Annotated in this window: 52 protein-coding genes (1 of these 52 only partly in view); 17 read left to right on the forward strand and 35 right to left on the reverse strand. The window is 69.4% G+C overall.

The window, feature by feature from the left end:
- Window positions 1-141: 141 nt before the first annotated feature.
- The gene (gene ahcY, locus ACIRGA_RS31510) at window positions 142-1,614 is read right to left on the reverse strand and encodes an adenosylhomocysteinase (RefSeq protein WP_400947839.1); all 1,473 of its coding nucleotides are present in this window, start codon (window positions 1,612-1,614) and stop codon (window positions 142-144) included.
- 91 nt (window positions 1,615-1,705) lie between these two features.
- Between ahcY and ACIRGA_RS31515 the strand changes: the two genes are divergently transcribed.
- Window positions 1,706-4,000 carry a hypothetical protein gene (locus ACIRGA_RS31515; protein ID WP_400947841.1) on the forward strand — a complete coding sequence of 765 codons (2,295 nt, stop codon included), beginning with the start codon at window positions 1,706-1,708 and terminating at the stop codon, window positions 3,998-4,000.
- A 44-nt stretch (window positions 4,001-4,044) separates the two neighbouring features.
- Here the strand turns inward: ACIRGA_RS31515 and ACIRGA_RS31520 are convergent, their stop codons facing one another.
- The 3 genes from ACIRGA_RS31520 to ACIRGA_RS31530 form a co-directional block, all read right to left on the reverse strand.
- On the reverse strand, window positions 4,045-4,749 hold the full coding sequence (locus tag ACIRGA_RS31520; RefSeq protein WP_400947843.1) for an LPXTG cell wall anchor domain-containing protein: 705 nt from the start codon (window positions 4,747-4,749) through the stop codon (window positions 4,045-4,047).
- Between the two features lie 224 nt (window positions 4,750-4,973).
- Window positions 4,974-6,494, reverse strand: coding sequence for an amino acid permease (locus tag ACIRGA_RS31525; RefSeq protein WP_400947845.1), 1,521 nt, complete (start codon window positions 6,492-6,494; stop codon window positions 4,974-4,976).
- 222 nt (window positions 6,495-6,716) lie between these two features.
- Entirely contained in the window at window positions 6,717-7,631 is a 915-nt protein-coding gene (locus ACIRGA_RS31530) for a cation diffusion facilitator family transporter (RefSeq protein WP_400947848.1), read from the reverse strand.
- 144 nt (window positions 7,632-7,775) lie between these two features.
- Between ACIRGA_RS31530 and ACIRGA_RS31535 the strand changes: the two genes are divergently transcribed.
- A complete protein-coding gene (locus ACIRGA_RS31535) occupies window positions 7,776-10,784 on the forward strand; it encodes a BTAD domain-containing putative transcriptional regulator (RefSeq protein WP_400947851.1) in 3,009 nt (1,002 codons plus the stop codon).
- A 41-nt stretch (window positions 10,785-10,825) separates the two neighbouring features.
- On the opposite strand, the gene ACIRGA_RS31540 is transcribed toward ACIRGA_RS31535, so the two are convergent.
- The 6 genes from ACIRGA_RS31540 to ACIRGA_RS31565 form a co-directional block, all read right to left on the reverse strand.
- Complete coding sequence (locus tag ACIRGA_RS31540) at window positions 10,826-11,335, reverse strand: hypothetical protein (RefSeq protein WP_400947854.1); 510 nt, start codon at window positions 11,333-11,335, stop codon at window positions 10,826-10,828.
- Between the two features lie 188 nt (window positions 11,336-11,523).
- Entirely contained in the window at window positions 11,524-12,747 is a 1,224-nt protein-coding gene (gene manA, locus ACIRGA_RS31545; RefSeq protein WP_400947946.1) for a mannose-6-phosphate isomerase, class I, read from the reverse strand.
- A 66-nt stretch (window positions 12,748-12,813) separates the two neighbouring features.
- Complete coding sequence (locus tag ACIRGA_RS31550) at window positions 12,814-13,905, reverse strand: hypothetical protein (RefSeq protein ID WP_400947857.1); 1,092 nt, start codon at window positions 13,903-13,905, stop codon at window positions 12,814-12,816.
- A complete protein-coding gene (locus ACIRGA_RS31555; protein ID WP_240599820.1) occupies window positions 13,889-14,110 on the reverse strand; it encodes a Trm112 family protein in 222 nt (73 codons plus the stop codon). Before ACIRGA_RS31555 ends, ACIRGA_RS31550 begins: the two co-directional genes overlap by 17 nt.
- Window positions 14,111-14,162: 52 nt before the next feature.
- A complete protein-coding gene (locus ACIRGA_RS31560; protein WP_400947859.1) occupies window positions 14,163-15,518 on the reverse strand; it encodes a phosphomannomutase/phosphoglucomutase in 1,356 nt (451 codons plus the stop codon).
- 72 nt (window positions 15,519-15,590) lie between these two features.
- Entirely contained in the window at window positions 15,591-15,944 is a 354-nt protein-coding gene (locus ACIRGA_RS31565) for a DUF3499 domain-containing protein (RefSeq protein WP_400947862.1), read from the reverse strand.
- A 116-nt stretch (window positions 15,945-16,060) separates the two neighbouring features.
- On the opposite strand from ACIRGA_RS31565, the gene ACIRGA_RS31570 reads away from it, so the two are divergent.
- Window positions 16,061-16,492: a metallopeptidase family protein gene (locus ACIRGA_RS31570; RefSeq protein ID WP_005150818.1), complete on the forward strand. Its 432-nt coding sequence runs from the start codon at window positions 16,061-16,063 to the stop codon at window positions 16,490-16,492.
- A 320-nt stretch (window positions 16,493-16,812) separates the two neighbouring features.
- On the opposite strand, the gene ACIRGA_RS31575 is transcribed toward ACIRGA_RS31570, so the two are convergent.
- Both ACIRGA_RS31575 and ACIRGA_RS31580 read right to left on the reverse strand, forming a co-directional pair.
- Window positions 16,813-20,085 carry a glycosyltransferase gene (locus tag ACIRGA_RS31575; protein ID WP_400947865.1) on the reverse strand — a complete coding sequence of 1,091 codons (3,273 nt, stop codon included), beginning with the start codon at window positions 20,083-20,085 and terminating at the stop codon, window positions 16,813-16,815.
- A gap of 132 nt (window positions 20,086-20,217) precedes the next feature.
- Window positions 20,218-20,601: a WhiB family transcriptional regulator gene (locus ACIRGA_RS31580; protein ID WP_007028952.1), complete on the reverse strand. Its 384-nt coding sequence runs from the start codon at window positions 20,599-20,601 to the stop codon at window positions 20,218-20,220.
- A gap of 171 nt (window positions 20,602-20,772) precedes the next feature.
- On the opposite strand from ACIRGA_RS31580, the gene ACIRGA_RS31585 reads away from it, so the two are divergent.
- Window positions 20,773-21,534 (forward strand): site-2 protease family protein, encoded by a 762-nt coding sequence (locus ACIRGA_RS31585; protein ID WP_400947949.1) that lies wholly within the window; start codon window positions 20,773-20,775, stop codon window positions 21,532-21,534.
- Here the strand turns inward: ACIRGA_RS31585 and ACIRGA_RS31590 are convergent.
- Genes ACIRGA_RS31590 through mshB form a run of 3 tightly spaced genes read right to left on the reverse strand, consistent with a single transcriptional unit; the run spans window position 21,518 to window position 23,572 of the window.
- Complete coding sequence (locus tag ACIRGA_RS31590; protein WP_400947867.1) at window positions 21,518-22,324, reverse strand: hypothetical protein; 807 nt, start codon at window positions 22,322-22,324, stop codon at window positions 21,518-21,520. The two genes, ACIRGA_RS31585 and ACIRGA_RS31590, sit on opposite strands and share 17 nt — an antisense overlap.
- A complete protein-coding gene (locus tag ACIRGA_RS31595) occupies window positions 22,317-22,733 on the reverse strand; it encodes a hypothetical protein (protein WP_400947870.1) in 417 nt (138 codons plus the stop codon). The genes ACIRGA_RS31590 and ACIRGA_RS31595 overlap by 8 nt, the downstream gene beginning before the upstream one ends.
- A complete protein-coding gene (mshB, locus tag ACIRGA_RS31600) occupies window positions 22,730-23,572 on the reverse strand; it encodes an N-acetyl-1-D-myo-inositol-2-amino-2-deoxy-alpha-D-glucopyranoside deacetylase (RefSeq protein ID WP_400947873.1) in 843 nt (280 codons plus the stop codon). The genes ACIRGA_RS31595 and mshB overlap by 4 nt, the downstream gene beginning before the upstream one ends.
- A gap of 157 nt (window positions 23,573-23,729) precedes the next feature.
- Here mshB and ACIRGA_RS31605 point away from each other — a divergent pair, with 157 nt between their 5' ends.
- Window positions 23,730-25,511: an ABC transporter ATP-binding protein gene (locus tag ACIRGA_RS31605; RefSeq protein ID WP_400947876.1), complete on the forward strand. Its 1,782-nt coding sequence runs from the start codon at window positions 23,730-23,732 to the stop codon at window positions 25,509-25,511.
- Window positions 25,512-26,005: 494 nt separating this feature from the next.
- On the opposite strand, the gene ACIRGA_RS31610 is transcribed toward ACIRGA_RS31605, so the two are convergent.
- From ACIRGA_RS31610 to typA, 5 genes are all read right to left on the reverse strand, one after another.
- A complete protein-coding gene (locus ACIRGA_RS31610; protein ID WP_400947951.1) occupies window positions 26,006-26,929 on the reverse strand; it encodes an ABC transporter permease in 924 nt (307 codons plus the stop codon).
- Window position 26,930: 1 nt separating this feature from the next.
- On the reverse strand, window positions 26,931-27,947 hold the full coding sequence (locus tag ACIRGA_RS31615; RefSeq protein WP_400947954.1) for an ABC transporter permease: 1,017 nt from the start codon (window positions 27,945-27,947) through the stop codon (window positions 26,931-26,933).
- Between the two features lie 183 nt (window positions 27,948-28,130).
- Window positions 28,131-29,936 carry an ABC transporter family substrate-binding protein gene (locus ACIRGA_RS31620; protein WP_400947879.1) on the reverse strand — a complete coding sequence of 602 codons (1,806 nt, stop codon included), beginning with the start codon at window positions 29,934-29,936 and terminating at the stop codon, window positions 28,131-28,133.
- Window positions 29,937-30,223: 287 nt separating this feature from the next.
- Window positions 30,224-31,933, reverse strand: a complete 1,710-nt coding sequence (locus tag ACIRGA_RS31625) for an ABC transporter family substrate-binding protein (RefSeq protein WP_400947957.1) — start codon at window positions 31,931-31,933, stop codon at window positions 30,224-30,226.
- Window positions 31,934-32,787: 854 nt separating this feature from the next.
- A complete protein-coding gene (gene typA / locus ACIRGA_RS31630; RefSeq protein WP_400947881.1) occupies window positions 32,788-34,710 on the reverse strand; it encodes a translational GTPase TypA in 1,923 nt (640 codons plus the stop codon).
- A gap of 195 nt (window positions 34,711-34,905) precedes the next feature.
- Here typA and ACIRGA_RS31635 point away from each other — a divergent pair, with 195 nt between their 5' ends.
- On the forward strand, window positions 34,906-35,064 hold the full coding sequence (locus ACIRGA_RS31635; RefSeq protein WP_400947884.1) for a hypothetical protein: 159 nt from the start codon (window positions 34,906-34,908) through the stop codon (window positions 35,062-35,064).
- 7 nt (window positions 35,065-35,071) lie between these two features.
- Here the strand turns inward: ACIRGA_RS31635 and ACIRGA_RS31640 are convergent, their stop codons facing one another.
- Window positions 35,072-35,371, reverse strand: coding sequence for a YciI family protein (locus ACIRGA_RS31640; RefSeq protein WP_400947886.1), 300 nt, complete (start codon window positions 35,369-35,371; stop codon window positions 35,072-35,074).
- Window positions 35,372-35,497: 126 nt separating this feature from the next.
- On the opposite strand from ACIRGA_RS31640, the gene ACIRGA_RS31645 reads away from it, so the two are divergent.
- Together ACIRGA_RS31645 and trpS are read left to right on the forward strand one after the other, a co-directional pair.
- Window positions 35,498-35,626, forward strand: coding sequence for a hypothetical protein (locus ACIRGA_RS31645; RefSeq protein WP_400947889.1), 129 nt, complete (start codon window positions 35,498-35,500; stop codon window positions 35,624-35,626).
- 91 nt (window positions 35,627-35,717) lie between these two features.
- A complete protein-coding gene (gene trpS / locus ACIRGA_RS31650) occupies window positions 35,718-36,683 on the forward strand; it encodes a tryptophan--tRNA ligase (RefSeq protein ID WP_400947891.1) in 966 nt (321 codons plus the stop codon).
- 49 nt (window positions 36,684-36,732) lie between these two features.
- On the opposite strand, the gene ACIRGA_RS31655 is transcribed toward trpS, so the two are convergent.
- The 3 genes from ACIRGA_RS31655 to ACIRGA_RS31665 all read right to left on the reverse strand — a co-directional run bounded on the left by ACIRGA_RS31655 (window position 36,733) and on the right by ACIRGA_RS31665 (window position 39,307).
- Window positions 36,733-37,122, reverse strand: coding sequence for a (deoxy)nucleoside triphosphate pyrophosphohydrolase (locus ACIRGA_RS31655; RefSeq protein WP_400947894.1), 390 nt, complete (start codon window positions 37,120-37,122; stop codon window positions 36,733-36,735).
- 128 nt (window positions 37,123-37,250) lie between these two features.
- On the reverse strand, window positions 37,251-38,582 hold the full coding sequence (locus ACIRGA_RS31660) for an ATP-binding protein (RefSeq protein ID WP_400947896.1): 1,332 nt from the start codon (window positions 38,580-38,582) through the stop codon (window positions 37,251-37,253).
- Window positions 38,579-39,307 (reverse strand): response regulator transcription factor, encoded by a 729-nt coding sequence (locus tag ACIRGA_RS31665; RefSeq protein WP_400947898.1) that lies wholly within the window; start codon window positions 39,305-39,307, stop codon window positions 38,579-38,581. Before ACIRGA_RS31665 ends, ACIRGA_RS31660 begins: the two co-directional genes overlap by 4 nt.
- A gap of 144 nt (window positions 39,308-39,451) precedes the next feature.
- On the opposite strand from ACIRGA_RS31665, the gene ACIRGA_RS31670 reads away from it, so the two are divergent.
- From ACIRGA_RS31670 to ACIRGA_RS31680, 3 genes are read left to right on the forward strand one after another with little or no spacing between them, the layout of a single operon-like run.
- The gene (locus ACIRGA_RS31670) at window positions 39,452-40,543 is read left to right on the forward strand and encodes an outer membrane lipoprotein carrier protein LolA (protein WP_400947900.1); all 1,092 of its coding nucleotides are present in this window, start codon (window positions 39,452-39,454) and stop codon (window positions 40,541-40,543) included.
- Window positions 40,540-41,535, forward strand: coding sequence for an ABC transporter ATP-binding protein (locus ACIRGA_RS31675; protein ID WP_400947902.1), 996 nt, complete (start codon window positions 40,540-40,542; stop codon window positions 41,533-41,535). Before ACIRGA_RS31670 ends, ACIRGA_RS31675 begins: the two co-directional genes overlap by 4 nt.
- A complete protein-coding gene (locus tag ACIRGA_RS31680; protein WP_400947905.1) occupies window positions 41,532-42,401 on the forward strand; it encodes an ABC transporter permease in 870 nt (289 codons plus the stop codon). The genes ACIRGA_RS31675 and ACIRGA_RS31680 overlap by 4 nt, the downstream gene beginning before the upstream one ends.
- A 50-nt stretch (window positions 42,402-42,451) precedes the next feature.
- On the opposite strand, the gene ACIRGA_RS31685 is transcribed toward ACIRGA_RS31680, so the two are convergent.
- The 3 genes from ACIRGA_RS31685 to ACIRGA_RS31695 are packed head-to-tail and all read right to left on the reverse strand — an operon-like array spanning window position 42,452 to window position 46,163.
- Complete coding sequence (locus ACIRGA_RS31685) at window positions 42,452-43,486, reverse strand: ABC transporter ATP-binding protein (RefSeq protein ID WP_400947907.1); 1,035 nt, start codon at window positions 43,484-43,486, stop codon at window positions 42,452-42,454.
- Window positions 43,486-45,063, reverse strand: coding sequence for an ABC transporter permease (locus ACIRGA_RS31690; protein ID WP_400947959.1), 1,578 nt, complete (start codon window positions 45,061-45,063; stop codon window positions 43,486-43,488). Before ACIRGA_RS31690 ends, ACIRGA_RS31685 begins: the two co-directional genes overlap by 1 nt.
- Window positions 45,064-45,110: 47 nt before the next feature.
- Window positions 45,111-46,163 carry a thiamine ABC transporter substrate binding subunit gene (locus ACIRGA_RS31695; protein WP_400947909.1) on the reverse strand — a complete coding sequence of 351 codons (1,053 nt, stop codon included), beginning with the start codon at window positions 46,161-46,163 and terminating at the stop codon, window positions 45,111-45,113.
- 75 nt (window positions 46,164-46,238) lie between these two features.
- Between ACIRGA_RS31695 and ACIRGA_RS31700 the strand changes: the two genes are divergently transcribed.
- Window positions 46,239-46,529 carry a 4a-hydroxytetrahydrobiopterin dehydratase gene (locus ACIRGA_RS31700; RefSeq protein WP_400947911.1) on the forward strand — a complete coding sequence of 97 codons (291 nt, stop codon included), beginning with the start codon at window positions 46,239-46,241 and terminating at the stop codon, window positions 46,527-46,529.
- Between the two features lie 377 nt (window positions 46,530-46,906).
- Here the strand turns inward: ACIRGA_RS31700 and ACIRGA_RS31705 are convergent, their stop codons facing one another.
- Complete coding sequence (locus ACIRGA_RS31705) at window positions 46,907-47,245, reverse strand: winged helix-turn-helix transcriptional regulator (protein WP_400947962.1); 339 nt, start codon at window positions 47,243-47,245, stop codon at window positions 46,907-46,909.
- A 140-nt stretch (window positions 47,246-47,385) separates the two neighbouring features.
- Between ACIRGA_RS31705 and ACIRGA_RS31710 the strand changes: the two genes are divergently transcribed.
- Together ACIRGA_RS31710 and ACIRGA_RS31715 are read left to right on the forward strand one after the other, a co-directional pair.
- A complete protein-coding gene (locus ACIRGA_RS31710) occupies window positions 47,386-47,760 on the forward strand; it encodes a hypothetical protein (RefSeq protein WP_400947914.1) in 375 nt (124 codons plus the stop codon).
- Window positions 47,761-47,851: 91 nt separating this feature from the next.
- On the forward strand, window positions 47,852-49,213 hold the full coding sequence (locus tag ACIRGA_RS31715; protein ID WP_400947916.1) for a M20/M25/M40 family metallo-hydrolase: 1,362 nt from the start codon (window positions 47,852-47,854) through the stop codon (window positions 49,211-49,213).
- A gap of 47 nt (window positions 49,214-49,260) precedes the next feature.
- Here ACIRGA_RS31715 and ACIRGA_RS31720 read toward each other — a convergent pair whose 3' ends face one another.
- The 4 genes from ACIRGA_RS31720 to ACIRGA_RS31735 all read right to left on the reverse strand — a co-directional run bounded on the left by ACIRGA_RS31720 (window position 49,261) and on the right by ACIRGA_RS31735 (window position 52,634).
- Window positions 49,261-50,322, reverse strand: coding sequence for an ankyrin repeat domain-containing protein (locus ACIRGA_RS31720; RefSeq protein WP_400947919.1), 1,062 nt, complete (start codon window positions 50,320-50,322; stop codon window positions 49,261-49,263).
- 121 nt (window positions 50,323-50,443) lie between these two features.
- Entirely contained in the window at window positions 50,444-50,965 is a 522-nt protein-coding gene (locus ACIRGA_RS31725) for a hypothetical protein (protein WP_400947921.1), read from the reverse strand.
- Window positions 50,962-51,831 (reverse strand): hypothetical protein, encoded by an 870-nt coding sequence (locus ACIRGA_RS31730; RefSeq protein ID WP_400947923.1) that lies wholly within the window; start codon window positions 51,829-51,831, stop codon window positions 50,962-50,964. The genes ACIRGA_RS31725 and ACIRGA_RS31730 overlap by 4 nt, the downstream gene beginning before the upstream one ends.
- Window positions 51,832-51,833: 2 nt before the next feature.
- Entirely contained in the window at window positions 51,834-52,634 is an 801-nt protein-coding gene (locus ACIRGA_RS31735; RefSeq protein WP_400947926.1) for a DUF6357 family protein, read from the reverse strand.
- A 110-nt stretch (window positions 52,635-52,744) separates the two neighbouring features.
- Between ACIRGA_RS31735 and ACIRGA_RS31740 the strand changes: the two genes are divergently transcribed.
- Window positions 52,745-53,113 carry a hypothetical protein gene (locus ACIRGA_RS31740; protein WP_400947929.1) on the forward strand — a complete coding sequence of 123 codons (369 nt, stop codon included), beginning with the start codon at window positions 52,745-52,747 and terminating at the stop codon, window positions 53,111-53,113.
- On the opposite strand, the gene ACIRGA_RS31745 is transcribed toward ACIRGA_RS31740, so the two are convergent.
- Window positions 53,114-53,494 carry a type II toxin-antitoxin system death-on-curing family toxin gene (locus ACIRGA_RS31745; protein WP_400947932.1) on the reverse strand — a complete coding sequence of 127 codons (381 nt, stop codon included), beginning with the start codon at window positions 53,492-53,494 and terminating at the stop codon, window positions 53,114-53,116.
- On the reverse strand, window positions 53,491-53,694 hold the full coding sequence (locus ACIRGA_RS31750; protein ID WP_125674014.1) for a CopG family transcriptional regulator: 204 nt from the start codon (window positions 53,692-53,694) through the stop codon (window positions 53,491-53,493). Before ACIRGA_RS31750 ends, ACIRGA_RS31745 begins: the two co-directional genes overlap by 4 nt.
- 86 nt (window positions 53,695-53,780) lie before the next feature.
- On the opposite strand from ACIRGA_RS31750, the gene ACIRGA_RS31755 reads away from it, so the two are divergent.
- The gene (locus tag ACIRGA_RS31755; protein WP_400947935.1) at window positions 53,781-54,299 is read left to right on the forward strand and encodes a DUF4303 domain-containing protein; all 519 of its coding nucleotides are present in this window, start codon (window positions 53,781-53,783) and stop codon (window positions 54,297-54,299) included.
- Here the strand turns inward: ACIRGA_RS31755 and ychF are convergent.
- Window positions 54,289-55,371, reverse strand: coding sequence for a redox-regulated ATPase YchF (ychF, locus tag ACIRGA_RS31760; protein WP_400947938.1), 1,083 nt, complete (start codon window positions 55,369-55,371; stop codon window positions 54,289-54,291). The two genes, ACIRGA_RS31755 and ychF, sit on opposite strands and share 11 nt — an antisense overlap.
- A 105-nt stretch (window positions 55,372-55,476) precedes the next feature.
- On the opposite strand from ychF, the gene ACIRGA_RS31765 reads away from it, so the two are divergent.
- Window positions 55,477-56,487 carry the 5' portion of a DNA-3-methyladenine glycosylase 2 family protein gene (locus tag ACIRGA_RS31765; protein ID WP_400947940.1) on the forward strand. Its footprint extends 435 nt past the window's final position, so only the first 1,011 of its 1,446 coding nucleotides appear in the window; the start codon lies at window positions 55,477-55,479; its stop codon lies off the right edge, out of view.

Genomic DNA, 56,487 nt, shown 5'->3' on the forward strand with positions numbered 1-56,487 from the left:
TGGGGGGCGTTCTGGTGTTGTCCCGCCCGGCCGGGGGGGGGGGGGGGGCCGGGTGGGGGGGGGGGGGGGGGGGCGGGGGGGGGCGGGGTTGGGGGCCCCCCCCCACCCCCCCCCCCCCACCACTCACGAGCGCGGCAGCGATCAGTACCGGTAGTGGTCGGTCTTGAAGGGTCCTTCGACGTCCACGTCGATGTACTCGGCCTGCTCCTTGGTCAGCTTCGTGAGCTCACCGCCGAGCGCGTCGAGGTGGATCTTCGCGACCTTCTCGTCGAGCTTCTTCGGGAGGCGGAAGACCTCCTTGTCGTACTCCTCGTGCTTGGTGAACAGCTCGATCTGCGCGATCACCTGGTTGGAGAAGCTGTTCGACATCACGAACGACGGGTGCCCGGTGGCGTTGCCCAGGTTCAGCAGGCGACCCTCCGACAGCACGATAATGCTCTTGCCGTCGGGGAACACCCACTCGTCGACCTGCGGCTTGATGTTGATCCGCCGGATGCCCGGGTAGCGCTGCAGGCCCGCCATGTCGAGCTCGTTGTCGAAGTGGCCGATGTTGCCCAGGATCGCCTGGTGCTTCATCCGCGCCATGTGCTCGACGAGCACGACGTCCTTGTTCCCGGTGGTCGTGATGATGATGTCGGCCTCGCCGAGGACGTTCTCCAGCTTCTTGACCTGGTAGCCGTCCATCGCCGCCTGCAGCGCGCAGATCGGGTCGATCTCGGTGACGATCACCCGCGCGCCCTGGCCGCGCAGCGATTCCGCGGCGCCCTTGCCGACGTCGCCGTAACCGCAGACGACCGCGACCTTGCCGCCGATGAGGACGTCGGTACCGCGGTTGATGCCGTCGATCAGCGAATGCCGGATGCCGTAGCGGTTGTCGAACTTCGACTTGGTCACCGCGTCGTTCACGTTGATCGCCGGGAACAGCAGCTCACCGGCCGCGGCGAGCTGGTAGAGCCGCAACACGCCGGTCGTGGTCTCCTCGGTGACCCCGCGGACGCCTTCGCCGATCTTGGTCCATTTGCCGGTGTCGGCCGCGACGGAGGCCTTCAGCAGCTGGAGGAACACGCGGAACTCGTCCGAGGTGTCCTCGTCCGGCGAGGGGACGACGCCGGCCTTCTCGAACTCGGTTCCCTTGTGCACCAGCATGGTGGCGTCGCCGCCGTCGTCGAGGATCATGTTGGGACCTTCACCGTCCCAGGTCAGCATCCGCTCGGTGCACCACCAGTACTCCTCCAGCGACTCGCCCTTCCAGGCGAACACCGGGACACCCTTGGGCTCCTCGGGGGTGCCGTGCGGGCCGACGACGATCGCCGCGGCGGCGTGGTCCTGGGTGGAGAAGATGTTGCAGGAGGCCCAGCGCACCTCGGCACCCAGTGCGACGAGGGTTTCGATCAGGACCGCGGTCTGTACCGTCATGTGCAGCGAGCCCGAAACCCGGGCTCCCCGCAAGGGATACACCTCGGCGTATTCGCGGCGCAGCGCCATCAGGCCCGGCATCTCGTGCTCGGCGAGGCGGATCTCCTTGCGGCCGAACTCGGCGGCCTCGAGATCGGCGACGGCGAACTCGATGCCGTTGCGGGTGTCGTGCCGCTTGGCAACGCTTTCGGGGGTCATATGCGCGCTTCCTCCAAGGTTGGATGACATCGGAACAGTACCGTTGTCGGTTCAGTCCCCACTGAAACGGTTTGGAGGCTTCACCGTGGTCATGCCGGGTCCCGATACCCGCGTCGTCGAAATACGCGTACCCGGGCTAGTGGGCACGAGCGGTGAAAGCCTGCTGGATTCGACGTCGGTGGTCGACGTCGCGGGCGACGGCGTCGGCAGGCTGATCCGGCCGTCGGACCGGCTGCGCCGACCCGCTCCCGGTCCGGTGCTGCCCGCGCTCGGCCGTTCGATCCCGCGCATCCTCGAAGGCTACCTGTGGAGCGGCATGACCTCCGGGGGCGCGGCGAAGGCGACCTGGGCGCTGCTGTTCCCGTTCTCGCTGGCGAACGTCGCGCACTGGATGCTGCCGCCGGTCCCGGAAGGCAGGCGCTTCGCGGCGCTGCTCGGCGGAACCTGCCGGGCACTGCTGCGGGTGGCCTCGCTGCTGCTGACGATGCTGCTGATCAGCCAGCTCGCGGTGGTCTCGCTCGACCTCTTCGCCGCGCAGTGCCTCGCTCCCGGTTCGACCTGTCTCGAAGGAACGCCGTCGTTCCTGCGGGACTTCGCGCCGCTGCGGACGGCGATCGGTGTACTGCCGTTGCTGGCGCTGATCTTCGTGCTCGACCGGATCCCGTCGTCGGACTGGCGCTCGCGGAACAGGGTGCATCGCGCCCACAGTTCGAGCCCGCTGCAACCGCAGGACCTGCCGCGGACGCCGGGGCTGCGCACGCTGCACACCGTCGCCGCCTTGACCTGTGTCGCGCTTCCGCTGCTCGGCGGGCCGTTCCGGCTGCCGTCCACGACGTTCGACCTGGTCGTCTGGATCTGCGCGCTGGCGCTCGTCCTCGCCGCCCTGCTGGCCTCGACGGTCGGTTTCTCGGCCGGTCCGGTGATCCGGGGCGGGCTGATCGCGGTCGCCGTCGTGCTGGTCGGGATCGCCGTCGTGCGCCGGACGCCGCTGCCCGCGGGGCTGCCGGGCGGCGGGCTCGGCGGAGCGGACGGGACGGTCGAAGCGCTGGGCGCGGCGATGGTCGCGGTGACCGTGCTGTTCGCGCTGATCCTCGTGCCGGCGGCCCTGCTCGGCCGATCGACGTGGAAACACCTGCCGCGCCGGCTGCGGCCCTGGCTCGGCGGCTGGGCCGCGGCGCCGGTCGTCGCGCTGGCCGGGCTGCTCGGCGGCGGGTTCGGCGCGGGGCTCGCGGTCGCGCTGCGGCAGCTGGTCGGCGCGAGCGACCTCCGGCTGCCCGACACCTACTCGCTGGTGACCGTGTTGTGGGGCGCCGGTCTCGCGCTCGCCGTCGTGCTCGGTGTGCTGGGCTTCGCGGTCGCCGTCCCGTTGCGGCGGCTGCGCCGCGGCATCCCGGAGATCGTCGCGCTGATGGAGATCAGCAAGGCGCAGGAAGAGGAGGCCGCCCGCGTCTGGGCCCGCGCCTCGTGGGAACGCAAGCATCTGCACCATCTCGCGCTCACGGTGGCGCTCGCGATGGCGGCGGGCGGCGGCGTGCTCCTGGTGCTGCGCTTCGGCTTCGGCCCGCTGGGCGACTGGTCCAAGCCGATCTCCGCGATCGGCGTGTTCGCGCTGGGCGCGATGGCGGCGGGCTTGCTGCGCGTCGTGTTCGCCGCCGCGACGACCCCCAAACGCAGCCGTCACCTCGGCGCGCTGGCGGATCTCGTGTGCTTCTGGCCGCGGGCCGCCCATCCGACCGTCCCGCCGAGCTACGCGCTCCGGGTCGTCCCGGAACTCGCGGACCGCGTCAAGGAACATCTGGCCGACCCGGGCACACGGGTCGTGCTGTCCGGTTACAACCTCGGCAGCCTGCTGACCGTGCTCGCCGCCGCGCGCGTGATCGCCGACCTCCCGCCGGAGGACCGCGACCGCGTCGGGCTGCTGACCGCGGGTTCACCGCTGCAGTGGGGCTACCAGCGTGCCTTCCCCGCGATGCTGCCGCAGAAGCAGCTGGCCGGGCTGTACGAAGGTCTCGACGGCCGCTGGCGGGCGCTGTGCCGCGGCACGGACATCTTCGGCGGCGGCGTCACGACGTGGCGGCATCGCGTGGTGGCCGGGAAACTGCTGGGCGACGGCTACCTGCCCGGCGGCGGCACCGGCCCGCTGGCCGCCGAGGCCGACGATCAGGGCGTTCTCGTGCTCGGCGGCGATCACTGGCTGCCCGACCCGATGCGCGGCCCGACCGGACGGCACCGCTGGGCGCCCGGCGTCCTCAAGCACACGGACTACGTCGTCGACGCCGAATGGGACAACGCCGTCGCGATGGCCGCCGGTCTCGGCCGCCCTCGGCCGAAGAACGCTTGGGGCGAGCAGGGTTCGCTGTTCGGGGACTTCCCGCAGATGCGCTGAAGGCCCCCTTCGCGAGGAAGAGGGCCTTCAGACATCAGCTAGCTTCAGTTGGCCTTGCCGCGACGCACGCGCAGCAGGACCAGGACGCCGGCACCGGCCAGCACCAGCAGGCCACCGGCCCACAGCAGCCAGGCGTTGTCGAAACCGGTGTCCGCGAGGCCACCGCCGTTGCCGCCGTTACCGCCGACGTTCGGGGCGGGAACCGCGGTGCTCGACGGAGCGGAGGTCTCCGACGGCTTGTCCGTGGTGGTCGGCGCGGTCGTCGGCGGCTTGGCCGTCGAGGTCTTCGTCGGCTCGCTCGGCTTCGTCGGCTCGGTCGGCTTGGTCTTCTTCTCACCACAGGCGAACCAGTGGCTGATGTCGGCCTGCTGGCCGCCGCCGTTCATCGGCGAACGCAGCTTCTCCCACGGCGGGGTCTCCCCGAGACCGCGCTTGCCGGGCTCGTAGATGTTGTAGCCGTCGCCGCCCTTGACCACGATCGCGGTGACGGTGACGCCTTCACCGATCGCGGTGATGTTGAGGAACTTGTCCTTCTGCGTGCCACCGGTGAAGGTCAGGTCCTTCGTCGAGATCTCGGTGCCCGGCAGCTTCGCCTTCTCACAGGTGCTGACGTTCTTCGGGGTCGGGATGGCCCGGCCGTCGTCGGTGTGGCACGCGAGCGCGGTGCCCGTGACGCCGAGCAGGGCGGCCGTCGCCAGCGCGACGACGGTGACGGCGGAGCGGACACGCCGTCCGGAAATGATCTGCATTCAGAGCTCTCCTGTACCGATCGGGGGACAAACGAGCAAAGCGCGGTTGCCTCTTCTGAGGGACGATGGTCAACTCGCGGTGTTTCTCCACGAGTTCCGTTCACCCGACGGGGTGAGGCAAGAGCCCGGACGTTAGCGCACACCGATTTCACACCGAAACCGGGGCCCCCGACAAAGCGGCCCACCATCCACAAAGGAATGGTGGGCCGCCGAAACGAGAGAGATCAGTCCGAAACGGACGTCGGCACCTCGCCCTTGTTCTGCTTGCCGAGCAGCGAACGACGACGGCTGTAGGCGAAGTAGATGACGATGCCCAGCGCCATCCACGCCAGGAAACGCAGCCAGGTGAGCACGGTCAGGTTCAGCATCAGCCAGAGGCAGGCGATGATCGCCAGGATCGGGATCACCGGAACCCACGGCACCCGGAACGCGCGGGGCAGATCGGGCCGGGTCTTGCGCAGTACCAGCACACCCGCGGAGACCAGAACGAAAGCGAAAAGCGTCCCGACGTTGACCATTTCCTCGAGTTTGTCGGCCGGGAAGAACGTCGCCGCGACCGCGACCAGCCCGCCGACGACGATGGTCGCCCGCTTCGGCGTCCCGGTCGAGCCGGTCTTCGCCAGGCCGCGCGGCATCAGGCCGTCACGCGACATCGCGAAGATGATCCGGATCTGGCCCAGCATCAGCACCATGACGACGGTCGTCAGACCGGCGAGAGCGCCGACGGAGATGATGTTGGCCGCCCAGTCGACGCCATTGGCGGCGAACGCGGACGCGAGCGTCTTCTTGCCGCCGTCACCCGCCGAAGTGGCGAGGTCCTTGTAGTTCACCATCCCGACGACCACGAGCGACACGGCCACGTACAGCACCGTGACGATGGCGAGCGAGCCGAAGATGCCGCGGGGCACGGCCTTCTGCGGGTTGCGGGTCTCCTCGGCGGTGGTCGCGACGATGTCGAACCCGATGAACGCGAAGAACACCAGCGACGCCGCGGCCAGCAGGCCGAAGACGCCGAACGAACTGCTGCCGCCACCGGCGATCAACGAGAACAGCGACTGGTCGACCCCGGTGGACGCCGACTCGCCGGCGGACTGGGCCTCCGGGACGAACGGGGTGTAGTTCGAACCCTTGATGTAGAAGATGCCGAGCACGATCACGAACAGCACCACCGCGACCTTGATCCCGGTGATCACCATGGAGAACCGCGAAGACAGCTTCGTGCCGACGGCGAGCAACGTGGCCAGCACCAGCACCACGAGCAGGGCGCCCCAGTCGACCGGGACCGGACCGATCTCGAACGTCGTCTTCGTGCCCTTGCCGAAGATGTAGGAGAGCACGGTTTCGAGGTAGGCGGACCAGCCCTTCGACACCGCGGCCGCGCCGACGGCGAGTTCCAGGATGAGGTCCCAGCCGATGATCCACGCCATGAACTCGCCGAACGTGGCGTAGGAGAACGTGTACGCGCTCCCGGCCACCGGGACGGTCGACGCGAATTCCGCGTAACAGAGGGCGGCCAGCGCGCAGGCGATGGCCGCGAACACGAACGCGAGCGAGACCGACGGTCCCGCGAAGTCACCGGCCGTGCGCGCGGTGAGGGTGAAGATACCGGCACCGATGACGACGGCGACACCGAAGACGGTCAGGTCCCACGCGCTCAGGTTCCGCCTGAGCCTGGTCCCCGGTTCGTCGGTGTCCGCGATGGACTGCTCGATGGATTTCGTACGCCACAGACCGTTTCCGGGCACCCTTGACCTCCTACACCTGACTGCGGTTCAACGGACCCTATCGCCCGGTCGTGACGGCAGCGCGGTGGGAGAGCAACGAAGTACCCGGAGGTCGTGGCAGTGATCGGCGGAGTACGGACAGTTGCTCCGGACTGCGTCAAAAGTCCGTGAAGGCCTCCTTGAGGGACTCTGGGTCCCTCAAGGAGGCCTTCACGGACACCTTTCACCCGACCCCCGCCAGGCTCACGCCAGCGCGCGGTCCAGATCCGGCTCCAGGTAGATCAGCTTCGCCGTCGCCACCTTCGCCCGTACACGCGCTTCGGCGTCGTCGATGGCTTGCGCGATTTCCGCGGTGTCCAGCCCCGGCACCAGCGCGAGCTTCGCGGCCACCAGCATCTCGTCCGGGCCGATGTACAGCGTCCGGATGTGGATGACCCGCTCGACCTTGCCCGCGGCGAGTTCGTCGACGATCGTGTCGAGGTCGGTCTCGGAGGCGCCCTCGCCGATCAGCAGGCTCTTCATCTCGATGATCAGGATGATCGCGATGATGCCGAGCAGCAGGCCGATCATCACGGTGCCGATACCGTCCCAGACCGGGTCGCCGGTGACGACCGAGAGGCCGACGCCCGCTAGCGCGAACACCAGGCCGAGCAGCGCGCCCGCGTCCTCCAGCAGGACCACCGGGAGTTCGGGGGTCTTGGCCTGGCGGATGAACGCCCACCAGCCCGCGTCGCCCTTGATCTTCTTCGACTCCTGGATCGCGGTGTAGAAGGAGTACGACTCGAGCCCGATCGCGACCACCAGGATGCCGACCGCCACCAGCGGCGAGGTCAGGCCCTCCGGCTCGCTGATCTTGTGGATGCCCTCGTACAACGCGAACACCGAGCCGAGGCTGAAGAGCATCAGCGCGACGATGAACGAGTAGAAGTACCGGTCCCGCCCGAAACCGAACGGGTGCGTGCGGGTCGCCTTGCGCTGCGAGGTCTTCTGGCCGAGCAGCAGGAGCCCCTGGTTCGAGGTGTCCGCGAGCGAGTGCACCGACTCGGCGAGCATCGAGGACGACCCCGTGATGAGGAAGCCGGTGAATTTCGCGGCCGCGATTCCGGCGTTCGCCACGAGCGCGGCGATGATCGCCTTGGTTCCGCCACCTGCAGACACGTGCAACTCCCCGGATGGTGTCCCGATATGCCGGGTTCGAAGGCTAGCAGTGCAGATGAGCCGGTACGCGCCGGGCGGGACAGGTCACAGAATTGTCGGGCCCCCTCGCTAGTCTCGCCCCTCTCATGACCTGGGGAGGTGCCCGTGCCGCGATTCGGCGTGCTCGGACCGTTGACGATCGAAGGCCCGCCGGGGCGGCGCACGACGCCGCGCGGCGATCATCAGCGTGCCCTGCTGGCCGTCCTGCTGCTGAACGCGAACTCGCCGGTTCCGGTCGACGCCCTGGTCGAGACGCTCTGGCCGGACACTCCGCCGAAGTCGTACTCCTCGAATCTGCACACGTACGTCTCCCGCCTGCGAGCCCGGTTCGAGGGGCTGGAGATCGAGCGGGATCCGTATGGCTACCGGCTGGTCGTCGAGCCCGCCGACCTCGATCTGCTGTCCTTCCGCGAAGCCGCCGCGGCGGGCAAGGCGGCGGCGCGGGCGGGCGATCCGGCGGCGGCCGCCGGGCACTACCGCCGGGCGCTGGCGGAATGGCGGGGCCCGGTCCTTTCCGGGCTGCACATCCCCCGGCTCGACGCCGACGTCGCCCGGCTCGAGTCGGAGCGCCTCGCCGCCTTCGAAGACTGTGTCGACGCCGAACTGTCCGACGGCAGGCACGGCGAGCTCACCGGCGAGCTCCAGGCGATGATCACCGAGCATCCACTGCGCGAGCGGCTGGCCGCGCAGCTGATGATCGCGCTGCACCGCGCCGGGCGGCAGGCCGATTCGCTGGCCGTCCACCGCGATCTGCGCACCACCCTCGTCGAAGAGCTTGGTGTGGAGCCCGGCGCCGAGGTCCGCCGCGTGCACGCCGCCGTGTTACGCGGCGAGGATCCGGTGCCCTCGGCCAAGGCGGCGCCGGTCTTCCCGATCTGCCAGCTGCCGCCGGACATCGCGGATCTCGCGGGCCGCGAGAGCGAGATCGCGAAGCTCTCCGGGCTGCTCGGCGACGGTACGGGCGTCCCGGTCGCGGTCATCACCGGCGAGCCGGGCGCGGGCAAATCCACGCTCGCGGTCACCACCGCGCACCGGCTCCGCCGGTCCTTTCCTGACGGACAGCTGTTCGTCCCGCTGTCCGGCGCCTCCGACCCTCGCGACCTTTCCGAAGTCCTCGGCGACCTGTTGCGCGCGCTGGGCGTCACCGGGCCCGCCATCCCGGACGACGTCGAGGCCAAGGCCGCGGTCTACCGGGGCCGTCTCGCCGATCGGCGGGTCCTCGTGGTGCTCGACGACGCAGCGAGTCCCGAACAGGTCCGCGCGCTGCTGCCGGGCACGCCGGGCAGCGCGGTCCTGATCACCAGCAGGCGGCGGCTTTCCGGGCTCGCCGGGGCGGATCGTCTCCCGCTCGCGCCACTGTCCGGTGCCGAGGCGGTGACCCTGCTGGCCCGGCTGGCCGGGCCGGACCGGGTGGGCGCCGAACGCGCGGACGCGGAACGGATCGCCAAGGCCTGCGGCAATCTTCCCTTGGCGTTGCGGATCGCGGGAAGCAGGCTCGCGATGCGGCCGGGCCTGCCGCTCGGGAAGCTCGCCGGCCGACTGGAGGACGAGGTCTCGCGTCTCGACGAACTCCAGGTCAGCGATCTCCAGGTCCGCGGCAGCATCGCGTTGAGCTATCAGGCGTTGAGCCCGGCGGCACGGCGCGCGTTCCGGCTGATCGGCCGCTGCCGCACCCTCGATCTGCCCGCGTGGGCGGTGTCGACGCTCATCAACGACACCGCCGACGAAGAAGCGGAGGAGGCCATCGACGAACTCATCGAAGCCAGCCTCCTCGAAGCCACCGGTCTCGATCCGACGGGCGAGCAGCGGTTCCGCGTGCACGACCTCGTCCGGGTGTTCGCCACGGAGCTCGGCCGGGAGCTGGAGACCCACGCCGAGCGGGTGGCCACCGTCGCGAAGGTGTCGGACGCGGCGTTGTGCCTCGCCGACACGGCGGCCCGCCGCCTGCCGAGGACGGTGCCGATGCCGTTGTCGGATCACGACGTGCCCGCGCAGCCGCTCGACGGCGAGCTGGTCGAGCGGCTGCTGCGCGATCCCGGCACCTGGTTCTCCGTGGAGCGGGCCAACCTGGTCTCCGCCGTCGCGTCGCTGTGCGCCGTGGGCTGGCGGCGGAAAGCGTTGCGAATACTGGAAAGGCTGAGCGCGTACCTGTACTTGCACAGTCATTACACCGACATGCGGGCGGCGTACGAGACGTTGCGCGACGCCGCCCGCGAGGCGGGCGACAGGCATATCGCCGTCATCGCGGAGGCGAACTTGGCGGTGCTGCTGCACGTTCGCGGCGAGTACGAACGCGCCGTCGAGGGTTACCGCGAATGTTCGAAGGAATTGGCGGAGCTGGGCGATCTCGCCACCCGGGCGTGGGTGGAGACCAATCTGGCGCACAGCCTGGTCGGGCTCGGCCGGGCCGGGGAATCGCTGCACGCCGCCACCCAGGCGCGCGAAATGTCCACTGTGGAGGATTCCGGGACCCATGCGAGGCGGGCGGAATCCGCCGCTCTGCACAGGCTGGGCAAGATCTCCGAGGCCCTGGAGATCGATCGCCGGATTCTCGCCCAGGCGCGGGAATCGGCTGACGACCGGCAACTCGGCGTTGCCCTGCAAGGACTTTCGTGGTCGCTGATGCTCGACGGCCGCCCGGAGGAGGCCTTGGCGACGATCGAGGAATCGGTCCGCGTCCTTCGCCGGACGACGGCGAAATCGGCGCTGGCGAAGTCGTTGCGCACCCAGGGCGCGATCCTCGCGGGAGCCGGACGGCGCGCCGGCGCGGTGAAGGCCTACGAGAACGCGCGGCGGCTGGCCGGAGCGCTCGAAGAACGGCCGAGAGAGCTTTCCTGCACCCGCGCGATCGCCGCGAGCTGGATCGGCGACGGCCGGGCCGACCGCGCGATTCCCGTGCTGCGCCGATGTCTCGACGAATTCCGGGCCATGGGCGGGAAACCGGCGACGGGCCTCACCCTGCACGTGTTGCGCAGGGCGTACGAGGCCGTCGGGGAAACGAAGGCGGCCGAGGCGGCGGGTGAAGAGGCGAAGCGATTGGAAGTCCCCCACGACGCCAACGCTTCGACCCTCGTCCGGTTGCTGTTGTCGCTCACCGAACCCGCCCCGGCCTGACCGGATGGTGCCCGACCCCTCAGACGGGCACCATCCGGAAGTCATCGGTCCGAGATCGCGGATTCCCGCAGCCCGGTGGAGAACCAGGCCAGCGCGATCACCAGCACGCCGTTGGCCACCGCGTCCCACACCGGCGGCGAGGCGGGCCCGAGCCGCGAGACCGCGAACATGGTGATCAGCCCGGCGACGGTCAGCATCACACGGACGGGCTGGGTGCCCGTCACCACCAGCGCGGCGGTCAGCAGCACCTGAGCGCCGAGCGAGACGAGCACGACCAACGGGAGGTTCAGCCTGCTCTCCGCGCCCGCGGCGAGCTCGTGCAGACCGCTCCCCGCGGCCTTGACCGACTCGATCGCGTCACCGGCGAGCCCCGCCATCGCCTGCGCCGAACCGGCCAGGTCCTGGCCGGTCGGCACCGGGAGGACCAGGTCGACGACCGGGGCGAGCGCGGTCACGACGGCGAATCCGAGCGCGGCGAGCAGGGCGGTGGGGCGCACGGGAACCGGCACCCGGAAAGCGCGTCCGCTCGCCGCGTCGGGATGGGAAGTCACTGCTGTCGCTCCTTGGCTATCGGCATCCGGAGCGAGCCGACGCCAAGCGCCGGGTCACCCCTTCGGGCGATAGTCGCGGAACCCGCCACACGGAACGCACACACTTCGGCCAAGGACACGCGTTCAGTCCTCTGGATGCGGTCCTTGCGTGTGCAAGTACCGCATCCAGAGGACTGAATGCGAAGGGATCAGCAGGTGCCAGCGGTGGCGCGGAACACCTGGGTGCGCTCACCGGACAGCGGCCGCACACGGACCTCCGGATCGGCGGCCGGGAGCCACACCGACTGGCCGCGGCGGAGTTCGACCTGCTCGCCGTCGTCGGCCGTCACCAGCAGGCCACCGGCGGTGCACAGCAGGATCTGCGGGCCGACGTCGTGGACGGCGACCTCGCCGTCGTCCCCCGCGTCCCATTCGATCCGGGACAGCTCGAACTCCGGCGCGTCGGTGCGATACACCGACATACGCTCCTCGCGCTCACCGCTCTGGACCGGCATCTCTCCGCACGCGAAATCGACGACGCGCAGCAGCTCCGGCACATCGACGTGCTTCGGGGTCAGCCCGCAGCGCAGGATGTTGTCCGAGTTCGCCAGGATCTCGACGGCGGTGCCGTGCAGGTACAGGTGCAGGTTGCCGGCGGGCAGGTAGATCGCCTCGCCCGCGCTGAGGGTGAGCCGGTTGAGCAGCAGCGCCGCGAGCACTCCCGCGTCACGCGGATGCGATTCGCCGAGTTCCAGGATGGTCCGGCATTCGAGGTCGAACTCGCCGCGTTCCTGGACGTGCTTCACGCACGAATCGAGGACCTCGGGCAGCAGTTCGTCGAGCGCGGCCTGCGGCAGGGTGATCCAGGTGGTGAACAGCGCGCGCAGCCCGGCCGGATCCGGCTGGGCCTCCAGCAGTACCGCGTACTTCGCCAGCCCCGGCGTCTCGATCGCCTTCAGCAGCGCGATCGTGCGTTCCGGTTCGCGGAAGCCGGCCAGCGCGTGGAACTCCGTCAGCGCGCAGACCAGTTCCGGCTTCGCCGTCGGATCCGGGTAGTTGCGGTTCGAGGCGTCGCGCGGGATCCCCGCCGACTCCTCGCGCGCGTACCCCTCCGCCGCCTGCGCGGCCGACGGGTGCGCCTGCATCGAAAGCGGCTCTTCGGCGGCGAGGATCTTCAGCAGGAACGGCAGCCTGCCGCCCCAGCGGCCGGCGCAGGTCGTGCCGAGCTGGCCGACGGGATCGGCTTCGACGAGCTCCAGCAGGCTCCGCTCGGTGCCGTCCGGGCCGATGACGTGGGACGGGTCACCGGGGTGGGCGCCCATCCACAGTTCCGCCTCCGGATGCGGCGCCGGCACCGGACGCCCCAGCAGCTCGGGGATCGTCGTTCTGGACCCCCACGCGTAGGGCCGCACGGCATTGCGCAGCAGCTCCACTGTCACCTCAACTCCTCGCCGGGCACGGGTGGTGCCGGCCCTCATTGCTTACGTCGCGCTCGGGACTCACGCCGTTGCAGGCGTGTACCTCCCGGCGCCGCCGATGCTGCCCACGGCCAGCCCCAGATAGACCGCGGCCAGCTCGAAACGCAGCGCGAGAACGGCCGCACGCACGATCTCGTCCGTTTCGATCTCTTCGGCCGGGGCGATCACGTCGCCGCCGGGCAGCAGGTCTTCCGCCTGATAGCGGGCCGCCTCCGCGGCGGGCCCCGTCCGGACCGAGAGGAGCAGCACCCTCGGCGTCGCGCCGGCCCCCTCCTCCGGGTCCGCGAAGATATCGCGCTCCGCTCCGCCGGACAACGCCGCCCGCCGCAAAGCGGGCCTGGCCAGTGCCTGGCGATAGTCCTCGACGTCACAGACGACGGCGGCGTGCGCGGCGAACGCGTGGGCCGCGTGCTCGCCGACGGCGACCGCGACCGGGTCCAGTCCCCACAGCAGCGGCTGGCGCTCGGCCAGCTTCAGTGCCATCGCCTTGGCCGGGTTCGCGAACGAGTCCCTGGCCAGGTAGTCCTTCTCGGCTTCCGCGTCGAGGTGGTCCGCGAGCTGTTCGAGGTCGGCCACCAGCAGGCCGAGCGCGTTCGCGGTGAGCAGCGCGGCGGCGAGCCCGCGCGGGAAGGCCATCTCCGGCGGGACCGGGAGCCTCGGCGCGAGCAGCAGCCCCTTGCCCGCGACGGAGGCCGCGACCGGGCCTTCGTCGGGCGCGGACAGCACGACGGTCGCCCCGAACCGGGCGGCGCGCTCCAACGAGGCGGCCAGCTCACGGTCTCCGGCGTCGTCGGTGTGCGCGAAGACCACGTCGAGCGCGCCGATCCAGCTCGGCACCACCTCGGCGACGACGACCGGCACCGGGCACGACGGGGTCAGGAGCGCGGCGACCAGCCGGGTCAGCGTCCGGCTGACCCCCGGCCGGTCGATCAGCACGAGCGAGCGCGGGCGCCCGACGTCCAGGCGATCGCTCAGCTCGAGTTCGGCCGCGGCTTCGGCGGTCGCCCGGACCTGGGCGCCCGCCATCGCGGCGGCACGGAGAAGCCCCGCGGTGTCGGCCTCGGCCAGCCTCGCGGGATCGTCGAGCAGGGAATCGTCAGGGACCGTCGGCATGAGCGCCATCCGGGGTCGTCGGCTCGGTGGCTTCGTCCAGCAACAGTACCGGGATTCCATCACGGACCGGATACACGCGACCGCATTCCGTGCAGGTCAGCGCATCGGCCTCCGGATCGGCCGTCGTCCCCGGCCGCAGCGGCGCGTGATCGGGGGACGGGCAGGCCAGGATCTCCAGCAACTGTGCGTCGAACGTGACGGCCATGGTTACTCCCTACCTGTGGGACGACTCTATGTGTGTTTTCACGACACATTCGTTACCCACGGACAATCGCCAATACGTCTTCGGTCAGCGCCCGGACGGCCTCGGCGTCGGCGGCCTCGACGTTCAGGCGGAGCAGCGGCTCGGTGTTGGACGGGCGCAGGTTGAACCAGCCACCGCCGGGGAGCTGCACGGTGAGCCCGTCCAGTTCGTCGATCTCGACGCCGTCCCGCGCGCCGAAGGCGTCCTTGACCGCGATCATGCGCGCGACCTGGTCGTCGACGGTCGAGTTGATCTCGCCGGAGGCCGCGTAGCGCGAGTACTCCGCCGTCAGTTCGGACAGCGGGCCCGCCTGCTCGCCGAGGGCGGCGAGGACATGCAGCGCGGCCAGCATGCCGGTGTCGGCCCGCCAGAAGTCGCGGAAGTAGTAGTGCGCGGAGTGCTCGCCGCCGAAGATCGCGCCGGTCTTGGCCATCTCGCCCTTGATGAACGAGTGCCCGACCCGGGTGCGCACCGGCTTGCCGCCGTGCTCGGCGACGATCTCCGGGACACCCTTCGACGTGATCAGGTTGTGGATGATGGTGCCGCCCGGCTCCTTCTCGAGCTCGCGGACCGCGACCAGCGCGGTGATGGCGCTCGGCGAGACCGGTTCGCCGCGCTCGTCGACGACGAAGCAGCGGTCCGCGTCGCCGTCGAAGGCGAGGCCCGCGTCGGCGCCTTCCTCGCGCACCTTCGCCTGGAGGTCGACGATGTTCTTCGGGTCGAGCGGGTTCGCCTCGTGGTTCGGGAAGTTTCCGTCGAGCTCGAAGTACATCGGGACGACCTCGATGGGCAGGCCCGCGAAGACCGTGGGGACGGTGTAGCCGCCCATGCCGTTGCCGGCGTCGACGACGACCTTCAGCGGGCGGCTGCCCGAGAGGTCGACGAGCTTGCGCAGGTACGCCGCGTAGTCCGCGAGGACGTCCTTCTCGGTCACCGAACCGCGCTGGCCCTCGAAGGCGGGCACGCCCTGCTCGACGGTGTCGCGGATCTCCGCGAGACCGGAGTCCTGGCCGACCGGGGCGGCACCCGAGCGGCACAGCTTGATGCCGTTGTACTTCGCCGGGTTGTGGCTGGCGGTGAACATGGCGCCCGGCAGGTTGAGCGACCCGGACGCGAAGTACAGCTGGTCGGTGCTGGCGAGGCCGATGGACACGACGTCGAGCCCCTGCGAGGTCACGCCGTCGGCGAAGGCGGCGGACAGCTCGGGCGAGGACTCGCGCATGTCGTGGCCGATCACCACGGAGTCGGACTCCGGCTTGATCAACAGGGCGAACGCCGATCCGAGGTCGCGGACGAGTGCCGCGTCCAGCTGCTCACCGACCACGCCGCGAATGTCGTAGGCCTTCACGATGCCCGAAAGGTCTGGCACGCCTGCTCCCCGCCAATAGTCTCGTTACAACGCCCTCTGGCGCGCTCGAAAGCCTACCGGCGAGCCCTCGCGTCAGGCGCGGCCGGGCAGGACGCGCAGGTGGCCGCGCCTGCCCGAGGGGCCCTCGGGTTCGGGCTCGGGCGCGGGCTTGTCGGAGCGACCCGCTTCGCGCACGGCCTCGGCCAGCGCGGTCAGCTCGTCCGCGGAGGGATCCGGGGCGGCGAAGCCCCCTTCGTGCCGGACGACTTCCCAGCCCTTGGGCACGGTCAGCCGGAGGGCGTGCGCCTCGCAGAGGTCATAGGAGTGCGGCTCGCTCGCGGTGGCCAGAGGGCCCACGACGGCTGTCGAATCGCTGTAGGCATACGTGAGCGTGGCGACAGCGGGTTCGAGACAACCCGTTCGCGAACACTTTCGTACGCTCCGCACGATCGAGAACGATAGCGCGTCGCGAGCGCGGCGTACCGGCGACACGCGCTTTGAATCGCCGAGCGCGTACCCTTCGGTTCGTGGCGACGGCTCGTGATTCCCGACAGCGACGGCGGATGCGACGGGACCGGCACGGCCGGGGCCTGCGCGGAGCGCTGTATCCGTCGACCCTTCCCGCCGCCGCTAGCAGGGCGGAAAGGTTCGACGCGCTGGTTTTGGACGCGCTCGAACCGATCGAAGCGCGGTGGCGGCACGAGCTGACGAAGCTCGACGTCGCCGTCGACGACGTCCCCGAAGTTCGCTCGGATGGCGCACCGGCCGGAGTGGACGGCGTGTTGCACGACGGCGCCGTCCCTCTCTCGCGGCTCGTACCCGCCGGCGTCGACCGCGCCGGCCTCCCGACACGGGCCCGCATCGTCCTCTACCGGCGCCCCCTCGAAGCGCGCGCGAAAGACCCCGGCGAACTCGCGGAACTCGTCCACGACGTCCTCGTGGAACAGGTGGCGGGCTACCTGGGCGTCGAACCCGACGTCATCGAAGGCGACTAACCCCCGCCCTCACCAGCCCAGCCCCCGCCCTTCCCCGGGGGGCGTCCCCAGCCCAGCGTATCGCAGAGCACCGACGGGACCTGCGAAAACGGCACTGGAGGGCGAAGTTGTCCACAAGGGGAAGGGACTGTGGACAACTCAAGGGCGCAGGAGGCTCGGAGGGTCCCGGAGGCGGGATGTGGGATGTCCCCAATGTGGCATTGGGGACGCTGAGTGTCCCCAATGCCACATTGGGGGCATCGGAACCAGCCAAGCGGCGAAGCGGCCAAGCGCAGCGAGAGGCGCGAAAGGTGCCCTTCAGGACAGCGAGCCGAAAGCGCTCAAGAAGTCGAGCGTCGCCTCCGCGTGGGAACAGCGGTCAACAGCGTGAACAGCACCGCGGCCACCTGCGCCAGCAGCAGCAAGTTCCGCGTCGTCCCCTGGTGCTCCACCACGACCTCCGAAGGCGTGGGCGGCACCGAAACCGCCACCTGATGCCCCCAAGCCCGCACGATCGGCACGGCTTTGCCGTCCACGCTCGCCTGCCAGCCCGCCTCGAACTCCGCGGCCAGCACGAGCAGCCGCCCGGTCGGCCCCTCCGAGACGCGCACCCGCACGTCCGGCAGCCCGGCCTGCACCGGCGCCACCCCGGGCGACGCTCCCGGCGCGCCCTTCCCGGTCACGGCGGCCTGCGCCAGTTCCGGCGAAATCAACGCCACCTGCCCACCGGCGGGCAGCAGGCGCAGCACCGGACGGCCGTCGGAGGTCGGCGCCGCCGGAGCGACCAGGTCGCGCGCGAGTTCGACGAAGGCACCGCCGTCGGCACCATTCGGCAGCACCACGTACGAGACCCCCGAGGCCAAAGCCGCCGCGAAGGCCTGCTTCACCGCGTCCGGTGAGCCTTGCAGGAGGTCCCGGCGCCACGAAGCCAGCCGATCGGCGCTGCCCGGCGTCGGCGCGAATTCGTCGTCGCCGAAACTCGGCAAGCGCCCACCGGTCTGCCGGGCGAGGTCACCGATCACCAGCACCGAACGTCCGCTCGTAGCCAGTTCCGCGGAGATCTCCGGCGCTAGTGAAGGACGCTCCCCTGCCCGCAAGGGCCCTTCGCGTCCGGCGACGACCGCACCGGTCGCCAGCGCCAGCAGCACGAGCACCCCGGCCACCGCCGTGACCTTCGCCAGCCACGGCGCGGGGTCGGCACCGGACCCGCCCCTCTGCCAGGTCGCCAGCACCGTCCACACCAGTCCCGCGCCGATCACCAGCAGCGGCACCCCGGCGTACCCGGTCGCGTGCGCGCCGCCCGACATCGGCGTCACCGCCACGAACCGCACCGCCACGAGCCCGAGCACACCCAGTACGACGACCGCGATCCCGCCGCCCGCGCCCTTCGACGGCCGGACCACCAGCGCGACGATCGCGGCCGCGACCAGCGCCACCCCGATCGGCCACGCTCCGGGTCCGCCAGGGTCCAGCCCGGCGAGGTCGGCACCGGACGCGGCCGTGGCGCCACCACCGAGCCCGTGCAACAGCAGTTCCGGATGCCTCAGCAGCACACTCGGCCACGGCAGCAACAACGCCAGCGGCAGGAAGACCACGATGCCGACCGACGCGATCCGTCGCGCGAGCCCGGTAGGCGAAGGCAGCACCACGAACCCGATCACCAGCCCGACCAACGCCAGCGCGTGCGCCAGCGGGGAGAAGGCGCCGATCAGCGCCAGCCCGATCGCGCTCAGCGCGGAAACGTGCAGCCAGCGCGAGTCCGCGCGGACCAGCAGCCCCACGATGCCCGCGATCACCAACGGCAGCAGCAGATGCACGACGACGACGTCGAGCCGTCCCTGCGCGACCGAAGCCGTGGCCGCGGGGAGCACGCCGTACGCCGCCGCCCCGACGGCACGCACCCAGCGGCGCACGCGAAGGTGCCGAGTGGCCACGTACGCGCTCAGGGCGGCGAGCGGGATGTCGCCGATCAGCAGGATCGCGACCAGTGCCGCGGGACCGCCGATGGGCGTGAAGAGCGCGCCGATCGTGCCCAGCACCGGAAGCGTCGCGGGTGCGGGACTCGCCGTGCCGCCCGCGATCGCGTGCCACGGCGCGAGATACGACGACCAGATCTCGCCGAGCCCGCCGACCGGCAGCAGTTTCCCGCCGAAGAGGTCGAGCCCGAGCCGGGATCCGTTGACCACGAACGCGAGCGCCGTCAGCACGACGAGCATGAGGACCGGCGGCGCGAACACGGTCGCGCCGAGCACCCGCTTCCGGTCGACCTCCACAAAGACGAGTTCCGGTTCCGGCCGCGGTCCGCCGTCCCGCGGCACCGGCGACGGTTTCGGCCCCGCCGTCGCGGGTTTTTCGGGAACCGCGACCGCGACGACCGCGCTGGGCCGCCGCAGGCCCGTCCCCCGCGAGCCGACGCCGCGCATCGCCCCCGCGGGCAGCGCGCCGGGACCGACCGGACGATCTTGCCCGGCCTTCAACGCCTCCGGCGGGATCCAGGCCCCTTCCTGATCCACGCCCTCCGGCACCGTCCCGAGGGCGAAATCCCGTTCCACGCCACGCCGTACGAGGCCGACGACGCCCGCGCGCACCGCGTTGCGGAACCGTGTCGCCCGTCCGGTGAACAGGCCGCGGACCGCACCCGGCCGGTCGGTCTTCCGGCGTTCGGCGCGAGCCGCGCGCAGTCCACCGCGACCGCGCAGAAGGTGCCACGTGGCCGCGAGTTCCGCGCTCGCCTCGCCGGTGCGCCGCAGCAGCAGGAACGCGAGCGCTCGCAGCACGGCGAAGACCGGAATTCGAAAAAGGCCGAACCAAAAGGACAGTGGCGAGCAATTGACGAGGAAGACCCGGAGCCCGTGCGCGCGGTTCGCCGTCGCGAGGGAAAGGCCGAGGGCGTCCGGTTCGCGCTGTCCGGTGCTGAGCGCGCGGGCGTGCCGCAGCCGGGCCGCCGGCACCGAAAGCACGCGGCCGCCCGCGGCGTTGGCCCGCCAGCCGAAGTCGAGATCCTCGCGCAGCAAGGGAAAGCCGGGGTCGTAGCCACCGAGTTCGTGCCAGACTTCCCGGCGCACCAGCGATCCCGCGCTCGGCACGGCGAGTACGGCGGTGTCGGTCTCGTCCGGCGAGATCTGCTGCCGATGGCCGATGGCGTCGGTCGACAACCCGGCTTCGACGATCAGGCGCGGGTCGCTCCAGTCGACCGCCAGCGGGCCGAGCACCGTCGCCTCGGGCTCGTTTTCGGCCGCTGCCAACAGGTTTTCGAGACAGGCGGGTTCCGGCGCGCAGTCGTCGTGCAGCAGCCAGAGCCAGCCGCCGGGATCACCCCAGCGTTCGACGGCGTGCTCGACGGCCTCGCCGACCGCGGCACCGAAGCCGATATCACCGGAAAGTGTGAGAATTCCATCCAAGACCGGCGCATCGCCGTCGGCCGCCGCGTCGGCGAGGATCTTCGCCGTCCGATCGGTGGATCCGGTGTCGACCGCGAGCACGTGCCGCGGCCGGACACCGCTGCGCCGCAGCGCGGAAAGCGCCAGTGGCAACCAGTTCTCGCCGTTGTGACAGACCACAATGGCCAGAACGGGGACCGTGCGCGGCACAGGTGACGCGGCAGTGCGAGACAACGGGCACTCCAGATGTGGCGGCGAAGTCGAGTGCCGCCACCCTACGACGCGACCCTGTCACCCGTTGGTGGCCCCACTATGTGGAAGCGGGCGGAAGCGATCTCCGGCGCACGAGGCCTCCGGAGATCGCCGTCACACAGCTCGCTTTTTCAGTTTCCTACGCTCACGTTCGGAGAGCCCGCCCCAAATACCGAACCGCTCGTCATGCGCGAGGGCGTACTCGAGGCACTCGTCCTTGACCTCGCAACCGAGGCAGATCCGCTTGGCTTCGCGGGTGGAGCCGCCCTTCTCGGGGAAGAACGCCTCCGGGTCCGTCTGCGCGCAGAGGGCCCGTTCCTGCCAGTCCTGCTCTTCCGCGGAGGCATCGTCGAAAAGCTCGGTGAGATCGCCCAGTTGCTGCTCCGGGACCTCACCCCAACCCACGACTTGCCCCCATTCCCTTCCATCTGCTTCCAACCGCACGTCCGCCTCCTCGCTGTCCACGCACTCCCCAGGCTGGCGGTGTTGAAACACCATCCGCCGCCCCCTTCCAGCGACGAATGACATCACTGTGATTACACCCGTGTAGTGCGGTCAGGTCAAGCGGAGTAGCGAGTTCGGGGGATACTCAGGCCTCATCGCGCAAGGGGACACGCCGACAACTTCACATCGGGCATACGGAAGACTGGAGGGGTGCAGAGATCAGCAGTGCGGCCAAGCCCGATCTTCCTCGGCATCCTCGCGGTCACCGTCCTGGGCGGTGTGCTGGCGGCTTTCGGTGACACGACGACGATTTCCACCCAGAAGTACGACCCGCTCATCATCACCGGCGTCGTCCTGCTCGTCGCGGGCGGCTGGGTCGCGTCACTGACGCTCCACGAGTTCGGCCACGCGGTCGTGGCGTTCCGCGGTGGCGACCACAGCGTCGCCCACAAGGGTTACCTGTCCATGGACGTCCGGAAATACACGGATCCGGCACTGTCCATCATCCTGCCGTTGGTGTTCCTCTTCATCGGCGGCATCCCGCTGCCGGGCGGCGCGGTCTGGATCGAACACGGACGCCTGCGCTCACGCGCGGTCCAGTCGTGGGTTTCGCTCGCCGGGCCGCTGAGCAACCTCGGCGTCGGTGTCCTGCTGACCCTCGTCGTCGCGCTGGTGCCGATGGCGAGCGGACTCGTGATCGGGCTTTCGTTCCTGGCGCTGCTTCAGATCGTCACGTTCATCCTGAACATCCTGCCGATCCCCGGCCTCGACGGCTGGGGCGCGATCGAGCCCTATCTCTCACCCGGCGCGCGGGAATTCGGCGCGAAGGCCCGGCCGTGGGCGCCGATCGCGTTGTTCGCCGTGCTGTTCCTCGTACCCGGGGCCAGCTCGTTGCTGTGGCAAGTGTCCTTCGCGATCTTCGACACCGTCGGAGGGTTCAAGCTCGCGGCCATGTACGGCCAGGACGCGTTCATGTTCTGGAAGTGAGCTCGCCGTCGGGGTGTTCGGTGAACCACTCGTGCGCCCGCTTCCAGACGCGTTTGAGGCCGGACCGCTCGCCGAGATAGTCGCCCGCCATGCCGACCACCGGCAACTTCCCGAGCGCACGGTGGAAAAGGCGGCCGCGGGGCCGCTTCTCCAGTTCGTCGACGATGCCCAGCAGTCCCCGGCCGAGCCGCCACAGTGTGCCCGCGGCGGCCTTGAGGGTGATCTTGCCGTGCTTCTTCTTCGCGTCGTCGAGCTCTTCGGTGAGCTTCGCCGCTTCGTCGTCTTCGGCGGCCTTGTCGTGTTCATCGTGTTTGCCCGCCGCGATCACCGGATCGATGTCGCGTTCGAAAAGGACCCACGCGATCAGCCGGACGCGGGCGCCGACGTCGGTCACGCCGTACTCCCCCGCGATCGCGCACAGCAACACCCCTTGCGCCGCCGAGCCGAGCGCGTCCTGCACGGGCAACCGGTCGGCGAGCGCGCCGCCGAGCCCGGGGATCGCGGTGATCAGCGCGGTGAACCGGCCGACCCGGTTCACCCACCAGTCGGTCCGCTGGTAGTTCGACATCTCGGCCCATGCCGCGGTGCCGGGCACCTTGACCGAGGTGATCCCGTTGAGCAGCTTGTCCTTCAGGCCGGGTTCGACGCCGTCGAGGTCCTCGTGCTTGCGCCCCCTGGCTTGCAGCCCGAACGGATCCGCGTCCCGCAGCGCGTCGACCATCGGCCCGCAGGCGCGGACGAACGGCCGCAGCACCGCCACCACCTGACGGTCCGAAATCGCTTCACCCACCGCTGACTCCCTTCGCGGCCTTCGCCGCACTGCCCAGGCCGCCGCCCAGCGCCAACGCTCCCGGAAGGGCTCCGCCGCCGATCAGCAGCAGTGCCCGCCAGTCCTGTATCAGCACCAGATCACCACCGGGGCCCGCCATGCCCATCCCGAGTACGACGAGTACCCAGACGAGCAGCGGAATCACCGAAAAGGTGGGCCGGACCACTTTGGCGGTCGTCCGCACGAGCAGCGGGGTCGTGATCACCGCGAGCACCACGGTCAGCGGGATGGGCGCGTCCCCGAGCTTCGGCAGCACGATGCCGTCGAGGCGGAGCGGCAGGAAGAACAGTTCGAGCAGTCCGAGCAGGAACGCGTCGAAGGTCAGCAAGGCGAGCAGCAGACGTTGCCGCGAGGTGAGCGGCTCGTTCACCTCGCGAGCCCCCCGAACAGATCGGCCGCGGCGCCCTCGGCCGGCCCGTGGGCGAGCACGAAGTACTCGTTCGGGGTGATCGGCTGCGCGATGTCGTTGCTCAGCGCGAAGTGGTCCGCGAGATGCGGCGGCGCCGGAACGCTGACCTGAGTCTCGTGCGCCCGGAGCGCGGCTGCCTTCGCCGGGATGTGCGCGCTGACGTCGACGACGGTCGTGATGCTCTCGTCCGGCGTCGCCGGCAGTTCGCCGTCTTCGGGAACCCGGAACGACGAGCGCCCGCGAAGCGCGGCGAGCCCCGCCGCGACGGCGTCTCGGGAAGAAACGGTGTGGAACACGCGCTCGACCGACGCGGCCTTCGGTGCCGCGGCCATGGTGACCTCGTGCGCGCGGATGTGATCGGGGTGCCCGTAACCCCCGAAGGCGTCATAGGTGACGACGACCTGGGGCCGGACCTCGTCGAGGATCTCGGCGAGCTGAGCCGCCTGCTCGCCGAGGTCGCCGCCGGAGAACGCGCGCGGATGGGCCGCGGACGGCGTCCCCGCCATCCCCGAGTCACGCCAGCGGCCGATGCCGCCGAGATACCGATGCCGGGCGACGCCCAGCGCCGCGCAGGCCGACGCCAGCTCGCCCGCGCGGTAGCCGCCGAGCTGGTCGGAAGCCCACGAACCGAGCCCGTCGAGGGAGGGCGGGATGATCTCGCCTTCCTCACCGAGAGTGCACGTGACGACGGTCACCTCGGCGCCTTCGGCCGCGTAACGCGCGATGGTGCCACCGGTGGTGATGCTTTCGTCGTCCGGATGGGCGTGCACCAGGAGCAATTTGGGCCGGTCGGAGATCACGGCTTGAAGACTAATTCGAACACGGCGCGCTTTCCTTTATAGGGTGTCGGGAACGGAAGTCCTGAGCACCGACCTTAGTCGGGCGACTCTCGGTTATCCTCGCGCGAGTCACGGGCTTTGCGCCGTGACCATATGTACCCCCACGAAGGGCATCTTGGTGAGCACTGAAGCAGCATCGTCGGACCTCGGCGGCGTGTCGGGTTCGGTTCTGTCCATCTCCGACCTGAGCGTCTCGTTCCCGACCGACGACGGCGTGGTCGACGCCGTCAAGGGCATCGGATTCGACGTCAAGCCTGGTGAGATCGTCGCGGTGGTCGGCGAGTCCGGTTCCGGCAAGTCGGTGACCTCGATGTCGGTGCTCGGGCTGCTCCCGAAGACGAGCCGGATCGCGGGCGAGCTCCGCCTCGGCGAGCGCAACCTGGCCGACCTCAAGGAGAAGGACCTCCAGAAGATCCGCGGCAACCAGGTCGCGATGATCTTCCAGGAGCCGATGACCGCGCTGAACCCGGTCTACACCGTCGGCTGGCAGCTGCGCGAAGCCCTCCGCTCGCACCAGGACATCTCGAAGGAAGCCGCCGACAAGCGCGCCATCGAGCTGCTGGAGATGGTCGGCATCCCGAACCCGCCGCTGCGCTTCAAGCAGTACCCGCACCAGCTGTCCGGCGGTCTGCGCCAGCGCGTCGTCATCGCGATGGCGATCTCGTGCGACCCGAAGGTCATCATCGCCGACGAGCCGACCACGGCGCTCGACGTCACCGTGCAGGCGGAGATCCTCGGCCTGCTGCGCAAGCTGCGCGACACCCTCAACACCGCCATCGTGCTGATCACGCACGACATGGGCGTCGTCGCCGACCTCGCCGACCGCGTGGTCGTGATGTACCAGGGCAACATCGTCGAGCAGGCGCCGGTGCGCGACCTGTTCGCGTCGCCGTCGCAGGAGTACACCCGCAAGCTGCTCGCCGCGGTGCCCGTGCTGGGCCAGCGCCCCGAGGGCCGCCGCCTGCTCGACGACTCAGGCATCGACGCCGACAGCGACGAGGCCTCGAAGATCGCCGAGGAGATCCGGCTCGAGGACTCCGAGCTCGCCGCGGTGATCGAGGAAGACGCGCCGGCGCTCGAGATCAAGAACCTCGTGCTGGAGTACCCGGGCCGCCGTGGCCAGGCGAAGAACCGCGCCGTCGACGACGTTTCGCTGAGCATCGCCAAGGGCGAGATCGTCGGCCTGGTCGGCGAATCCGGCTCCGGCAAGTCGACGGTCGGCCGCTGCGCGATCCGCCTGCTGACCCCGACCGCGGGCACCGTGTCGATCGCCGGCAAGGACATCACGAACATGTCGAACAAGGAGCTGCGCCCGCTGCGCCGCTACTTCTCGATCGTGTTCCAGGACCCGGCGTCCACTCTGGACCCGAAGATGACCATCGGCGAATCGATCGCCGAGCCGATGGTGCTGCACAAGTTCCTGCAGGGCAAGGCGCTGAACGAGCGCGTGGCGTCCCTTTTGGACAAGGTCGAGCTCGGCGGCCACTACCGCAACCGGTACCCGCACGAGCTGTCCGGCGGCCAGCGCCAGCGCGTCGCCATCGCGCGGGCGCTCTCGCTCGACCCGGCGCTGCTGATCGCGGACGAGCCGACCTCGGCGCTCGACGTGTCGGTGCAGGCCCGCGTGCTGGACCTGTTCCTGGACCTGCAGCGCTCGCTGCAGTTCGCCTGCCTGTTCATCAGCCACGACCTCGCCGTCGTCGACCTGCTGGCCGACCGCGTCGCGGTGATGCAGTACGGCAAGCTGGTCGAGGTCGGCACGCGTGACCAGGTGCTGCACTCGCCGCGCGAGGACTACACCCGTCGTCTGCTGTCGGCCGCCCCGGTGGCGGACCCGGTGCTGCAGGCCGAGCGGCGCGCGGCCTGGGAGGCGGGCAAGCTGGCCCCGGTGGCCGACTGACCCTGAGAGCCACGCGAAGGCCCCCTTCACCGCGTCCAACGCGGTGAAGGGGGCCTTCGCATATCTTGACGTCACTCGCGTGTCTGAAGCCGTAACTCGCGTGTCTGAAGCCGTAACTCGCGTGTCTGGACCCGTAACTCGCGTGATCAGAGCCGTAACTCGCGTGTCTCTGGGCGAATGAGCGAGTTCCGCCTTCAATCACGTGAGTTACGTCTTCAATCACGTGAGTTCCGGCTCTCGGTCCGTGAAGGCCTCCTTCCCTACCCTCAAAGTAGGGAAGGAGGCCTTCACGTACGCGGGGTGAGGCGTCGCCGACAGCACCCCAGCGGTCTCTGGGAAGGGCGCGTCAGCGCCCGACCGGAGACTTCACCCCGCGCGCCCTCTTTGGGGCCGGAGGCCCACGGAAACGCGATGAAGGGGCGCCTCCCCGCCCAACCTGAGGTTGAAGCGGGTCGGCGCCCCTTCGGCGCGTTTGCGTCAGCGCGCGGAGAAGATCACGCCTTCATCTTGCGTTGCCGCGGGTCGAAAGCGTCCCGCAGGCCGTCACCGATGAAGTTGATCGTCAGCGAGATCAGCACCAGCACGATGAACGGGCCGAAGAACAGCGCCGGCCGGTTCTGCAGCTGCGCGTAGTTCTCGAGGATGACGCGGCCGAGCGAGGTGTCCGGCAGCTGCACCCCCAGCCCGATGAAGGACAGCGCCGCCTCGATCAGCACGGCCTGCGCGATCGCGAGGGTCGCGTTGACCGTGATGAGGCCGACCATGTTCGGCACCAGGTGCTTGAACACGATGTGGAACGTCCCGGCACCGGACGCGCGGGCGGCGTCCACGAATTCGCGCTGGGACAGCGACATCGACTCCGCCCTGGCGATACGGGCGATCGGCATCCAGCCGAAGGCGGCCAGCACCATCGCGACGATGTACCAGCTACCACCGCCGAACACCTTCGCCAGGATGGCGGCCGCGGCGATCTGCGGGACGATCAGGAACAGGTCCGTCACGCGCGAGATGGCCGAGTCGGTGAAGCCGCGCAGATATCCGGCCATGGCCCCGAAGACGGTGCCGATGGTGGTCGCGACGATCGACACGATCAGCGCGATCAGCAGCGAGTACTGGGTGCCGCGCAGGATCTGCGACACCATTTCCTTGCCGACCTGCGTGGTGCCGAGCGGGTAGTCCCCGCTGGGCTTCGCAAAGGACGGGAAAGAGCTGTCCTCGTAGCTGTACGGCCAGAAGATCGGCATGATGATGACGGTCAGCACGAGGATCAGGAGGATCCCGGTGCAGACCATGGCCAGCTTGTGCCGCAGGAACTTGCGCAGGACCAGCTTGCCCTGGCTCCGGGGTTCGGGCAGTGCCTCTTCCGGGAGCGTGCCATCGGCGGATTTGGCGTCTTCCGCCGCGATAAGGGAGTTCAAGTCAGCCAACGCGAATCCTCGGGTCCAGGATGCCGTACATCAGGTCGGCGATCAGGTTGGCGACGATGATGCTGCTGGCGATGAGCACCAGCCATCCCATCATCACCTGCGTATCGCTCTTGGTCACGGCTTCGACGAGCAGCTTGCCCATGCCATTCCAGTTGAACACCGTCTCGGTGATGATCGCGCCCGAGAGCACGGCACCGAAGTTGACGGAGAACAGCGTGGTCACCGGGATGAGCGCGTTCCGGAAGGCGTGGCGGAAGATGACCCGGCCGTTGGCGAGCCCCTTCGCACGCGCGGTCCGCACGTAGTCCGCGTTCAGCGTCTCCAGCATCGAAGCGCGCTGGAACCGGCTGTACGCGGCGAAGCTGATCGCCATGATGGACAGCGTCGGCAGCAGATAGGCGCCGACATAACTGGCCAGGAAACCGCCTGGACCGTCGAAATTCAGTGATTCCGGGCTCGTGGTGCGGATCCACGGGTTACCGAGCACATCGGACAGTCCCAGATCCCGGACCCAGCCGTTGAACTGGATCGCGTAGCCCTTCAGCACGATGGCGACACAGAAGATCGGCATCGAGAACAGCAGGAAGGCCAGCGTGGTGGCGATGTAGTCGATGATCGAGTACTGCTTGACCGCCGCGATCACACCGACGAGAACGCCGAGGATGAGCGCGAGGATCTCGGCTCCGACCACGAGCTTCAAGGTGACCTCGAACGCGGCCATGACCTTCGGGAACACCGGGGCCTGCGCGTTGCCCTGCGCGATGGACACGCCCCAGTCGCCGGTGACGAAGTTGCCGAGCCAAGTGAAGTACCGGGGCACGATGCTCTGGTCCAGCCCGAGCTGCGAGGCCATCTGCGCGATGGCTTCCTTGCTCATCGCCGGGTTGCTCTTCATCTCGGCGAGCGGGTCACCGGTGCCGGCGACCATCACGAAACACAGGAAAGTCCCGACCAACAGGACGGGAATCGATATCGCCAGACGGCGAAGAATGTAGATCACCAGGTTCAACGAACTGCTCCTCATCCGGGCCTGGTCGCCGAAGTGCTGGACCGCTGCCCGGTTGTCCACCGTAGTGGCGGTAACCCTACGGTCAACAGCTACTTCCGGCGGGTACGGGGGCCCGGCTTGTGGCCGGGCCCCCGTACCACCAGGATCGCGTAAGCGAGTGGTGAAAAAGCGGGGCGGAAGGCCCTACTTCTTCTGCTCCCACTCACCGACGTTCCACAGGACACCGTTGTACGACTGCATGTAAGTGCGGTCGATGCCCTTGAACGCCCACATGGACGGGGTCTGGAACAGCGGCAGCGTCGCGTACTCGTCCGCGATCGCCTGGTCGGCCTTCTGGTAGCTCTCCAGCTGCACCTTCTCGTCGGTCGCCTTCACGGCCGCCTCGAAGGCCTCGTCGATCGTCTTGTTGGACAGGCCCTGGTAGTTCTGGCTGCTGTCGTCGACACGGGTGATGTAGATCGACTTCTGCTCGGCCTTGAACGGAGCGGCGGACCAGCCGAAGAGCGCGGCGTCGTAGTCGCTGGCCGCGAGACGGCCACCCTTCAGGAAGTTGGCGTCCTGGTCGTCCGTGATCTCGATACCGGCGGCCTTGGCCTGCGAGATGATGATCTCGACGGTCTGCTGACGGCGGGCGTTCTGGTTGTGCGAGATCTTGAACGACGCGCGCTGGCCGCCCTTGGCGAAGATACCGTCGCCACCCTTGACCCAGCCGGCGTCGGTCAGCGTCTTGGCCGCGGCCTCGGCGCCCAGACCGGCCTTGCTGCTGTACAGGTCCTTGAAGCCCTGCTCGCCCGGCATGAACACGATGCTGTTCAGCGGGGTCGCGTCGGCCTGGACCTCCTTCAGCAGCTTGTCGGTGATCTCCTGGCGGTTGACGACCTCGAAGAACGCCTTGCGCAGGTCCTTGTCCTTGAACATGCGCTTGTAGTTCATGTCGATGTGCTCGAAGGTCAGCTGCGAGGCCGAACCGTAGGTGACACCCTGGGCGGAAAGGCCCTTCATGGTGTTGGCCGCGGTGGCGTCGGGCTGGGTCGAAGCGGCGATGTCGATCTCACCGTTCTGCAGCGCGGTCGCCATGGCCTTGGTGTCCTCCATCGCCTTCACGACGATCTTGGAGGGGCCACCCTTGCCACCGATCCAGTTCGGGTTCTTCTCGAGCGTGACGGCCTTCTGGTTGGCGTCGAACGCGGTGATCTTGTACGGGCCCGAAGCCGGCATGACGTCGGCCTTGAAGCCCTTGAAGCCGTTCGTCCAGAAGTCACCGGCCTTGGTCAGCTGGGCGACGTCGCCGGTCGGGGTCAGCTTGGTGATGTCGGCGACGCCCGAGTTCTTCTCGACGATGTGCGCGGGCATGATCGCGGTCGAGTTGAACAGACCCTTGTAGTCCAGGTACGGCTCGGTGTACTTGGTCTCGAAGGTCAGGTCGTCCTTACAGGTCGCCTCGTTGATCAGCTGGTAGCCGGTCGTCGAAGCGGCGAGGAAGGCCTGCTTGCCGTCGGCGGTCTTGGCGGCACCGGAGTGCGCCAGCCACGCGAGGTACATGTCGTCGCAGTCGAACGCCTCGTTGTCCGACCACTTGACGTTCGGCTTGATCTTGTAGACGACGGTCTGCGGCGACTTGGAGGTGACCTCCCAGGAGTCGAACACGTCGTTGTTCAGCAGCACCTTGTTGTTGCCGTCGAGCACATCGGCGCCGGCGAGCACGGCGGTCAGGATGTAGGTGTTGTACGACGTGTTGGTGTCAGGCGTGTCGTTGTTGTAACCCGAGTACCCGTCGTCGATGCCCACCGTGACGGTGCCTTCGTACCCCGGGGTGTCCGCGAGCTTGAAGTTTTCGCCGTTCTGCGCCTTACCGACCGCCATGCTCTTGATGTCGGTCGACGACCCGTTCTGGTCGGTACTGCCGCTGTCGCCACCGCTGCATGCGCTCAGCACAAGCGCGGAGGCCGCGACCAGCGACCAGGCGGAGACTGCCTTGGACTTCCTCATGAAGTGTGCCCTCCTAGCACTGGGCTCCTGAGATCGGAACAGGACCCCACACCGCTCCGGTGAGATGGCCCGGAGCCTATGACACGCCAAGCGACACTCATTTGGCGCACTGCGGGTGCACGCTAGAAAGGAAATGCACGAACAGTCACCAGTTCCGGGGCGATCGTGACCAAAGGGTAACTTGCGGCTGACATCGAGAAATACACTGGTTACCTTGAGGAATCAGTCCGCCACTCGAACGTGCCGGGAAAGGTCACCCTCCAGGGGCGGACTCGGACTCGAAACGGCTACTTCGGACCCCGCGTCCAGTTCACCGCCGACCCGAAAGGGCCCACCATAGGAGGACCAGCGGTTACTCCGGAAATACCAGAGCCGATGGCGAGGGTATCGGCCAGCTGGAACAACGGAATGGCAACATTCCGGCGCCACAATTCCGGTTCCAGGGCCGAAAGCGCCTCGGCGGCCGGGGTGGCGCCGGTCAGCGCGGCGTCGATCGACGGCTGCAGGGCCGGATCGCAGAAGCCCAGCGGGTTGCCGGGGACGACGGCCTTGGTCTTGTCGGTGAGCTGATCGGGACGGCAGCCGAAGGCGGACGCCAGCGCCGAAGCGACGTCCGCACCCCCGGTGACCTGGCCGATCACCGCGATGTCGATGCCGACGTTGCCCGCGCCCTCCGGGGTCGTCTGCTGGATCCCGTTGAGCACCGGCATGGCCAGCAGGGTCGAGAACAGCTCCCTCGGCTGCGGCGCGATCGCGTTGACCTCGATCCCCGCGGCCACCAGTTGCGCCGTCAGCTCCTTGGCGATCGTCGCGTACGGCTCCTGCTTGGCGGGCGACGCGACGACCAGCGAAAGGTTCTTCCCGTTCTTCCGCCAGGTTCCGGCTTCCTTGGTGTACCCGGCGGTCTTGAGCAGTTCCTCGCCCTTGACCGGGTCGGCCGCCGACGGCGGGCCCGGGGCCGGGATCGTCGACTGGAAGCCGGGGGCCGAGGGGACGCGGACCTGGGCGTCGGCGCGGAGCTTGTCCGACGGTCCGCCCTCCGCCGCTTCGGTGATCAGCTTGCCGCGGTCGATCAGCGCGGTGACGCCTTCGCGCACCTTGGCGTCCGACAGCGTCGAACTCACCGGCCGCAGCAGGATCTGCGCGACCGTGGGACGCGCGACCGTGTGCAGCTGGACGGCGGAGCCGAGCTCACCGAGCCGTTTGAGGCCGGTGCCGTCTGTCCTGGTCATCGCGAACTGGTCGTTGCCGCTGCGCAGGGCGGCCAGTGTGCCGTCCTGATCGGCCGCACGGAGCACGATCCGGTCGAGGGCGGAGGGTTTCTCCCAATAGCGCTCGTTGCGCTCCAGGGTGACCTCTCCGCGCGCGGTGTCGAGCCCCTTGATGGAGTACGGGCCGCCGACGGCCGGGAACGTCGTCGCCAGCGCGCCCTGCCACCCGTTCGGGGCGTCCTTGAGCAGATGCGCGGGCAGGAGGTTGTCGAAGAGCGTCTGCCAGCCCGGGTACGGCTTGGAGAAGGTGACCTCGACCCGCTTGCCGCCTTCGCGCGACTGGATGTCCGAGATCAGCCGGTAGCCGGCGGCGCCGATGACGCCCGGCTGGTCGCGCATCGCCTCGCGGAGGTACGCGAAGTCCTCGGCGGCGATCGGCGCGCTGTCGGACCAGGAGGCGTCCGGGCGGATCGTGTACGCGACCGTGAACGGCTGCTGCGAGACGACCTCGGCGGACTTCATCAGGTTCTTGTCCAGTTCGAAGCTGCCGTCGTCCTTGGGGCGGAACACCGAGGGAAGCAGCAGCTGCGAGAGCGCCGACGTCACCTGGGACGCGTCGGCGAGGTTGTGGGGGTTGTAGCCGCCGAGCACGTCGTCGACACCCACGACGACCTGCGAAGGCGTCTTCGTGGTCGACGTGCTCACCGGAGAGGCTGAAGAGCTGACCACGGGCGGGGGCGGGGTGTTGCTGCAGGCGGCGAGGAGCACCGCCGCGCACGCCAGCATGGGTGCCGCTGTGGTCCGTGACCGCACGCCTGGATCCTCCTGGTTTGTCCCTCGCCCCGTCGCCATAGAGCTATCACGCCGGACATGGCCTCGGCAGCGAGATTCCCATATCGGCCCGGCCGTCGCCCGACCGGATGCCGTCCTCCTCCGGTGGACGTCCGGGAGCCCCTCGGGGTTCCTGCCGCGCCGAGGCTTTTCGGCCGCGCCGGATCGCGTTCCTCCGGGAATCGGTTCCGCAAACCCGGAACATTCCGGAACGCCCACCGGAATGTTCGCCACCGCACGATTCACGACCGAAACGATCACGCGCGCGAGTCCTATCCGGACGCATTTAGGTTCTTTTGTTTCGCGACGGTCCGGATCCGTCTTCCCGAACCGGCGCGCGCGGCCGCTCCGGCAGTCGTCCCGCTGCCCCGTTCCGGTGTTGTGAACACCGTCCGAAAAGGGCGATCGACTTTCCCTCGAAATTGTCGGTAAAGGACCTTTCTTTAACGAAGAACGCCCGACCGAATACGGTGCGTGACCGCATTCGGCACCGGAACGCGCGGGCTGAAGGCTCCCTTCACCGCGTCCGATGCGGTAAAAGGAGCCTTCGCCCGGCCGGATCCGGGTCGTGAGTGGCGATTCGGACCCCGGTCCGTGAAGGCCTCCTTGAGGGACTCTGGGTCCCTCAAGGAGGCCTTCACGGACTCGACGATCGCCGGCACTCAGCCGAGGAAACTCGACCTTCACGCCTTCCCAAGTACATGAAGGCCCCCTTCACTGCGCCTGGCGCAAGGAAGGGGGCCTTCATGTACTGCAGGGACGAGCAGCGCGCCGGGGCACCTCTCGTGAGTGCCCCACCTTGGCTCTGCTCAGCCGCGGTTCTTGTTGCGGTTGCGCTCCTTGGCGCGCTGGTTGACGTCCAGCGTGACCTTGCGGATCCGGACGACGTCGGGGGCGACCTCGACGCATTCGTCGACGGAGCAGAACTCCAGCGCCTCCTCCAGGCCCATCTTGCGCGGGCGGGCCAGCGTCTCCATCACGTCGGCGGAGGACTGACGCATGTTGGTCAGCTTCTTCTCCTTGGTGATGTTGATGTCGAGGTCTTCGGCGCGCGGGTTCTCGCCCACGACCATGCCCTCGTACACCTCGGCGCCGGGCTCGACGAAGAAGGTGCCGCGGTCGGCCAGCTGGATCATCGCGTACGCGGTGATCGGGCCGGAACGGTCGGCGACCAAGGAGCCCGAGTGGCGGGTGCGGATCTCGCCCGCCCACGGGAAGTACCCCTCGAACACGTGGTTCGCGATACCGGTGCCGCGGGTCTCGGTGAGGAAGTCGGTGCGGAAGCCGATCAGGCCACGCGCCGGGAGGACGTAGTCGAGCTTGATACGGCCGCTGCCGTGCCCGCCCATGTGCTCCATGCGGCCCTTGCGGGCGGCGAGGAGCTGGGTGATGCCGCCGAGGTGCTCCTCCGGGGCGTCGATCGACAGGCGCTCGAACGGCTCGTGCAGCTTGCCGTCGATCATCTTGGTGACCACCTGCGGCTTGCCGACGGTCAGCTCGAAGCCCTCACGGCGCATCTGCTCGACGAGGATGGCCAGCGCCAGCTCGCCACGGCCCTGGACCTCCCAGGTGTCGGGGCGCTCGGTCGGCAGCACCTTGATGCTGACGTTACCGATCAGCTCCTGGTCCAGCCGGGCCTTCACGAGCCGCGCGGTGACCTTGTCGCCGCCGCTGCGGCCGGCCAGCGGCGAGGTGTTGACGCCGATGGTCATCGAGATGGCGGGCTCGTCGACGGCGATCCGGGGCAGCGCCTCGGGGTTCTCGACGTCGGCCAGCGTGTCGCCGATGGTGATCTCCGGGATGCCGGCGATCGCGACCAGCTCGCCCGCGCTGGCCTCGGTCGCCGGGACGCGGGTGAGCGCCTCGGTGACCAGCAGTTCGGAGATCCGGACGTTCTGGATGGAGCCGTCCTCGCGCATCCAGGCCACGGTCTGGCCCTTGCGGAGGTTGCCGGAGTGGATGCGGATCAGCGCGATCCGGCCGAGGAAGTTCGACGCGTCGAGGTTGGTGACCAGCGCGCGCAGCGGGCCTTCGCGGTCGGCGAAGGGCGGCGGCACGTGGCGCAGCAGGGTCTCGAACAGCGGGTCGAGGTTCTCGCTCTCGGGCACCGCGCCGTCGGCGGGCTGCTCGAGGCTCGCCTTGCCCGCACGGGCGGAGGCGAAGACGACGGGGAGGTCGAGGATCGCGTCGAGGTCGGCGTCCTCGATGTCACCGGCCAGGTCGAGCAGGAGGTCGTGGGTCTCCTCGACGACCTCGGAGATCCGGGCGTCGGGGCGGTCGGTCTTGTTGACGACCAGGATCACCGGCAGGCCGGCTTCGAGGGTCTTGCGGAGGACGAACCGGGTCTGCGGGAGCGGACCCTCGCTGGCGTCGACCAGCAGGACGACGCCGTCGACCATGGCCAGACCGCGCTCGACCTCGCCGCCGAAGTCCGCGTGGCCGGGGGTGTCGATGACGTTGATGGTCACCGGGCCGTTCTCGGTCTCGCGGTGGATGGAGGTGTTCTTCGCGAGGATCGTGATGCCCTTTTCCCGCTCGAGCTCCCCGGAGTCCATCACGCGGTCGACGAGTTCGGCGCGTTCCTCGAAGGCACCGGACTGCCGGAGCATGGCGTCGACGAGGGTCGTCTTGCCGTGGTCGACGTGTGCGACGATGGCGACGTTGCGCAGGTCGGGCCGGGTCTTGCCGGACGAGCGGCCGGCATCGACTGCGGTGGCGCTGGCTGCGGGCACGCGAAGGCTCCAAAGGTTTCAAGTTCGGGTGTGGTGCCCGCGCTCGCGCGTTCGAGACACGCCTGGCCGACTTTGGCCATACGCGGACCACACCAGGATACCGGTAGCCCGACTGTGAGCAGCCCCACGCCCCAAGATCGGTTAGGCTCACCTAACGTGTAGAGGTCGCCGACGCCGGTCGGAGAAGGAGCGCGAGTGGGCAAGAAACTACCCGACGACCCGCACAAGCTCGTGCACAAATGGATGAAGTCCGGCAAGGTCAAGAAGAAATGCTGCCGGTCGAAGTCGCGGTGCGGCAAATGCCCCGTTCTCGCCCTGAAAAAGGCGAAGACGAAGATCGCGAAGGCCGCCTAGCAGATCGTCAGTGCGCCACCGCCTCGTTGATCGCCCGCAGTTCCGGCGCGGTGCGGGTCGGGGAGAACTCGATCACTTCGTAGGTGGCCATGTGCTTGATCGAGAAGGGGTCGGTCGCGAGGATCGCGTCCAGCTTTCCCCTGGCCATGGGCTTGGTGATGATCACGCCGCCGATGCGCGGGTTGCGCCTGCCGGAAGCGAGGAAATTGCCGTGTTCGTACTGTTTGGTCAGCCAGTCGGCGTGATCCGGGAGCACGTAGTCGATTTCTTCGATGGGCGCGGTGTAGGTCAGCAGGACGACAAACATGAGATGAAGGTAGACCCGGATCTCCAATATGACGGACGTACTGCCCCGGCTGATATGAAGTGTTGACGCTCTGTGCCCGGAATGAGTGACTCGCCCTTCTTTTTCACTTCGCGTGTAGTCCTCTGGATGCGGTGGTTCGACCTCGAACCACCGCATCCAGAGGACTACTTGCGCGCGGTGGGTAGGATCGTCGGCATGCGCGCGCAGAACGCTCAGTGGTGGCCGCCCTCCGGCGGCCCCGAAGTCCTGCGCTGAACCAGACGAGCGCACCACCAGGCCGCCCCACCGGGCGGCCTTTTTCGTGCCCGGACCCTGGGGCGGCCCGAATCCGGAAGGAAGAAGGCAGATGATCAGGTTGTCCGGGATCACCCCGTCCGGCCACGTCCACGTCGGGAACCACCTGGGGGCCATTCGGCGCTGGGCGGACGAGGGCGGGCCGGACGACCTGTACTTCGTCTCCGACCTGCACGCCATGACGAACGCGCACAATCCGGCGAAACTGCGCTCGATGGCGTCGGAGCAGCTGGCCGTGCTGATCGCGGCCGGGATCGAGCCGGACCGCGTGTTCGTGCAATCCGACATAGCCCGCGAGCTGGGCGCCCTCAACTGGGTCCTCGAATGCACCTGCAACTACGGCGAGGCCGCCAGGATGATCCAGTTCAAGGAGAAGTCGAAGGGGCGCGCCGGTGTCCGGCTGTCCCTGCTGACCTATCCGGTGCTGATGGCGGCCGACATCCTCCTGCAGGGCGCGGACGAGGTCCCGGTCGGCGAGGACCAGCGGCAGCACGTCGAGCTGGCGCGAACGCTGGCGAAGCGGTTCAACACCACCTACGGCGACGTGTTCACCATGCCGAAGGCGGTGCTGCCGCCCGCCGGGGCGCGGGTCATGGACCTCGCCGAGCCGACGCGGAAGATGTCGAAGTCGACGAAGGAAGAGGCCGGGGTGATCTTCGTCCTCGACGAACCCGACCAGGTCCGGCGGAAGGTCAAACGCGCGAAGACCGACGGCGGGTCGAAGCCGGCCTACGCGCCGGAGGCCCGGCCGGGCATGGCGAACCTGCTGGACATCCTCGCGGCCTGCGTCAAGGACAAGCCCGAAGTCCTCGCCGACCGGTTCGACTCCTACGGCCAGGTGAAGGAGACCGTCGCCGACGCGCTCATCGAGGAGCTGCGGCCGGTCCGGGAGCGCGCGCTGGCCCTGCTGGCCGACCCCGGTGAACTGGAGCGGGTTCGCAAGGCGGGTGCCGTCCGGGCGGCGGAACGGGGCGAGCACCGGTTGCAGTCGGCGCTGCGGCTCATCGGCGCCGGCTGAAGGTCCGTGAAGGCCTCCTTCCCTACTTTCAGGGTAGGGAAGGAGGCCTTCACGGACTTGAGAGCAGGGTGCGCAGGGCGGGCAGGAGGATCCGGTCGGCGGGCAGCCAGTCGAGGTCGTCGAGTTCGCGCGCGGAGACCCACCGGACGTCCTTGTGCTCCACCGCCCGCGGCTCGTCCCCCGCGCTGGCCAGGGAAGCGGCGTAGATCCGCAGCACCTTCCCCTTCGGCAGCGGCACGTCGTCGCCGACGCGGCCCGCGACCGTCACCGCGACGTCCAGTTCCTCCAGGCATTCCCGCGCCAAGGCGGCCTCGTCGCTTTCGCCGTCCTCGACCCGCCCGCCCGGCAGTTCCCATTGCCCGGCGTGGTCGGCGGGCCAAGCCCGCTGCTGCGCCAGCACCTGTCCGTTCCGCACGATGGCGGCGCCCACGATCACCACGCGCTCACCCTACGACCGCGCGTGCCCGAACCCGGATCACGCGTGTCTGAACCCGTAACTCGCGTGTTTAACGCCGGATCACGGTGTTACGCCTCCAAACACGCGAGTTACGCCTCCAAGCACGCGAGTCACGCGCCGGGCCGCGCCGCCTGCCAGACGATCTGGAACCGCGCCCCGCCATCGGGTGATTCGCCGACGCGCACCCGCCCCCCTCGGCGCCGGACGGCTTCCGCGACCATCGCCAGGCCCAGCCCGGTGCCACCGGAAGACCGCGCCCGCGAATCCGACACGCGGTAGAAGCGGTCGAAGACCCGTTCCCGATGCTCCGGCGCGATGCCCGGCCCGTCGTCGTCGACGACCACCCGCACGGTGGACCGCGCCGCCAGCACCGACACCACGATCTCGCTCCGCGCGTACCGGCAGGCGTTGCGCAGCAGGTTGCTCAGCACCAGTTCGACCTCGGAGTGCGTGGCCAGCGCCCACGCCGTCCCGACCGTGCCGCTGACCCGGATCTCGGGCGCGCCGGCGGGCATCCGCGCGACCGCGTCCCGCACCTCGCTCACCAGCTCGACCGGTTCGGCGGGCGGGACCTCCCCCGCGTCCGACCTCGCCAGCGCGAGCAGCCCGTCGAGCAGCGCGGACAGCCGCTCCGACTCCTCCAGGATGTCGGAAAGCGTCTCCTGCGAGAGGTCGGGATCGGGATTGGCGACGGCGACCTCGGCCTGCACGCGGATCGACGCGACCGGTGACCGGAGCTCGTGCGCGGCGTCCCCGGTGAACCGCCGGAGCCGATCGGAGCCCTCCTCCTGCCGCGCCAGCAGCGCGTTGAACTCCTCCGCCAGCGCGCGGAGTTCGTCGTGTGAATCCGGGAGCGGCAGCCGCGCGCCCGGCGGGAGCGCGCGCACCGATCCGCGCATCCGCGCCACCGGCCGCAGAGCGAACCGCACCAGCAGCCACGTCGCGATCCCCGCCCCCACCGCGCCGACCGACGCGACCACGAACAGCCACAACCCACCGGAGTGCACGGCCGTCGCGAAGCCGACCAAGCCCGCGCCCGCGACGACGAGCCGTTGCTGTCCATCGGGTGCGGTGACGACGGTGCCCGCCCAGCGCCAGCTGTGCTCGCCCCCGGTCGTGATCGATTCGCCCGCCTTCAGCGCGCGGATGTCCGTGGGGCCCAGGTTCGCCGGTGGCAGGCCGTCGACCGGGCCGCCCGCGGTGTCGAGGACGCGGACGGTGACCGCCGACCCCGAGGGTGTCCGCCCGGCCGAGACGTCGGCCTTCGCGGAGTCCAGCTGGGCACTCAGCTCGTCGTCGACCGAACCGATGAGCAGCGGCTGCAGGTTGTCCCCGGCGACCGCCGCCAGCCCGAGCAGGAAGCCGAGCGTGACCGTGGCCGCGAGCAGGGTGATCCGGACCCCCAGCGATCGGCGGCGCCACCAAGACGGCGAGCCGATCACCCCTGTCCCGCCGGGGCGATCACTTCGTCGAGCTGCGGATCCGAGGCCAGGTAGCCGTGCCCGCGCACGGTCCGGACCAGTGCGCCCGCGCCGACCGCGTCGAGTTTGCGGCGCACGTAGCCGACGTAGACCTCGACGACGTTGCGGGTCGCGGCCTGCTCGTCGCCCCAGACGGCGCGCAGCAGTTCGTCCTTGGTGACCACCGTTCCGGCCCGGCCGGCCAGCACCTCCAGCAACGCGAACTCGCGAGGGCTGAACGCCACGTCGATGCCGTCGTAGCGGACCTGCCGCAGGCTTCGATCGACCTCGAGCGCGCCGATGCGCAGCGGCCCGCGGGTGCCGTCCGGCGAAGCCCGCCGCAGCACCGCGCGTACCTGCGCGACCAGGACGACGAACGAGAACGGCTTCACGAGGTAGCCGTCGGCGCCGAGGTCGAGACCGTCGGCCTGGTCGACCTCGCCGTCCTTCGCCGAGATCATCAGCACCGGCGTGGTGACGCCGAGCGCGCGCAGCCGTTCGAGCACGCGGTAGCCGGAAAGCCCCGGAAGCATGATGTCGAGCAGGACGACGTCGAAGGAGCCCGTCTGCGCGAGCCGCAGGCCGCTGGGCCCGTCGGCCGCCGTGACCACGTCCATGTCTTCGGCGCGCAGCCCCCGCTGCAACGCCTTGCGCACGCCGGGCTCGTCGTCGACCACCAGTACTCGAGGTTTCACGTCACTCATCATTCACGCTTTCACCAGCTCACGCGCGACCTCTCAGTGCCATCTCAGCTCCGGGAGCGGAGTCTGAGTGGTATCTCAGCGTTTCCGGGGAAGCGTTGTCGCCAAGACCCGAGCACACTGGGGTTCGGGGAAACAGGGAGAGACAGCATGGATCCGAAGAGGAAGGCCATCACCGCGGCGGTGGTGGGGACGGCGCTCGGCGTCGGCGGGCTCGCCGTCGTCGCGATGCCGGCCACCGCGGGCGACGCGCCCGTCTTGCCGCAGATCAGCGCCGAAGAGCTGGTGCAGTCGACGCTCAACGCGAAGCCGTCGGCGTTCGACGGGAAGGTCAAGGTCAGCAACGACCTCGGCCTGCCGCAGGTCGGCAGCACCCTGCCCGGTGTCTCGGCGCTGGACGTCGACTCGGCGCAGATTTCGACCGACGGTGCCGGCAAGAGCAAGGTTTCGCTCACCGAGGGCTCCAGCCAGCAGACCATCGTCCAGAACGGCCAGACCGTCTGGGAGTACAGCTCCAAGGACAACTCGGCCACGAAGGTGACCATCCCGGACGGGCTGGCCAAGGAGCACCAGGACAAGGCCAAGGGCCAGGCGGTCGATCCGGCCACGGTGGCGTCGGAACTGCTCGGCAAGGTGCGCGAGAGCAGCACGATCGCCGTCAGCGGGACGGCCTCGGTGGCGAACCGGTCCGCCTACGAACTGGTGCTGACCCCGAAGCCGACCGAACGGACGCTCCTGCGCGAGATCCGCGTCGCGATCGACGACCAGACCCGGCTGCCGCTGCGGGTCACGGTGCTGGCCAACGGCACCTCGTCCCCGGCGCTGGAGGTCTCGTTCAGCGAGATCAACTTCGCGCCGCAGCCGGCGTCGAACTTCGAGTTCACCCCGCCGAAGGGCGCGAAGGTGACCGAGAAGGCCGCCGAGGTCGACCCGAAGAACCGTGAGCTGGCCGAGCAGGCGAAGTCCGACATGAAGGTCGTCGGCGACGGCTGGGACACCGCGATCACCGGCAAGATCCCGGGCGACGCGCTGGCGAAGGCGGGCCAGGCCAAGGACGAGGAAGGCCGCCAGGTCGACCCGAAGGCGCTGCTTTCGCGGTTCGCCAAGCCGGTCAGCGGTGCCTGGGGCAGCGGCTGGCTGGTGACCACCAAGGTCGGCACCGGCGTGCTGACCGACGACGGCCGCTACGCCGTCGGCGCGGTGCCGGAGCAGGTCCTCTTCGAGGCTTTGGCCGCGAAGTGACCACCACGTTCGAAGCCGGGACGGACGCCTCTACGGAGGCGTCCGCTCCGGCGGTACCCATGGCGGCCCGCACCAGGGGCCTGCGCAAGGTCTACGGCCGCACGGTGGCCGTGGACCACGTCGATCTCGACGTTCCCGAAGGCGCCGTGCTGGGGATGCTCGGCCCCAACGGTTCGGGCAAGACGACGACCATCCGGATGCTGCTCGGTCTCGTGCGGCCCACGGAGGGCGAGGTCGAACTCTTCGGCAAGAAGATGCCCGACGAGGCGGCGCACGCGCTGCCCGACGTCGGCGCGCTCGTCGAAGGACCGGGTTTCCACCCTTTCCTCTCCGGGCGGGAGAACCTGCTGCGCGTGGCCGCGGCCGAGCCGAGGCTGGCCACGGCCGGGATCCCCGGAGCGGTCGACGCGGCGCTTGAGCGCGTCGGCCTGACCGACGCCGCCACCCGGCGCTACAAGGGGTATTCGCTGGGGATGAAGCAGCGGATGGGGCTGGCGAGCGCGCTGCTCGTGCCGCGGCGGATGGTCGTGCTCGACGAGCCGACCAACGGCCTCGACCCGGCGGGGACCAGGGAGATCCGCCGGATCATCGCCGAACTGCACGCCGACGGCGTCACCGTGCTGGTGTCGTCGCATCTGCTGGCCGAGGTCGAGGCGACCTGCACGCACGTCGCGGTGCTCCAGTCCGGGAACGTGATCGCCCAGGGCGAGCTCTCGGAACTGCTGGAGTCGGGGAACGCGGCGCTGCTGGTGCGGACGCCGGACGCCGAACTCGCGGTGGAAACGTTGCGAGAGAACAGAATCGGCAGCAGGCTCACGCCGGACGGCGTCCGCGTCGACCTCACCGCCGCCGAGGCTCCCGAAGTGCTGCGCCAGCTGGTGACGGCCGGAGTGGCCGTGCACGAGGCGGCGCGGGCGCGGACCGGCCTGGAGGACCTGTTCGCCCGGCTGACCCAGCCGGAGTCCACTGTAGACGGTGAGGGGGAGTCGTGACCCACGCTCTGGCCGCGGCACCCGCGGCGAGGACCGGCCGGGACAGCGTCGGCCTGCTCCGGTTGTATCGCGCCGAACTGCGCTGGATCTTCCGGCGGCCCCGCACGCTGGCCGTGCTGGGCCTGCTCGCGTTGATCCCGGTGGTCATCGGAACCGCGCTGACGTTCGTCGACTCTTCGGAAACGAGCGGCGGCCGGGACGGCGCGCTGCTGGCCTCCGCGGTCAACAACGGGTTCATCCTGCCGGTCGCGGCGCTGACCATGACGTTGGCGCTGCTCTTGCCGCTCGCTTCGGCGATGGCCGGGGCGGACGCGATCGCCGGCGAGACGGCCCACGGGACACTGCGGGGCTGGCTGATCGCCCCGGTCGGCCGGGGCAGGCTGCTCGCGATCAAGGCGTTCGGCGTCGCGACGGTGTCGGTGGTCGCGGTGCTGGCGATGACGTTCACCGGTTTCGTGACCGGGCTGATCATCAGCGGCGCCGACTCGATGTTCACCCTCACCGGTTCGACGCTGAGCGTGTGGGACGCGCTGGGCAGGCTACTGGTCGTGGCACTGTGGATCACCCTGCAGCTGTGGGCGGTCGGCGCGGTCGCGCTCGCGATCTCGTCGTTCACCGAGCATCCGATGCTGGTGGTCGCCTCGGTGCTGGCCGGGACGATCGTGTTCACCATCCTCGGCTTCCTGGACGCGGTCTCGTGGCTGCATCCGTTCCTGCTCAACAAGGATTGGGCGCAGGCTCCGGCCGCGGTCCTGATGGATCCGCTGGACACGGCGATGCTCGGCGAAGGCGCGCTGCGGGCCGCCTGCTACATCGTCATCGGGCTCTCGATCGCCTACGCACGCCTGACCACCCGGGACGGCTGACCCCGCGTTCAGTCCTCTGAATGCGCTACTTGCACACGCAACGACCGCATTCAGAGGACGAAATGCGGGAGTTGAGCGACGCCGTCCGGGTCCAGAGCGAGCCGCACGGCGTCGCCGGGGCGTAGATCGGCGGTCACCGGCGCGACGGCGTCCACAGTGGACACGGTGGACAGATCACCACCGGGTGCGACCACGAGCCGGACGTGCTCCCGCCGGTGCACCACGGCGACGACCTCGCCCTCGACGCCGTCCGGAGACACCCGGAGGCCGTGCGGCCGCAGCCCCAGCCGCACCGCGCCGTCCTCGACGTCGGGCAGCTCGACGTCGCCGAGCACGGTCCGCACCGTCCCGCCCGACGCCTCGCCGTCGACGAACGTGGTCACGCCGAGGAACCGCGCCACGTCCTCGTCCACCGGTTGCCGCCAGACGCGGCGCACCGCGCCCTCCTGCCGGATCTCGCCGTCGTCGAGCACGGCGACGCGGTCGGCGAGCGTGAACGCCTCCTCCTGATCGTGCGTGACCAGGAGCGCGGTGATCTTGCTGCGCCGCAGCAGGGCCGCGAGGTCGATCGCCAGCTGTTCCCGCAGCCCGGCGTCCAAACCGGACAGTGGTTCGTCCAGCAGCAGCAACCGCGGCTCCGGTGCCAGCGCGCGGGCCAGCGCCACCCGCTGCGCCTGGCCGCCGGACAGCTCGGTCACCCTCCGCCGCTCGTAGCCGACGAGCCCGACCAGCTCCAGCAGCGCGCGGACGCGGTCCGCGTGCTCGGCGCGCGGGACGTCGTGCATCCGCAGGCCGAACGCGATGTTGGCGGCGACGTCCTTGTGCGGGAACAGCTGCCCGTCCTGGAACACCAGCCCGAACCCCCGCCGGTGCACCGGGACATCGGCGAGATCCTCGCCGTCCCACCGCACGGTGCCCGCCGTCTGCGGTTCCAGGCCGGTGATCGCCCGCAGCAGCGTCGACTTCCCCGAACCGGACGGTCCGAGCAGGGCCAGCACCTCACCGTCGGCGATGTCCAGCCGGGCGTCCTTCACCGCCGCGAAGGATCCATAGTGGACGGTCAGGTCCCGTACCGACAGCGACACTAGAACTCCCCTACCGAATTCTGCCCGCGGACCGCGCCGAACCGGTCGATCAGCACCACCGCCACCACGGTCACGATCATGAGCAGCGCGCAGGCCGCGTAGGCCATCTGATTGTTCAGCTCCCCCGGGCGCGAGATCAGCGTCGCGACGGCGACCGGCAACGTCGGCGCGTCCGGCCTGGCCAGGAAGCTCGTCGCGCCGAACTCGCCGAGCGCGACCACGTAACCGAAACCGGCCGCCGCGACCAGTGAACGCGCCGTCAGCGGAAGATCGATCTCCCGCCACACCCGGCCGGGGCTCGCGCCCAGCGTCGACGCGGCTTGCCGCAGCCGGACGTCGACCGACCGCAGCACCGGCAGCACCATCCGCACGATCAGCGGGATGATCACCAGCGCCTGCGCGAGCGGCACCAGCAGCGGTGACGTCCGCAGGTCGCCGGGCAACGCGTCGAGCGTGACCAGGTAACCGAAACCGACGGTCACCGCGGAGACACCCAGCGGCAGCATCAGCGCGGCGTCCATCGTCTCGCCCATGCCACGGGCCAGCCTGCCCGGCGTGCGACGCAACGCCACCAGCACGACCGAGGCCAGCACTCCGACGATCATCGCGAGCAACGTCGCGTCGAACGCCGTCCGCAGCGACATCGACGCCGCGCCCCAGCCCGAAATCTGAAGCGCGCCTCGGGATCCGTGTCCGGCGAGGGCTTCGTAGCCGGCGAAACTCCAACCGTCCGAAGTGGACACTGATTCGACGAGCAGCGCCACGATCGGCGTCATCAGGAGCGCGATCACCGCGAGACCGGCGGCCGCGGCCCACCATTCGCCGCCCCTGGGCCGCCGCGCGGTCTCGCTCCGCGAACGCAGCCGCACCGCGTTCTCCCGGCGCCGCCGCGCGAGCGCGCCCACGACGAGCGCGGCGACGACGGCGGCGAACTGCACCAGCGACAACGCGGCCGCGCCGGAGAGGTCGAGCAGTTCGACCGTGCGCAGGTAGATCTCGGTCTCCAGCGTGCGGTACTTCGCCCCGCCGAGAATGAGCACGACCCCGAAACTGGTGGCACAGAACAGGAACACCACCGCGGCCGAGGACGCGATGGCCGGTGCGAGCGCGGGCAGCGTCACCGAGCGGAAGGCGCGCCACGGCGACGCGCCGAGGGCCCGCGCCGCGTCCACGGTGCGCGGGTCGAGATGGCTCCACAGCCCGGAAACCGTCCGTGCGACGACGGCGACGTTGAAGAAGGCGTTGGCCAGCACCAGCGGCAGCAGCCCGCCGTCGGGCCAGAGCGCGCGGAACGCCAGGCCGACCACCACGGTCGGCAGCACGAACGGCACCAGCACGAGCGTCCGGACCAGCGAGACCCCCGGCAGCCGCACCCGCGCGAGCAGGAACGCGACCGGCAGGCCCGCCAGCACCGCGACGATCGTCGAAACCCCGGCGCTGGCGACGGTGAACCACGCGAGTTCCCAGGTCAGCGGGTCGCCGATGGCCGTGCCGACCCCGCCGGAGCCGAAGCCCCGGCCGATGATCGCCGCGACCGGCCAGGCGAAGAACACCACGAGGAAACCGAGCGGCAGCACGGCGAGTGCGGCCAGCCCGGCTCCTCGGAACGTCGGCTTGGGCGCGCTCAGCCTTCGAGAATCGTGCGCCACTGGGCGATCCACTGCTCGCGCCCGGCCTGGATCTTGGCCGGTTCGAGCGTCTTCGGCTGCTGCGGCAGCGGCGCGGCCTGCGCCCAGCCCTGCGGGAGCTCGACGCCCTGACGGGCCGGGTACACGTACATGTTGCTCGCCACCGTCACCTGGAACTGCTGGGACAGCAGGAAGTCCACGACCTTGCGGGCCTTCTCGACCTGTTTGCCGCCCGCCAGCACGCCCGCGTACTCGACCTGGCGATAGCAGGTGTCCAGCAGAGCCTTCGTGCGCGGCTTGCCGTCGTCGCCGATCTCGGCGGCGGGCGAGGAGGCGTAGGAGACGACGATCGGACGCGGCCCCTTGCCCGAGGAGCCGGAGAACTCCTTGCTGTAGGCCTCTTCCCAGCCGCTGACCGTCTTGAGCCCGTTGGCCTTCAGCTGCGTCCAGTACCCCTGCCAGCCCTGCTCGCCGAACTGGGCGACGGTGCCGAGCAGGAACGCCAGCCCGGGCGACGAGGTCGCGGGGCTCTCGGCGACCATCAGGTCCTTGTATTTGGCGTCGGTCAGATCCGCGAACGACTTCGGCTCCGGGATCCCCTTGTCCACGAAGTACCGGGAGTCGATGTTGACGCAGACGTCGCCGAGGTCGACCGCGGAGAGCCGGTGCTCGGGGTCGACGGAGTAGCGCTGCGGGCCGCGATCGGCCTCCGGGCTGGTGTACTGCTCGAAAACGCCCTCGGTGAGCGCGCGCGAGGCGAACGTCGAGTCGATGCCGTACGCGACGTCACCGATCGGATTCGCCTTGGTGAGCACCAGTTTGTTGGTCAGCGCGCCGGCGTCCCCCTGCTTGAGCACGGAGATCTTGATCCCGGACTGCCGCTCGAACGCGTCGAGGACGTCCTGGGGCGCGAGCCACGAATCGTGGGTCACGAGCGTGACCGTCGCCGGCGCCTGCGGGTCGTTCCCCGTGGTCCCGGAGAGCGAGCAGCCCGCGACGAGGGCGGCCACCGTGCCAGCCGCAACGACCGTGCGGAGGGCGCGTTTCATCTAGCCTCCTGCGTTCTTCAAGGGGGGACCCGTGGCAAACGTGCAGCGTAGCCGACGGCGTACCACCATGGAGGCATGGCGGAAATCTTGAACGACCAGCAGGCCGACGAAGCCGTGACCAAGCTCTCCGGCTGGACCCGTGACGGCGTGACGATCGAGCGGACGGCGAAGTTGCCGAGCTTCCCCGAAGCCATCGAAGCGGTGGACAAGGTGGCCGAACTGGCGGAAGCGGCCGGCCACCATCCCGACATCGACATCCGCTGGCGGACGGTGACGTTCCGGCTCAGCACGCACTCCGCCGGAGGGCTGACGGAGAAGGACTTCTCGCTCGCGTCGCAGATCGACGGGGTACTCGCCGGCATGTGACGTCCGCAACGACGGCGCCACAACTCCGCTTCTCGGACGTCACCCCGACAGGGACACAACGAGAAAGGACGAGTGATGACGCAAGCGATCGTGGTGGGGTTCTCGGCATTCGGCGCGATGGTGGCGGCCGCCGCCGGAGTGCTCTGGTACACGGCGCGCGAACGGCATCACCAGCACGACCAGTGATCTTGATCACACCGACCTTCCAGCGGTAACGCGCGGCCTGATCAACGCGCTGTTCCGGGCGGACCTGTCGCTTCTCTCCCCCGGGGAACCGCCGTGAACAACGCCTCCATCACCGCCGCCCAGCGCGCCTGGGTGACCACCTTCGCCGCCGCCATCACGCTGCTGACGATCGTCGTGCTCGGCCTTCTCGGCTAGCCCGAATAGGCCTCGCGGGCGGCGACAAGCTCCGGAAGGTGCTTCGCCGCCCATTCACGGCATGCCTCCATCGGCTCGAACAACGTCCGGCCGAGCGGGGTGAGCTCGTACTCCACCCGCGGCGGCGTCTCGTCGTACGCCGTGCGCGTGATCATGCCGTCGCGCTCCAGAGCCCTGAGGGTCTCCGTGAGGACCTTCGGCGTGACTCCCCTCAAGGGCACCTTCAGTTCGGAGAACCGGCGCGGCCCTTCTTCCAGGCACTGCACGACGAGGCCCGCCCACTTGTCGCCGATCCGGAACGGGGTCAGGTTCGACGGGCAGCCTGGCGCGAACATGTCGGGACTCAACGGCTTCACCCGTCCGAAGTTACCGCTACGCAGGCCTGCGTAGGCGCGATTGCCGCTTCCGGGCCGACGCCCCGCGCGGCCGTGAGCGGGACTCTTCAGTGGTCGAAAAACCAGTGAGGAGTTCCGCCATGAACCGTTCCACCGCCGCCGTCGCCAACGCCTTCTTCCTCTTCGCCGGTGTCGCCGGCCTGATCATCCAGATCGTCTCGGGCGTCCCCGGTTTCCCGGACATCCCGCCCGGCCCCTTCATCCTCGGCGTGACCGGGATCCTCGTGCTCACGCTGGCCGCGAAGTACCGGTGGATCCTCTTCCTCGGCGTCGCCGCGCCGACGTTCATCCTCGTCGGAGCGCTGCTCGAAGGCTCGTTCTGGGGACGGCTCGCCGACGTCGGCGACTTCGGGCCGTTCGCCGGGACAGTGCTGCTGATCGGCGGGGTGATCGGCGCGGCGGTCTCCGGTGTCGTCGCCGTCTCGCGTGCCTACCGCCGGGTGTCTGTGCGCTGAACCGGAAAAAGGGGACGATCGGAGGTTGCCCCGACAGCCTCGCGACTCTTAGCTACTCGAACGAGTTTCTTCGAGAAGTGAGGGGTGTTCCATGGCAGGTCTGCGCAGACGTGAGGTGCTCGCGGGCGCGGTGGCACTGGCGGGCGCGGCGACGATCGGGCTGAACCCCGGCACCGCCGCCGCGGCCACGCGGCAACGTCCGGGCGCGCAGTTCCCGCCGTCGCTGGAGTTCGGCGACTACCCGGTGATCGCGCGGGTGCGGTCGCGGCGGGCGCTGGAGCACCTGCGGGTGCTCAGCGACAAGATCGGCCCCCGGATCGCCGGCACCGAAGGCGAACTGCGAGCCAGGGACTACATCGCGAAGGTGCTGCGCGATCTGCGCTACCAGGTCACCCTGCAGCCGTTCCCGATCGCCGACAAGTTCCTGGGCGCCCTGTCGATCGGACGCGACAGCTGGCAGACCGGCTCGTCGCCGCAGGGCGCGCAGGACGTCACCCGCGAGGCCGTCGTCGTCGACGCCGGTGACGGCAGTGCCCTGCCGGACGACCTGACCGGCAAGATCGTGCTGATCGCCGCCGTGACGAACAAGGCCGACGCGTACCTGACGGCCGCGCAGCGCGGAGCGGACGCCGTGCTGCTCGGCCGGATCGGCGCCGACCCGGCCCGCAAGCTGTCCGCCTTCTCCCCGACGCTCGCCACCCCGGTCACCATCCCGGTGCTCGGCCTGGCCCAGGTGCAGGTGGAGCGCCTGCGCGAACGGCTCGCCAAAGGTTCGGTCACGGTGAAGGCGACGGCCACCCACCACAAGAACCTGACGTCGTACAACGTCATCGCCGAGCGGCCCGCCACGTTCCCCGGCAAAGACGACGGTGTCGTCATGGTGACCGCGCACTACGACAGCGTCCCCGGCTCCCCCGGCGCCAACGACGACGGCAGCGGCACCGTGCTGTGCCTGGAGCTGGCGCGCGTCCTGCGGCACCTCCCGACGAACAAGACACTGCGGTTCGCGCTGTGGGGTTCGGAGGAGTACGGGCTGATCGGCTCGCGGCATTACGTCAAGAACCTGTCCGACCCGGAGGCGAAGCGGATCGCGGGCTGCTTCCAGAACGACATGGTCGCTACCAGCTGGGACCCGGCGATCACCTACTGGCTGCTTTCGGTCGACGGCGCCGACAACGCCACGACCGCGGCCGTCAACGCCGCCGCCAAGCGGCTCGGCTACGACCCGCGGGTCAAGGGGCCGGTCGCGCGCGGTTCGAGCGACCACGTGCCGTTCTTCGAACGCGGGATCGCTTCGGGCAACTTCAGCTGGCGTGGCGAAACCGGCCCGGCACTGCTGGAGCCGACCTATCACACCCCGGAAGACACCATCCAGGACAACGTTTCCCTTGAGCGGCTTCAGGTTTCGCTGGAGCTGATCGGTTCCGCGGCGTACAGCCTGCTGCGGAAGTGACCCGCGCCGGGCGTCCCCGATACTCGTCGGGGACGCCCGGCCGGTCCTCAGCGTGTGTAGTCCACCGGCCCCAAGGCGATCGGGTCCGGATTCTTCGCGACCCAGACGACGGCGAGCTCCCTCAAGCGATCGAGGTGGCCGTCCGCGCCGCGGCCCGACCGGACCTGCTTCGCGATCTCCTTGGCTTCTTGGAGTTCTGCTTCGCCGAGAGGCTCGCCCTGCGCCAGGAAACCCGGGAACGCGTCGGCCATCGCACGGTAGCTACGGTCCCAGTTCGCCCCTCCGTTCCGGAACATCTCGTCGGAGATCCGGCCGGTGACGCGGATGGCCTCGCACTGCACTGTCGCGCCCGCACCGCTCGACGGTACGAGGAGTTCCCAAAGCGCGTTGTGCCGCTCCCGCCAGGATCCGTCGGGCACGACGATCGGCGACACCCCGTCGTGCACCGTCCGCCGGGCGACCGGCTCCACCCCGAAGATCCGGTACAGCTCACTGAGCGCGGCGTCGGTCTCCCGGAAGAGGTCGGAGTTGAAGTTCCCGCGGTGGAACTCGAAATCACGACCGATCCGCTCGACCTCACGGCGCATCTCGGCCGTGATGCTCGCTCCGCGTTCGAGCAGCAGCTTCGAGATCTCGGCACATTCGGGGAGGTCGATGTTCTGGGTACTGATCAGGGCGCACATCAGCAACGAGTTGCCGCGCCGGTCGAGAACCTCGGTGGAAGCCCCATGCTCGACCAGGACTCGCGCCGACTCGGCCCTCAGCCTGCTCACCGCCGCGTGAAGCGGCGTCATCCCGGAGGTGTCGGCCGCCTCGATGTCCGCGCCGAGTGAGAGAAGCAAAGGAATCTGCTTCGGAACCCCGCGGGAAGCCCGCGTATGAAGCGGTGTCCTGCCGTAGCTGTCCGGAGTGTCGACGGCGAGCCCCTGCTCGCTCAGCCACACGATGAGCTCGTCCGGGCATTCCGGGAAGCCGATGGCGGTCCCTTTGGCATAGCCGCCCCGCGCGTCGATCTCGCATTTGCCGAAGACGGCTTTCAGCTCCTCCAGCGGAGCCGAGGTCAAGATCTCCTGGAAGTCCTTGGGAAGGGTCTTTCTCTTTCGTGCCATCGTCTTCGTCCTTCAGAACGTCGGGCGCGGCTGTTCGCGCGACCGCGGAGATCCTACGACCCCGGCCATGAACGGCGTGCTGACCAGTGTGGTCGCGATCTCCAGGAAACCCTGTCGGTGTTCATTCGAACCGCCGGGCGGCAAGTCCGGGGTCGAGGAACTTCCGCATGACCTCGGAGACCTCCGGTTCCTCGTCCGCCGGCGAGATGTCGGCTTCGTCGATGCTGAACCGCCGCAACAGTTCGAGGGCGGCGTCGCTGACGAGGAGGTCGACGACGGTTTCGAGCACGAAGTCCTCGCCGCCCTCCTCCGTGCCGGTGGGGATGAGCCGCTCCCAGTCACGGGGAAGGCCGAGGTGGCTGTAGAACATGTCGAACTGTTCTTCGGTGGTCACCACCACCTCGCCGAGCTCGTAGCCGGTGAGCGGCGATTCCCTGAGCGCGTCGGCGAGTCTGCCGGTGACGATCCAGTACCCGCTCGTCGTGACGATGTCGTCGCCGAGCCAGCCGGCGAACTCGTAGTGCAGCGGGCCGACGAGTGGTTCGGCCCCGCGCCGCGGGTCGTAGTCGATACCGGGACCGAGGCCTCCGGCGACCTCGGGTTCGAAACGGTGGTACACGGAACGGCCTCCCGGAGTGCTCATGCCCAGTTTCCGAGTTCGGCGTCGATACGCGGATCCGTGCGGACCCACACCTCACCGTCGGCGGCTCCCGGCGGAGCGTCCACGCGTTCGAGGCCGAGCGTCCGGACCAACCCCAGGAGCTCGTCCCGATCCTCGCCCGCGTCCTCGATGGAGTAGCTGTCGAACAGGACGTAGTGCACGTCCCAGCGATCGTTGTATCCGGAGCCGGCCCAGATCTCGCAGAAGCGGTCCACCGTCTCCCGGTCGAACGGCACGACCCGCTCCGGCTCGCCCGCCGCGCTGAAACCTTTCGCGATGTCCTCGGCACCCCACCACGCCACGGCTTCGGCGACCGCGGCCGGAGTGAAGTCCTCCAGCGCGAGAAAACCCTCCAGAAGCCAGCCGACCCCGGTTTCCTCGATACCCAGCTCTTTCTCCTGCAAGTGGGACACCAGCCCGTCCGCCATGGCGCAGGGACCGGAGAAGGTGAAGACGCCGGAGGCGACCACGAGGGTGCCGCCGTCGGGATGCGAGGCATTGAGCGTCGTATCCGCTTCGGGCACGTTCCTCACCAGAGCGAGCAGGTCAGCCGGTACGCCGTCGTAGAGCGCCGCCTGCGCCTGCGGGTCTTCGTAGAAGTTGAGTTCGCCGATGTGGTCGAACGTCACCACGAGACCGCGGCCCTCGGCGGTGAACCAGGCGTTGACGGTGTCGCCGCCGCCGTTGCCGAAGCCGAAGTGCGTGACCCCGTCGACCGTCACCGGCTCGTGCCCGTCGATGCGGGTCAGGATCTCCAGCCGGCGGCGCAGCTCGCGGGGGTGGGTCCGCCGGAGCATCGACTCGTCGAACTCGTTGCCCTTGGCGTCGCTGAAGGTCAGTGGTCTCATCGTCATCCTTGCTTTCTGGCCTTGTCGGCGGCTTCCGAGCACATCAGGAAGCTCACCGCGCGCACCGCGTCGCCGGCGAGAACCGGGAAGGCGCGGCGAACCTCGCGCTGGACCTTCTCCTCGATTCGCCGCCAGTCACGCTGCTTCACGGCGTGCTCGCCTCTTCGCCGGTCGCGGGAGATCCGCATCCCGGCGCACGCCTGCTCCGCGGTGGCGATCACCCGCGTGACCTCGGGAAGCAGGCCGGGATCGACGGCGCCCGGATCCCGGGCCGGTCCCTTCTCGCCGCGCGGATAGCGGCCCGTGTACTTGAGCAGCGCCTTGTCGAGCGGGGCAAGCCCGGCGCGCTGACGGTTCGCGTCGTACTCGCGGACGAGCGACCAATCGGACCACGCGCTCGCGGAGCGCAACGCCACGAAGAGCTGCCCGCGTTCGAGCAACTCGACGTCCGCGCCCTGAGCGACGAGCCGGCGTATGTCCCGGCGAATGTCCCGGAACAACGACTCGACGTCGGACGGCGTACCGAAGAGGATCGGGTCCAGCAACGCGACCGCCGCCGGTTCGTCGAGAGGCCCCCAGGTCCCGGCCGCCTCGCACAGCGGCAGGATCGCGCTCCACAGCAGCAGGTGCCGGGTCAGGTCGTCCCGGAGCACCTCGAGATGGGCCTCCGAGACCGGGAAGGCGAACCTACGAGGGTCGTGGTTGGCGTTGGCCCCGGCATCGAGTTCGAGCCTGAGCTCGCCGTCCGCGCGGATCACTCGCGGCATCCAGGGGTTCTCGCGGATGAAGAGGACCTCGCTCATGACGCCCACGTGGACTCGTTCGCGCGCGCCAGTACATGGGCGCGCGGTGAAAGGGCGGGGCTCGTCATGCGGTTCATCCTCGGTCCGTGGCGGCGTGCTCGAATGGCCGCATGAAGAAGACGAAACGCCGGCCTCTGCGGTTCCTCGTGATCGCGCGCACGGCACCCGGCCGCCACCCGCACCCCATGGAGGTGGCTCTGCACCCGGCCGGCGCCGCTTCCCGCGTTTCGATCTCGGTGGGCCCGCATCCCGTGAACGCGGGTGGACAGGTCGCCCTCTCCCAGGTGCTCGACGAGTCCCGGACCGGGCTCAGCCCGTCCTGGGCGGAGGAGTTCGACGAGGCGGACCTGCACTGGGTGGTGCCGTACCTGGTCCGCCTCCAGGCCGGGGAGGACACGACGGACGAGATCGTGGCGGCTTACACGGCGCGGCACGGCAAGCCGCCCGCGACGATGTCCCAGGACCGCTACGGCGTCTGATCAGACGACTTCGGGGCGTGCCCACTCCGCAAGGCGCTGGGCCGCTTCCTCGTAGGCGACGGCCCCGGTCGCCGCCGCGATCACCAGCTCGTACGCGTCGTCCTCCGGCGCTTCCAGGTCGACACCGTTGAGGCCGTAGAAAACGAAGACCGCCATCCAGCCCAGCCGCTTGTTGCCGTCGATGAGCGGGTGGTTACGGACGATCGACTCCAGCAGAACCGCCGCTTTCTCATGCGGACCCGGGTAAGCGTCCTGCCCCATCAGCGACGACCGTGGCCGATGCGCCGCCGCGTCGAGCAAGCCCAGATCCCGAACCCGGGAAACACCCAGGTCGGTCGCGAGCGTGAGCAGGTCGTCCAGGGTCAGGTACTCGATCTTCACTGCGCCAGGCGATCGAGCAACGACGCGTAACGCGCCCGCCCGTCACGCGACAGGGCGCGCACTCGATCGTCACGGACGGATCGGGCAGCGGCGTCGGTGATCGCCCGCACGATCGCTTCGTGCTTGCTCACCCCGTTGGCCTCGGCGAGCAAGGCCAACGCGCGCTCCTGCTCATCGTTCAGCCTCAACGTCATCGCCATGGGTCCATGATACCACTTCGGTATCATGATCAAGTCGGGCGTCACGCTTCCAGGAACGTGCGCGAAGAGCCTCGAAGTCGCCGTCGATGAACTCCCTGGCGATCGCGAGCGCCTCGTCGCGGTCGGCATCCATGCTTCCGTCGGACGGCGTGGCCGGCGTCGGTATCGCGACCGACGCCGACGCCACGTCGATCGTCGCCTTCGCGCATTCGCGGCGACATCTCGACGAGATGATCGCCGAGGATCCGGAGTTCGCCATCGACGCGAAATGGCACCTCGGCGAGTGGGACCTGGACATCCGCGGGGCCGAGGGGATCGACGACCCGCTGGAGCCGATCCGCGCCGAGGCGGAACGGGCGATGCGACGCTGCACCGATTCGGACCTTCGCGAGTTCCGGAGGACGGTGTGGGACTCGATCGCACAGGCGTTGACGGCCTCGGCCGCCGCCGGGTTCTTCGAGCGGTGGCCGAACGCGGTGCGAGTCTTCCTGCCGCTCGACGCCGACGTCCCGGAAGTGGACATCGCGCGGTGGAACGCCGCGTTGAACGATCAGGCAGGCACCGCGGAGTTCCGGGAGTTCCTGCAGGTCGACATCAGACGTTGAAGCGGAACTCCACCACGTCGCCGTCGGCCATGACGTAGTCCTTGCCCTCCATGCGCACCTTGCCCGCGGACCGGGCGGCGGCCATGGAGCCGTTCTCGATCAGGTCGGCGAAGGACACGACCTCGGCCTTGATGAAGCCGCGCTCGAAGTCGGTGTGGATGACGCCCGCGGCCTGCGGGGCGGTCGCGCCCTGCGGGATCGTCCAGGCGCGCGACTCCTTGGGGCCGGCGGTCAGGTACGTCTGCAGGCCGAGGGTGTGGAAGCCGGCGCGCGCGAGCGAGTAGAGGCCCGGCTCGTGCTGGCCGACGGACTCCAGCAGTTCGCGCACGGACTCTTCGTCGTCCAGTTCGAGCAGTTCCGCTTCGACCTTGGCGTCGAGGAACACCGCGTCCGCGGGGGCGACCATCTTGGCCAGCTCCTCGCGGCGGGAGTCGTCGGTGAGGATGCCTTCGTCGGCGTTGAAGACGTAGAGGAACGGCTTCGTGGTGAGCAGGCTCAGCTCGCGCAGCGCCTCGAAGTCGACCTCCTTCTGCGCCTGGAACAGGGTGCGCCCGGCGTCGAGGATCTCCTTGGCCTTGATCGCGTTGTCGAGGGCGGGCTTGGCTTCCTTCTTGGTCCGCGCCTCCTTCTCGAGCCGGTGCAGCGCCTTCTCCAGGGTCTGCAGGTCGGCGAGGATCAGCTCGGTGTTGATCGTCTCGATGTCACTGGCCGGGTCGACCCGGTCGTCGACGTGGATCACGTCCGGGTCGTCGAAGACCCGGACGACCTGGCAGATCGCGTTGGCCTCGCGGATGTTCGCGAGGAACTTGTTGCCGAGCCCCGCACCCTCGGAGGCGCCCTTCACGATGCCCGCGATGTCCACAAAGGACACGACGGCGGGCACGGTCCGCTCGGACCCGAAGACCTCGGCGAGCTGGTCCAGCCGCGGATCCGGCAGCGGGACGACACCGACGTTGGGCTCGATCGTCGCGAACGGGTAGTTCGCCGCGAGCACGTCGTTGCGGGTCAGCGCGTTGAACAGGGTGGACTTGCCGACGTTGGGCAGGCCGACGATGCCGAGGGTGAGACTCACGGGCCAGAAGTCTACGTGCCGCCCGCCGCCCCATCCGCCGAGGCCTTGATCGCCGTGTCGGATTTCCGCCAGCCGAGCCCCCTGCCTGGTGGCACGATCGATGTCATGACCGAGCAGACCCTGGCCGAACGGGCCGTCTGGCGCGACACCGAACGGTGTTACCGCGCCGTCGCCGCCCGTGATTCCCGGTTCGACGGCCAGTTCATCATGGCCGTCGCCACCACCGGGATCTATTGCCGCCCGTCCTGCCCCGCGTCGACGCCGAAACAGCAGAACGTCCGCTTCTACCCGACGTCGGCGGCCGCCCAGTCCAACGGCTTCCGCGCCTGCCGCCGCTGCCTGCCCGACGCGGTCCCCGGCTCGCCCGACTGGGACATCCGGGCCGACCTCGCCGCACGGGCGATGCGGCTCATCTCGGACGGCACCGTCGAACGCGACGGCGTCCCGGGGCTCGCGCGGCGGCTCGGCTATTCCGAACGGCAGCTCGGCCGCGTCCTCACCGCGGAACTCGGCGCCGGTCCGCTGGCGCTGGCGAGGGCGCACCGTGCGCACTCGGCGCGGCTGCTGATCGAGATGTCCGGGCTCCCGCTGACCGACGTCGCGTTCGCGGCGGGTTTCTCCAGCGTCCGCCAGTTCAACGAGACGATCCGGGAGGTCTTCGCGACGACGCCTTCACAGCTTCGTGCCGCGAGTCTGCGACGTCGTAAGGCCGAAGAGTTGCCGACCGGGACCCGCCTGAGCCTGCGGCTGCCGTTCCGCAAGCCGTTCGACGCCGACGGGGTGCTGAACTTCCTGGCCGACCGGGCCGTCCCCGGTGTCGAGCACGTGACGGGCGACGAATCCGGAGTGACCGGCTACGGGCGCACGCTGCGGCTCGCGCACGGCCCCGGCGTGGTGTGGCTGACGCCGAAGGACGACCACGTCCGCTGCGACCTGCGGCTCACCGACCTGCGCGACCTGAGCAGCACGGTGGCCAGGGTGCGACGGCTGCTCGACCTCGACGCCGATCCCGAGGCGGTCGCGCGGGTCCTCGGGGCCGATCCCGCCCTCGCGCCGCTGGTCGAGGCGATCCCCGGTATCCGGGTGCCCGGCGCTGTCGACGGCGACGAGCTCGTG

It is taken from the genome of Amycolatopsis sp. NPDC102389 (assembly GCF_044765885.1).
Taxonomy (GTDB): Bacteria; Actinomycetota; Actinomycetes; order Mycobacteriales; family Pseudonocardiaceae; genus Amycolatopsis.

Bases quoted from the DNA above. Each gene is read 5' to 3' on its own strand.
- ACIRGA_RS31715 (WP_400947916.1), top strand. From the start codon at position 47,852: ATGGCAGGTCTGCGCAGACGTGAGGTGCTCGCGGGCGCGGTGGCACTG.
- ACIRGA_RS31670 (WP_400947900.1), top strand. From the start codon at position 39,452: ATGGATCCGAAGAGGAAGGCCATCACCGCGGCGGTGGTGGGGACGGCG.
- ACIRGA_RS31640 (WP_400947886.1), bottom strand. From the start codon at position 35,371: ATGTTTGTCGTCCTGCTGACCTACACCGCGCCCATCGAAGAAATCGAC.
- ACIRGA_RS31740 (WP_400947929.1), top strand. From the start codon at position 52,745: ATGAAGAAGACGAAACGCCGGCCTCTGCGGTTCCTCGTGATCGCGCGC.
- ACIRGA_RS31710 (WP_400947914.1), top strand. From the start codon at position 47,386: ATGAACCGTTCCACCGCCGCCGTCGCCAACGCCTTCTTCCTCTTCGCC.
- ACIRGA_RS31515 (WP_400947841.1), top strand. From the start codon at position 1,706: ATGCCGGGTCCCGATACCCGCGTCGTCGAAATACGCGTACCCGGGCTA.
- ACIRGA_RS31550 (WP_400947857.1), bottom strand. From the start codon at position 13,905: ATGCCGACGGTCCCTGACGATTCCCTGCTCGACGATCCCGCGAGGCTG.
- ACIRGA_RS31580 (WP_007028952.1), bottom strand. From the start codon at position 20,601: ATGGTGTTTCAACACCGCCAGCCTGGGGAGTGCGTGGACAGCGAGGAG.
- ACIRGA_RS31720 (WP_400947919.1), bottom strand. From the start codon at position 50,322: ATGGCACGAAAGAGAAAGACCCTTCCCAAGGACTTCCAGGAGATCTTG.
- ACIRGA_RS31750 (WP_125674014.1), bottom strand. From the start codon at position 53,694: ATGGCGATGACGTTGAGGCTGAACGATGAGCAGGAGCGCGCGTTGGCC.
- trpS (WP_400947891.1), top strand. From the start codon at position 35,718: ATGATCAGGTTGTCCGGGATCACCCCGTCCGGCCACGTCCACGTCGGG.
- ACIRGA_RS31555 (WP_240599820.1), bottom strand. From the start codon at position 14,110: ATGGCCGTCACGTTCGACGCACAGTTGCTGGAGATCCTGGCCTGCCCG.
- ACIRGA_RS31620 (WP_400947879.1), bottom strand. From the start codon at position 29,936: ATGAGGAAGTCCAAGGCAGTCTCCGCCTGGTCGCTGGTCGCGGCCTCC.
- ACIRGA_RS31625 (WP_400947957.1), bottom strand. From the start codon at position 31,933: ATGCTGGCGTGCGCGGCGGTGCTCCTCGCCGCCTGCAGCAACACCCCG.
- ACIRGA_RS31700 (WP_400947911.1), top strand. From the start codon at position 46,239: ATGGCGGAAATCTTGAACGACCAGCAGGCCGACGAAGCCGTGACCAAG.
- ahcY (WP_400947839.1), bottom strand. From the start codon at position 1,614: ATGACCCCCGAAAGCGTTGCCAAGCGGCACGACACCCGCAACGGCATC.
- ACIRGA_RS31735 (WP_400947926.1), bottom strand. From the start codon at position 52,634: ATGAGCGAGGTCCTCTTCATCCGCGAGAACCCCTGGATGCCGCGAGTG.
- ACIRGA_RS31755 (WP_400947935.1), top strand. From the start codon at position 53,781: ATGAACTCCCTGGCGATCGCGAGCGCCTCGTCGCGGTCGGCATCCATG.
- ACIRGA_RS31705 (WP_400947962.1), bottom strand. From the start codon at position 47,245: ATGTTCGCGCCAGGCTGCCCGTCGAACCTGACCCCGTTCCGGATCGGC.
- ACIRGA_RS31570 (WP_005150818.1), top strand. From the start codon at position 16,061: ATGCGACGGGACCGGCACGGCCGGGGCCTGCGCGGAGCGCTGTATCCG.
- ACIRGA_RS31645 (WP_400947889.1), top strand. From the start codon at position 35,498: ATGCGGTGGTTCGACCTCGAACCACCGCATCCAGAGGACTACTTGCGC.
- ACIRGA_RS31725 (WP_400947921.1), bottom strand. From the start codon at position 50,965: ATGAGCACTCCGGGAGGCCGTTCCGTGTACCACCGTTTCGAACCCGAG.
- ACIRGA_RS31520 (WP_400947843.1), bottom strand. From the start codon at position 4,749: ATGCAGATCATTTCCGGACGGCGTGTCCGCTCCGCCGTCACCGTCGTC.
- ACIRGA_RS31665 (WP_400947898.1), bottom strand. From the start codon at position 39,307: ATGATGAGTGACGTGAAACCTCGAGTACTGGTGGTCGACGACGAGCCC.
- ACIRGA_RS31730 (WP_400947923.1), bottom strand. From the start codon at position 51,831: ATGAGACCACTGACCTTCAGCGACGCCAAGGGCAACGAGTTCGACGAG.
- ACIRGA_RS31695 (WP_400947909.1), bottom strand. From the start codon at position 46,163: ATGAAACGCGCCCTCCGCACGGTCGTTGCGGCTGGCACGGTGGCCGCC.